The following is a 57,671-nucleotide window of genomic DNA, read 5'->3' on the forward strand; positions in this document are numbered from 1 at the left end:
AAATTTCTTTCAGAATCAATACAGAAAGATTTTGCATTATCTGCAATTGTTTTAATTTGTGACATCAAAAGTTTCTTTACCATTTGTGGTTTCATGTGCGCCTCCCTGAAATTTGTAAATATACTTACAATTTCAAGGGCCGCTTTCGCTACCTCTGAAAATAATCAGTAGCGAAAGCGGCCGCACTTTTCTGCATTAATGTCAACCCTTTATAGAAAAAAGACCCCTGCATCATTCCTGATGCAGAGATCTTTATACATCCCTCTTAACTTAATGACATTGGACATTGACATGCCTGGCTCTTTTGCTTAATAATTATCCTTATGAATCGAACACTAACTTATAAAATAACAACTGAATACGATGGATTTCAGATAGATAAATATCTTAAGGCTCAGGGATATTCTTCTGCCAATATCACCGCCATCAAAAAAATGCCTAATAACGTTGTAATTGACGGCGAGTGGGTTCATATGAATAGAAAGCTGTCTGCTGGCGAACTGCTGACAGTGAATATATCTGAAGAGGATTCTTCCGAAAAGATTCCTGCTGTTAAGATGGATTTAGATATTGTTTATGAAGACGAGGATATCATTGTAATTAACAAGCCTGCTGGACTTCCTATCCATCCTAGTCTTAATCATTATGAAGATTCTTTGGCCAACGGGCTGGCCTTTTATTATGAGTCCCAAGGTAAGCCTTTTATTTTCCGTTGTGCCAACAGATTAGATAAGAACACCTCTGGCCTTACTGTTATAGCCAAGCATTTGGTTAGTGCCAATTTAATATCTACAGCTGTTAAAAACAGACAGTTTCACAGGGAATACTACGCTATTGTAAGAGGTTCCTTAGAACAAAAGGAAGGTACTATAGATGCGCCTATTGGGCGTGTCGGAGAATCTATTATTACCAGACAGGTGGATTTTGAAAATGGCGAGCGTGCCGTTACCCACTATAAGGTTGTAGAGGAAATGAATGGGCATAGTCTTGTTTCCATACATTTGGAAACAGGGCGCACTCATCAGATTAGGGTGCACTTCAAATATATCGGTCATCCTCTGATTGGGGATTATTTGTATAATCCTGATTTTGAGTGGATGGATAGACAGGCGTTGCATTCACGTAGGATTGAGTTTGTGCATCCGATTACAAAAAAAGAGATGTCATTCACAGCAGATTTGCCAAGTGATATGGCTGCTGTATTAGACACCTCATCCGGTCCTTCGGACCACCTTCCCCTCAAGGGGAAGGCATTCAATTCATGATTTCCTTCAAACCTTCGTATTCGCGGTTTATCTCGGCCACGGTGGCGTTGTCGCCTGACTCGCCATCGGGATGATAAATCTTTATTAATTCCTTGTAACGCTTTTTAAGAGCCTTTTTATCAGAAACACCAGAAAAGAACATCTCTCCGTGGACGATGTTATCCTGCTCTCTATAAAGCTCTGGCTCCATGTTGTTGGACTGAACCTGTTCATAGAACTTCTTTTTGCGCTCAAATTGCAATTTATCATCAGCAAACTTCTTGGTTTCCTGAATCAGCAAATCCCATTTAAGTTCAAACTGCTTTTCTCTTTGTTCAAGAGCATGAATACGTGCCTCATACTCTCTTCTTTCCATTAGCAAATCGTTCCATGCTTTTTCTAACTCTTTATGTCGATCCTCAAGTGTTTGCATATCGATATTGCCTTGACATGATAGATCTTTTGCCATAGTAACTCTCCCGTATAACCCAATACCTAGTATATAGGACTATTAAACCAACTATATGTTGTATTCAAATCCCTACCTACACTGATTATACTAAACGCCTTTTGGATTGTAAAATAGAATATAAGCCTTATCTTTTGTACACAATGCCGGTATATGGAGTAAGCTCCACATGGAGATTACCTCCCTCAACATTTATATCGGTCGGCATGATTGAATACCCAACCTCATTTGTAAGAATAACTCTATCTAAAGTACAATTCATAGGCACACCAGCAATCCAAACTGGTATATCCACCGTTATGCTATTTCCATTAGAATTTATTACAACAATAATTTGCTCGTTAGATGTAAATCTGGCGTAGCTGATAAAGCCCTGTCCGCAATTCAGGAATCTAAATGAGCCTTCCTTGATGGAATGACTAAGCTTGTGAACCATTATCATATCTCTTGTAAAATCGATAAGATTGTAATCGCAATGTCCCCAAGGGAATGTACGGCGGCTATCAGGATCTGTAAAGCCACATACCCCTGCCTCGTCTCCATAATACAGGGTAGGAGCCCCTGGCCAGGTAAACTGTATCATTTCAGCCAGCTTCATAATAGGGATGCTTATGCCCTCCTCAGCGGCTCTGGCGCCCTTTGTTGCTATTCGTCCAACCACATGATTAGTACGTGTTAAAAACCTAGAGTGATCGTGGTTTGATAACTGATTCATGGAGCAATATAGCGATGGAGTCTTTAAGCGTGCCATAAAGTGTAGCATGGTATTCTTAAATCTCTCGCCATCTCCAATAGCACTTGGCTGGAATTCATCAGAATGCTTCTCCATTCCAGTTAAAAAGAATGTAAGTGGCTCCATAAATGCATCGTAATTCATAATGGTATCCCACTGGTCTCCTGCAAGCCATGCACTAGGGTTGCCATAGTGCTCTGCAAGTATGATGGCGTTACGATTAGCAGATTTAACCGCATTTCTAAAGTCTCTCCAGAATTTATGGTTAAATTCCTCAGAGTGGCCTAAATCTGCTGCCACATCAAGTCTCCAGCCATCGCAATTATAAGGTGGGCTTACCCACTTTTTACCTATCTCAAGGATATAATTGTAGAGCTTTTCTGACGCCTCATAATTAAGCTTTGGCAGAGTATCATGGCTCCACCAGCCATCATAGGATTTATTGTCAGGCCAGGTATCCTCGAAAAATCCAAAGAAATCATGGTATGGGCTATCCTTGCTTTCATAAGCACCAGGAGCGTAGCCCTCTTCCTTTGAATAAATCTTTTCTCTATTAAGCCATTTGTTAAAGGAACCACAGTGATTGAAAACACCATCAATAATTACTCGTATTCCTTTTTCATGGGCCTCTGTAACAAAGTCAGCAAAGAATTTATTGCTGGCTTCCAAATTTTCTTTATTTGTAACCCTCAGCTTGTATTTGCTGGCATGAGTGTTGTCATGGTCCCCATCTGCCAAGCATTCTCCGCCATCCTTCGTGATTACGGTAAGATGAGGATCTATATAATCATAATCAGATGTATCGTATTTATGATTTGATGGTGACACAAATAGAGGATTGAAATAAATCACCTCTACTCCAAGACTCTTCAGGTAATGAAGCTTTTGCCTTACACCCTCTAAATCTCCACCATAAAATCGTCCTATATCAAGATTTGCTGGTATGCTATCCCAATCTGTTACTCGCTGAACAGGAGCGCCTACATAATGATATTCGTTTGTCTCAACATCATTAGACTTATCCCCGTTGTAAAATCTATCCACAAGGATTTGGTACATAACTGCACCTTTTGCCCAAGCAGGTGTGGAAAACCCTGGCATAATTGAGAATTCATAATGCTCTCTCAAATCTCGCCACAAACCAACCCTATCGTAATAGTACATTCCATAATCGCCTACTATTTCAAAATGATATCTGAATTCCTTATCCTCTAGCTTGATATCGCAGGAATAATAATCGAATTCTCCTCTGGTACGCTCAAGGTGCATCTTCTTAGTAACTGACTGCTGCTTGGATACGATAAAGGCTTCTACTTCTTCCTGATGATATACTCTAAGCCTAATGGTAACTAAATCATAAGGATTTGGCTCTACTGGACTTCTATATTCTGCTGTTCCGTCTGAGTATATTGCTTGGATATTCATACGAGCTCCCCTTTGAATATTTTTAGATAGTAAAAAAGACAGCTACGATCGCTGTCTTTTTAGGAGAAGGTATTTTTACTATGGGGTTAGTAAAAATTATATAATGTATTGGGGGGTTTTTACGATGTTTATTATATGGCGATGCAACACTCAAGTGTGCACAAATATAACAAAACATCGTATCCATTTTTGTGCATATTGTACTAAACTCCCCGGATTATTCCTTCTACAGCGATTGTTTGCTAGTTTTCACTATCAAATAGTGCTTCGAATTCTTCTCTGCCAATTCTTTCATTCTCTATTAATAGATTAGCACATTTATGTAGTATCTGTTCATTATCTTTAAGAATTTTCACAGCTTTTTCATAACATTCATCGATGATGTTCTTAACCTCATCATCAATAGCCTTTGCTGTAGCATCGGAAAAGCCCTTTGTATGGGCAAGGTCACGACCTATAAATACTTCCTCGTCGTCATCGCCATAGTGAACCATGCCGATTGCCTTAGAAAATCCATATTTTGTAACCATATTTCTAGCCATTTGAGTAGCCTGCTTAATATCATTTGATGCACCAGTTGTAACATCGTCAAATATAAGCTCCTCTGCAACTCTACCACCTAATGAAACGATGATATTCTGGGTCATTTTGCCCTTTGTGTTAAACATATCATCATTTTCATCAATAGGCATTGTATAACCTGCTGCACTTGCGCCTGTAGGTATGATTGACACTGTGTATACAGGACCCACATCTGGAAGCACATGGAACAGGATAGCATGTCCAGCCTCGTGATAAGCAGTAATCTTCTTTTCCTTATCAGAGACCACTCTGCTCTTCTTTTCTTTACCAATTCCAACCTTGATAAAGGATTTCTTAATATCTTCTTGAATTATATAAGCTCTATCTTCACCTGCTGCAAGGATAGCTGCTTCGTTGAGAAGATTCTCCAGGTCTGCACCAGTAAAGCCTACAGTTGACTGGGCAACCTGCTTAAGATCAACATCCTCGCCTAATGCTTTGTTGGCAGCATGAACCTTAAGGATTTCCTCGCGTCCCTTTACATCAGGACGACCTACATATACCTTTCTATCAAAACGTCCCGGACGCATGATAGCCTGGTCTAGTATATCTACACGGTTTGTAGCAGCCATAACGATAATTCCTTCGTTGACGCCGAAACCGTCCATCTCTACAAGAAGCTGATTGAGTGTCTGCTCACGCTCATCGTGGCCGCCACCCATACCTGTACCTCTACGTCTTGCAACTGCATCTATCTCGTCAATAAATACGATACAAGGTGCGTTTTGCTTTGCTTCTGCAAACAAATCACGTACACGGGAAGCACCAACACCAACAAACATCTCTACGAAATCAGAACCTGAGATAGAGAAAAATGGCACTCCTGCCTCGCCTGCGATAGCCTTTGCAAGAAGTGTTTTACCTGTACCTGGAGGGCCTACTAAAATAACGCCCTTTGGAATACGAGCGCCCAAGCGTGTGTATTTACCTGGGTCTTTAAGGAAATCGACGAGCTCTTCAACCTCTTCTTTTTCCTCTTTTAAGCCTGCCACATCATCAAATCTGGTGTGTATATCTTCTTTACTGGTCATTTTGGCACGGCTCTTACCAAAATTCATCATCTTTGCATTAGCTCCACCGCCTGTTCCTGCGCTCTGAGCATTCATAAGCATCATAAAAAGTATAAATACTGCGCCAAGCACAACAAGCATGGGAAGAAGCTCGGATATCCAGCTATCATGAGGTACATCAGAAAGTGTGTAAGTAACCTTTGCGTCCTCAAGCAGCTTTTCCACTGATGTAACATCTGAAACGTACAGTGTGACTGTAGTTCCATCTGAAAGCTTGATATTAGCTGCGCCTGTAGGAACCTGCTCGTTCTGAGTAATATTAACTGATGTAACCTTACCATCCTTAAGAGCAGCTTTGAACTTTGTCATAGTGTAGCTAGCTGTATTTCTCCCCATGCTTGTGTAAAGAATTACAAGCACCACTGCTACAAATATGGCATAAATAATCATTCCTGAAGCTCTAGATTTCTTCAATTTTGCCTCCTAGTCTAATTCAACTACTCCAATATATGGGAGATTACGATATTTCTGATCATAGTCTAAGCCATATCCGATAACGAACTGGTCAGGAATAGTGAATCCTGTATAATCTACGTGCACGTCTACCTCTCGACGGTCTGGCTTGTCAAGCAATGTAGCCATGCGAACTGATTTTGCTCCACGGTCCTTGAAATACTGACCAAGGAAATTGAGAGTATTACCACTATCAATAATATCTTCAACGATGAGGACATTCTGTCCTGTTGGGTCTAAATCCAGCTCTTTTTTAAGCTTTACAACGCCTGTTGAAACAGTGCCGCCTTCATAGCTTGATGTAGCGATAAAATCCATAACAACTGGAACAGTTATACGCTTTGCAAGCTCACATGCAAACATAGCTGCACCCTTCAAAACACATACCAAAAATACAGATTCGCCTTCATAGTCCTTGCTAATCTGTGCTCCTAATTCTGAAATCCTTTCAGCCAATTCCTCTTCTGGTAACAGAACTTTAATGTTCTCACTCATTTTGTTATTCCTCCGTGTAACTTATCTCTAATACCCGAGTGGTATTTTCAGAAATCTTGTAATATTCGCTAACCCTGTGGCCTACTACCCACATAACATGATTTCCATCGCATACCAGTGGTACCTCATCACGTAAATGTCTAGGGATTTTCTCATCAACAAAATAATCTTGAATTGATTTGCGATTACCATCAGAATCGATGACAAGATAGTCCCCTTCAGCACGGGTTCTTATTACAATATTAGCCATTATTCTATCACAATCGAACCATTTCGTATAGGTTTCTTTAGGGTAATTCATGGCTCTTTCATAGGCAAATTCCCTGTATTCGAAATGGCCTTTTGTCTTTTCCTCATCCTTGTCGATAACGTATATTTTATCGTAGGAGATGATAAGCGTTTTCTTGTATGGAAGCTGTATCTGGCGTTCGCCCTCTTCGTTTAAAAGCTCTAGGATTGATTCGATATGTACTGCCGATACATCCTTCTGAAATGGCATAAATCCACTTAAATAATCCTTTAGAGCCTGACTTGCTATAACTCGTGGAGCAGTTGACAGAGCACGCTTTCTAAGGGAGCCGTCCTCTTCCTTTGCCATCTGTAGTAATCCGCTTGCCTCAAAGGATATGTAGTCTGCCACTTCCGATAGTCTTTCTGTCATGTCAAAAATATGATCTAGGGCCTTATCATTTATTTTATTAAGCTCCGGCATAATATTGTGCCTAATCCTGTTTCTATCGTAATCCACCTCTTGATTAGTGGCGTCGATGCAGTAGGCGATTCCATTGTCCTCTAAAAACTCAAGTATTTCCCCTTTAGGGACTGCCAAAAGCGGTCTGATGATGTCCCCTCTAACTGGGGCAATGCCGCACATGCCATCAAGCCCTGTACCCCTCGCCATGTGAAACAGAACTGTTTCAGCGTTATCATCGGCATTGTGGGCTACTGCTATTTTGGTATTTATTCCTGCATCCTTAAGAGAATTGGCCGCTTCTTCAAAAGCCTCATATCTGGCCATTCTAGCCTCTTCTTCTACCGACCTGCCACTTTCCTTAGCCATAGAAGGAATATCGATTCTATAAGCCTTTAAAGGCACCTCAAAGTCGTTGCAAAGCTGTCTGACGTATTCTTCATCCTCGTCAGCGTCCTTTCCACGTATCATGTGATTAATATGCACCGCATTGATGGTGAGTCCGTACTCTTCCTTTAGGGCTAAAAGCACAAAAAAGAGGCATACGGAATCCGGCCCACCTGACAGGCCAAGCACAACTCCGTCGCCTCTATTTAACATATTGTATTTATCAATATATTCTCTAATTTTCTTTTTCTTTAAAAATGATCCAATTGTCATGAGTCAAACCAAGCTTCTCTGAAGCTTCTTTTTCTATATATTCGTCACTTCCGACGTATTCTTCATCTTCTTTTAACTTATTCTGCTTTTGCTTTGCTGTTTCTAGCTGTTTTTCCAAAGCTTCCTCTGTGCGCTTATAATCCTGGTTCTTGCGATACAGATTGACCATCTGAACCGTCATGGCGCCAATCATGAAAAGCATGATTACAGCTACGTATATTCTACCTGTAGAGGTTTTCTTTCTTCTTCTAACTCTTCTTCCCTTTTTAGACATACTTAAATAGCTCCGCTGCTGCATCCTTTTTTGTTGTATCCTGGATATCCAGAACTTCTACTTTAACATTTTTGTTACCAAATGCTATTTCAATTATATCACCAATTTTGACGTCAGTGGAAGCTTTCGCAATTTTTCCATTAATTTGTACTCGACCGCTGTCGCATGCCTCGTTGGCTACGGTGCGTCGTTTTATAAGACGACTGACCTTTAAATATTTATCTAATCTCATTTTATCACCTCATCAGTCAGCTAAAGCTGACAGCTCTCTCCGCTCCCGCTCCGGTCGTTGCTAAACAGATGTCCACTGGACATCTAGCAACCCCTCAAGGGGAAGCCTTTAAAAAAGGGGCTCGGCATTGCCGAACCCCACCATCATCTAATAAAAGTCAAAAATATATTAGTTGATAGAATCCTTAAGAGCCTTACCAGCCTTGAACTTAGGAGCCTTAGATGCAGGAATCTTCATCTCTGCGCCTGTCTGTGGATTTCTACCTGTACGAGCTGCTCTCTCAGATACTTCAAAAGTACCAAAACCTACGAGCTGAATCTTCTCACCCTTCTTAAGTTCTTCAGCAACAACCTCTGTAAATGCCTTAACAGAAGCTTCTGCGTCCTTCTTAGAAATGTTAGCCTTGCTAGCGATAGCTGCTACTAATTCTGTCTTGTTCATTACTATTCCTCCTCGAGAATTTATTATAATTTATAGCTAGGAATCCCCTCAACTACAATATCCTTTATAATTGTTTTAACAATGCATGTCAACACGAAAACCCCAAAAAATCCCGATTTTATAAGGTTTTTATGGATTATTACAAATTTTTTGCATAATTTTTAAACATTATTACTATTTACAAACCCTTGATTTTTCGGGAAGTTCACATCTTTTTCACAAGTAAGCTAATTCATCAGATTGCTGATGAGGTCTGAAATTGTGGATAAATAATCGACTTCATAATCATATTTGTCTTTTATAGAGCTTCCAGCCGTTTCTTTTTCAGACGTATTCGGTCTATTTTCTGAAGTATTATTCACCTGATTTGATGTGTCTGTATTTTCTGTTTGAGGAGGATTTTCAGCCACAGATTCTGTAGATTCTCCATTATCCGACTCCATTGCAAGGGTAATTGTTGCAGATTCAGAATTTACAACCAACGTCTTATTCCAAGATGTATAACCTTCACATTGCACTACAAGTTTGTGAGCGCCATACTGTACATTCTGTGGTTCTGTAACATCCACCTGTTTTCCATCCAAAAATACGTAAGTATCTGGCACCGTAACCAGGAATGTAAGCAGGCAGAAGGATGGACCTTCACCCTTCAATTCCTCCAAATCAATAACTGTTGTGGCGTTTCTGGCAACGGAATACTCACCCGAACCGCCCCAGCCATTGTTGGCAACGGTAACATTATAGGTGCCTTCTGGTACCTCTATCAGCTCCTCGCCATACACGGTGGAAACAATCTTTTTTCCTATGAAAATCATACTGCCATCAAACAGGGAAGTATTAATTAATTTGAAATAGCCATGGCCGGTAGTTACTGCTATGGAAATAACTTCCTTATCCTGCCCTACAACAGTGATAATGTCATCCTCACCTATATCCGAAGCCTGAATCTTAAGATTATCCGAATAAACCTTGGTTTTATCGGTAATCTTATAATTCTTGCCATCGATTGTGATAAGGTTCCTATCGGCCTCTAGCTTATATTTGGAAATATCGTCAAAAATCCAAACATCCCCGCTCTTTTGGACAGATGCCAATGCGCCGGATGCTGGTAGAAAATCGCCGATGGTAACTACTGTGCCATTTGTAAAGCTGGCCCATACGCTATTTGTGCCAAATTTGTCCAAAAAACGTGTGGTCATATTGTAGTTGTATCGTATCTGCTTATCCTCATCCAGCGAATACAGGGAGATGGTTTCATCATTCATGTCAAGATTCTCCACGATATATAAAGAGGTATCCTTGATTTCAAGGTTTATCTCTTCATCCTGGGAATCCTCCGAAGCTTCCGCCTTCTCCTGCTTTAATGCCGAGCCTGTATGATTGGTAACAGTGGCATTATTTGGATGAGTACAAGCTGATAGTACCAACAGCGATACAATAGATATAAGTATTAAATTGATTGTTTTTGTTGTAAAAATCCCTCTCATAACATTATTGTAGCATATCTTTTACTCGATTTAGCAAATAATCTCTCTCATTAAGCTTTGGATTATCCACAACCTCGTCAAAAAGTGCCTTTAATATCTCCCCAATTTTTTGTCCCTGTGGGACTCCCATATCCAACAAATCCTTGCCGTTTATCTTTAAATCCTTGATTTTCAGGCAATCTCCCGCTGAGATGACCTGTCTGTAAACCTGCTCAAGCTCATCTATATAAGCAAGCTTTTCTTCCCGATGATACATGCTCTGTGCCAAACAATCGGCACGTTTAACAGCAAGCAGATCATCAAAATTATCCTGACCTACCCTGATAATCATTCTTCGAACATTACGCTCGTTTATTTCCGGCCTGTCATCATGATTCTTAACCAGATTGCAAACCCTATCGATGGTGTCATTGTCAAACTTAAGACGTCTAAGAACGGTGCGAGCCATTTCAGCCCCCTTCACAGGATGCAGCTTAAAATGGTCCTGTCCCTTTTCGTCGGTAGTCTTGCAGGCTGGCTTGGCCACATCATGAAGCAGCATGGTAAGGCGAATCGCCTTGTCTGCCGGCGAAAGGCACATAGCCTTAACGGCGTGCTCTCCAACTGTGTACATGTGATGCTTGTTGTTCTGTGGGCACTCCATCATCACATTAAGCTCTGGGAAGAACACCTTTGAAAGACCTGTGTTATACACTTCCCTGATTCGCTCTGGATGGTCTGATGTTACAAGCTTGACCATTTCTACCTGGATACGCTCTGCGCTGATTCTATCTAAGGTTGGCGCAAGCTTACAGATAGCCTGATAAGTAGCTGGCTCTATTTCAAAGCCCAGCTGAGCTGAAAAACGCAAAGCTCTAAGCATACGAAGCGCATCCTCTGTGAAGCGTTCTGTAGGATTGCCTACAGCCCTGATGATGCCTGCCTCCAAATCCTCCTTGCCACCAAACAAATCCACAAGTCCGTTGCTCTCATTGTAGGCCATAGCGTTGATGGTGAAATCTCTGCGTTTAAGGTCTTCCTCCAACGAAGCTGTAAATGTGACCTCCTTAGGGTGGCGGCCATCCTCGTATTTGCCATCCACGCGATAGGTGGTAACCTCGTAACCAACGCCATGCATAAGTACAGTGACAGTACCATGCTCAATTCCGGTATCAAAAGTTCTATCAAAAAGAGACTTTACCTGTTCTGGCAAAGCCGATGTTGTGATATCCCAATCGTGTGGAATTTTCCCTAGAATGCAGTCACGGACACAGCCGCCTACTGCATAGGCTTCGTGTCCGTTAGATTCTAAAATATTTATTATTTTTGAAACGTCTGCTGGTAAATTCATATTAATAAGCTTTACCCCAATATACTAATTTCTTAGCTGGCTTGCCGCAACATGCACATACATCAGAAATGTGTTCCTGATCATTGAATGGCATACAACGTGAAGTTACAGCTAAATCCTCTTTAATCTTGTTCTCGCAAGCTACATCGCCGCACCACATTGCACGAATGAAGCCTGGCTTGTTGTTAGCGATTTCTGTGAACTCAGCGTAGTTGTGAGCATCCCAGATATGGCTATCGCGGTGAGCCTTTGCTCTTTCAAACATATCCTTCTGGATAGTCTCAAGAAGCTCTGCTACCTTTGTCTCTACCTGATCAAGTGGGCACTCGATTTTCTCACGTGTATCACGGCGAACAAGTACGCACTTGCCTGCCTCGATATCCTTTGGTCCAAGCTCTACACGAACAGGGATACCGCGCATCTCTGCCTCAGAGAACTTCCAACCTGGTGACTTGTCTGAATCATCAAGCTTAGCACGCATTGTCTTACCAAGGCGTTCACAAACCTCGCCTGCCTTCTCAAGTACGCCTTCCTTCTTCTGCTGAATAGGAATAACTACTACCTGTGTAGGTGCGATACGTGGTGGAAGTACAAGACCTGAATCATCACCATGTACCATAATAATAGCACCGATAAGACGTGTGGTCATGCCCCAAGATGTCTGGTGAACATACTGAAGCTGATTGTTCTTATCTGTGTACTGAATACCAAATGGCTTAGAGAAGTTCTGTCCAAAGTTGTGTGATGTACCAGACTGTAAAGCCTTACCATCATGCATGAGTGCTTCGATTGTGTATGTAGCCTCTGCTCCGGCGAACTTTTCCTTATCTGTCTTCTGTCCACGAACTACTGGCATAGCAAGTACTTCTTCGCAGAAATCTGCATAAAGATTGAGCATCTGCACTGTACGTGCCTCTGCTTCCTCTGCTGTAGCATGAGCTGTGTGACCTTCCTGCCATAAGAACTCACGTGAGCGAAGGAATGGACGTGTTTCTTTCTCCCAACGAACTACTGAGCACCACTGGTTGTAAACCTTTGGTAAATCTCTGTGAGAGTGAATAATATCTTTATAGAAATCACAGAAAAGAGTCTCAGATGTAGGACGAACGCAAAGGCGCTCCTGAAGCGGGTTAAGACCACCATGTGTAACCCATGCTACTTCTGGTGCAAATCCCTCAACATGATCCTTCTCAACCTGAAGAAGACTCTCAGGAATGAACATCGGCATGTACACGTTCTGTACTCCTGTTTCTTTGAATCTTCTGTCTAACTCGTGCTGGATGTTTTCCCAAATAGCATAACCATCGGGCTTGATAATCATGCATCCTTTTACTGATGAATATGCAATCAAATCAGCCTTAACAACAACATCGGTATACCATTGTGCGAAATCCTCTGACATAGAGGTAATCGCTTCTACCAGCTTTTTTTCCTGTGCCATTTTAATCTCCTTATCTATTTTCAAAATATACTAACTACAGTTAGCTCTCCCATTTTAATACAAATAACAAAACAAGTCCACCCCTTCATAGAGGTGGACTTGCTATTATTTCAGATATAATTCTTCAAAACGTTTAACTGGCAGTGGCCTGTCGAAATAGTAGCCCTGGAGATAATCTGCCCCAGTGCCTGTCAGATACTCTACCTGCTCTAAGGTCTCAACTCCCTCGATAATTACAAGCATATCAAGAGCTTTAGCCAGGCTGATGATTGTATTAACAATCTTTCGGCCCTTCTTAGCGTTTCTATCCATCGAAAGAAATGCCATATCCATCTTCAAGATATCTGCTGGCACCTCTTTAAGCATGTTAAGAGATGAATAGCCGCTTCCGAAATCATCTATCTCAATTAGGAAGCCGTAGCTCTTCAATGAATTAAGGATTTCAATCTGGCGCTCCTTTTCATTCATGAAGACTGATTCGGTAATCTCAAGCTTTAATCGTTTTGGATCGATTCTATATTTTTCAACAAGGCCAACAAGAGTCTCATATAAATCTATATAGTAGAAATCCTTGACGGATATATTCACTGAAAGAGATAAATCAGTCTCTCCAAAGGAGGTCCAGTATGCAATACGCTTAACTGCCTGCTCCCAAATGTATATATCAAGCTTGTATATATAGCCTGTCTTTTCAAGAAGCGGAACAAATGATGCCGGCGCGATGATTCCTCTATCTGGATGAATCCAGCGGACAAGGGCTTCTGCAATAACAACCTTTTTATCCATATTTACAACAGGCTGTAGGAACATTGCGAACTGGCCTGTCTGTAAAGCCTCTTCAAATTCAGCGATAATCTTTTGCTCGGTAAGATACTCGTGGCGAAGCATATCGCCATAGTATGCAATGGAATTCTTAAAGCTGTCTTTGATTGAATCGATTGCAAGGAATGCACCGTCAACCATTGATATAACAGGGGCTTCCCTATCAAAGATATCATAAACGCCTACAAGAATAACCATTCTATAATGAGCATTGCTTAGATAGTTACTTACCTTATTCATGCCCGTCATGAAAAGCTCTTCAGTATATCTTCTCTTTGGCATCAATACCGCAAATCTATCAGCCTCCAGCCTTGCAAATGTTGATCCTGGCTGAATCTTTTCTCTGATTGTGTCTGCACATCGAATCAAAAGATTATCAGCCTCTTCTTGTCCGAATATATCATTTACAAGCTTAAAGCCCTTGATATTACAGCAAACCATGATGTACTCAACACCCACATTTTTATGAAGAAGCTCCCTAACCTCTTCGAAAAATGCTTCTCTGTTTAGAGCACCGGTAAGACTATCGTGACTACTACGATATTTTTCCTCTTCATAGGCTATAAAATCACCTGTAACATCATAGAAGGAAAAATAACAGCCGCAATAATAACCGCGTTTATCGTAAATCTTGTTGAAGTGAACATCGTACCTGTATTCATCTCCATTTAGATTGTAAAGTTCATTAAAGCTGGTGTTTGAAATGGAATTGGCATCTCTTCCCTCTTTCCACTTCCTAAATCGTTCCTCATATACACGCTTGTCACCTGTAGGCGAAAACATTCTATTTGCAAACTGATTTGAATAGATGCAATTATCATTTTCGTCGAAGGAAATAAGAGCGCAATCCATTCTTTCGGTGATGGTTGTAAGCATGTATTCCACGAAAGTCTTTGGATTGTAAAGCAACGAATAATAACCAACAAAAACCGCGCCAACCGCATAAAAGCAAATTGAAACATCCACTGGAAAATCAAAAAACAGATACAATACGTTCAGGAAAATAATTCCCAGAAACATAATCAGTACAGATGAATACCTGCTTCGGTGAAATCCGCTGGTTAGAATGGTTTTCTTTAGAAAGATTACCATTATCATGGCCACCATGATGTAGCAAAATACCAAGTGGACATAGTAATAATCATTCAAATGAAATGAGTAAAACCATTCATTATGATTTAAGTGCTTAATATCGAGCCAAAAAGCATGGTGCCATTTCATATTAGTAAACAAGCTAATGTTGTCAAAAGCAGCTATCGTGGTGGTAAACACTGGAGATGCATAGGTTTCCTGCCATATTTTGGTGTATTGTCTTGCGTAAAACAAGAAACTTATCAATATCCAATCTATACCCGCAAAATATATAATGTATCCATACTCGGCCTGCCGGATATTATGAGTAGCAATAGCATAGGTATACCCCAGACAAGTTATGATTGCCACTACAAACAACTGAATAATAGCTATGCTCAGCTTACTATTTTTAATTTTATGCTGCGTTCCGATATAAACTGCACATGCCAATAAGATAAATGCAGTAATCATGAACAGTAGAATATAAAACCTAATCAAAAGATGCCCCCTTAATTTATCCAGCTATTCTACTGTCTACAAAATCTTCTCCCTTAGGCTTGATATCAAATCCCATTCTTTCCCCCGTGACAGGATGATTAAAGCCAATATAATGCGAACAAAGAGCAAGATTATGTCCCGTAGAAACTCCACCGTATTTAACATCTCCGATAATAGGCGCAGTACGGCTAGCTAGTTGGATTCTAATCTGATGATGTCTTCCTGTGTAAAGGTCTATATCTAAGAGCTTTCTATCGTCCCATTCCTCCACAACTCTATATCTAAGGACCGCCTTCTTTGCACGTGGGTCAGACTCCTTAACCACCTTAGATAAGTTTGTTCTGTTATCCTTTACGAGGAAATCAGTCAGCTCACCTTCATTTGGAAATGCCTCTCTGCTGATAATAGCATAATATTTCTTTTTAAAGGTGTGCTCTGTAATCTGTTTTGTCAGCTTGTTTGCTGCATCAGCTGTTTTGGCGAATACCATAACACCTTCAACTGGCTGGTCCAGTCTATGTACCACGTGTGCTGTAGGCTTTTCATTTTTTGATGCAAGATAGTTGTTCACAAGGCTCAACATATCCTGCTCGCCAATATTTTTTGTCTGAGTTGCAACGCCTGCTGGCTTGTAGCATACAATGATGCTTTCATCTTCAAATAATACGTCCATAATTATTACCCTCCCCTAAAAGGTATATATGTATATTATAACTAAATTACGCCTAGCTTGCTAGAGTAATTCATTAGATAGTGGAGGAGGGGGTTCTGTCACAGAGATTCCCGCGAAGCCTTTAGTTTCGTTGGTTTCCAAAATAAAAAACCTACAGACAGTTTATCTGTAGGCTTTTACTTCTATATAACATTTTTGATTATTTAATACTTTCCAAAATCCTATCTGTAATACACTGGTAAGTTAAATCATTTGGGTGGATTGCCACAGGTGGAAAATCTATTTTGTGGAGCTTTCCATCATCGCCATAAACTTTATCGCCTACAAATGACTGATATTTTTTGTTTGTACGGATGTCTGAGATGTCTATATATGTGCAATTCTGTCGGGTTGCAACATTAATCTTCATAGCATCGCGGCCAGGGTATACCCAAAAATCGCCAACGAGCACAATCTTTGCATTAGGTTGTTTAGCCTTAACATATTGAACCAGTTGTTCGTAGTCTGCTTCAAATGTTGCTGTGCTCTTTGCATTTTCCCCAAGTTGAATAACCACCAGGTCATAATCATTTTCCAAAATGCCATCTATCTTTGGAAGAGCTATGCCGCGGACATTTTTTCTTTCCCATACTGAATAAGAAATAATATCATAATCAACTGCGTTGTATGTCTCTTTTAGTCCTGCAACAACTTTATGAACATAATCATTTTCTGCAGTAGAAGCTGCCATTCCCCAACTGCCCCACCAATAATCACACACAGGATGCCATGTGATAGAGTTTCCTATAAACAGTGCAGAATAATCTGCATTTTCCACTTCATTCTCTTGATATAAAAAGAAATCATACGCTTCATTTGGTACATAAGTAGAAGCATCCGCCTTAATAGATGTAGTTCCTACTGTTGCTAGAATAGCTAACGCCATTACGGCTCTCATAACCTTTTTATTCATTTCCATTGCCTAATAGTTATATTTCCCTGACACATCCTTGTAAAACAAGGTTAATATAACATTTCCTTTCAAACGTTATCATACTCCCACTTCAATCAAGATGTCAATCATCTATAACATGAATAATTTGTGATATCAATCATTTGTGTGTATTATCATCTAATTTTTTCTAACATCTAAAAAAGGCAAAAAAATCCCCTCAGTATCAAACTGAAGGGAATGTAAACATTATACTTTGAAGCGGTAGCCTACGCCCCAAATAGTTTCTATGTATTGAGGCTTCGATGTGTTTAGCTCAATCTTCTCACGAATCTTATTTACGTGCACTGTTACTGTGGAGATGTCTCCGATAGATTCCTCTCCCCAAAGAGTTTCAAAAAGCTGCTCCTTAGAGTAGATTACGTTAGGATTCTCTGCCAGGAATGTGAGTAAATCAAATTCCTTTGCGGTGAAAATCTTTTCTTCACCGTTAATCCATACGCGACGGCTGGCCTTGTCGATTCTAAGGCCACGGATGCTGATTTCGTTCTTTTGGATTGCAGGAGACTGAACCAGTCTTTCATATCTGGCCAGATGTGCCTTTACGCGGGCAACAAGCTCACTTGGCGAAAATGGCTTGGTGATGTAATCATCTGCCCCAAGGCCAAGGCCCCTGATTTTATCGATTTCTTCCTTCTTGGCTGTAACCATAAGGATAGGAACATTTTTCACCTCACGGATGCGCTTGCAAAGCTCAAAGCCGTCTATTCCAGGAAGCATTAAATCCAGGATATACATGTCGTAGTTTCCAGCTAAAGCCTTCTGTAGGCCCTTCTCGCCGTCTGCCTCTATATCCACCTCAAAATTTGAAAGCTCTAAGTAATCCTTCTCAAGCTCTGCAATTGCTTCCTCATCTTCGATGATTAATATCCTACTCATTTACGACCTCCTCATTTTCAATGAATTTTCTAATAACGAAATACATGGTTGTGCCTTCGTTTTCCTTGCTGGTAACCCAAATCTTACCACCGTGGTCCTCTATGATTTTCTTTACTATTGAAAGACCAATCCCGCTACCGCCTGCTGCAGAATTGCGGGAAGTGTCGGCACGGTAAAATCTATCAAAAACATATGGCAGGTCATGGGTTGCAATGCCCTTGCCATTATCTGAAATCTCTATCTGAACAAAATCGCCTACATCCTTAAGAACTATGCCAACGCGGGATGCCACATCAGCTCTCATGTATTTAACTGAATTGCTGACGATGTTGTGGATGATACGCCCAAGCTGCTCTGGGTCTGCGATTATCAGCACGTCAGGGTCTACAAAATTGGCATAATCAAGTCTAATGTGCTGATTTTCCAAATCCATTCCCAATTCTTCGATACAATCCTCAAAGTATGCGTGAAGATTTAGCTTCTGGAAATTGTATGGGATTTTGTTGGTGTCAATGTTGGAATACAGTGTAAGCTCGTTGATGAGAGTGTTCATCTCTGCCGCCTTGTTGTATATGGTGCGGATGTATTTTTCCTGTTTTTCTGGTGTATCCGCCACTCCATCAAGCATGCCTTCTGCATAACCCTTTATGGCTGTGATTGGAGTCTTAAGGTCATGGGCGATGTTTGAAATCAGCGCTCGCTGTTCGGCCTCATCCTCTAATCTGTCCTTGGCATTATTCTTAAGACGGATTCGCATATCTTCAAAAGCATTACATAGTTCGCTCATCTCGTCTTTGCCTGTTGATGCCACGCTGAAATCCAGATTGCCCTCTTTGATATTGTTAGCAGCTGCCTTAAGAAGCTTCAGCTGTGGGGCAATACCTCTATAAATCCATACAACCATGATGATTGCAGTCAATATCAAGATAACAAACTCTGCCACGCAAAAATTCAACACCAGCTGGTCAAACTTTCCCGCCTCATCCATGTAGTTTTTCACTGAATTGATGATTTCGTTGGTAAGTATTTGTTCCTCTGTGGCTTCCTTTACGATACCCTTTAATCCAAGCATAAGAGAACTAAAGATAGCTACGGGGACTATTGTGATTATTAAGAATGATATTATAAGTCGGTTTTTTAGTTTCATACACACCTCATCCACCGCTAAAGCGGTCCCCCTTGTCTCGCCTCCCGGCTCGGTCGTTGCTAAGCAGGCTCCACTGGAGCCTAGCAACCCTCAAGGGGAAGGCTATAATAAAAGCAGCCACGCTACGTGACTGCTTATATTATAGCATACCTGCCAATATTAAAGATATTTCTTTAATGCATCCACCTTATCTGTGTGCTCCCAAGGTAAATCAACATCTGTACGGCCGAAGTGACCATAAGCTGCTGTTGGGCGGTAGATTGGACGACGAAGGTCGAGCATCTTGATGATTCCTGCTGGACGAAGATCGAAGTTCTCGCGAACGATTTCGATAATCTTTTCATCTGAAAGCTTTCCTGTGCCGAATGTGTCTACCATGATAGATGTAGGCTCTGCAACGCCGATAGCGTATGAAAGCTGAATCTCACACTTATCAGCAAGACCTGCTGCAACGATGTTCTTTGCAACGTAACGTGCTGCATAAGCACCTGAGCGGTCTACCTTTGTGCAATCCTTACCTGAGAATGCACCGCCGCCGTGGCGAGCGTATCCACCGTAAGTATCAACGATAATCTTACGGCCTGTAAGACCGGCATCACCGTGTGGTCCACCAATAACGAAACGGCCTGTTGGGTTGATGAAGAACTTTGTCTTGTCATCAATCATCTCCTTAGGGAGAACTGGGTCGAATACATATTTCTTGATGTCTGCGTGAATCTGTTCCTGAGTAACATCTTCATCATGCTGAGTAGATAAAACTACAGCCTCAAGTCTAACTGGCTTGCCAGCCTCGTCATACTCTACAGATACCTGTGTTTTGCCGTCTGGGCGAAGGTACGATAATGTACCATCCTTGCGGACATTGGTAAGCTGAAGAGCAAGTCTATGAGCAAGAGAAATAGGATAAGGCATGAGTTCTTCTGTTTCGTTAGTAGCGTAACCGAACATCATACCCTGGTCACCAGCACCTGTATCTAAATCATCTGCTAGTGAACCTTCCTTTGCCTCAAGAGCCTTGTCAACACCCATAGCAATGTCAGCGGATTGTTGATCAAGAGCGACCATAACAGCGCAAGAGTTTCCATCGATGCCTTTCTTTCCATCGTCATAACCGATTTCAAGAAGAGTCTTGCGAACAATAGCTGGAACATCAAGCTGTGCCTTTGTTGTGATTTCTCCTGTTACAAGAACAAATCCTGTACATGAAGCAGTCTCACAAGCAACACGGCTCATTGGATCTTCAGCTAGGCAAGCATCGAGGATGGCATCAGATACGGCATCACATACCTTATCTGGATGACCTTCTGTTACTGACTCTGAAGTAAAAAGTAACTTTTCCATTTTTTGACTCTCTTTCTGTAAAAATAAAAATAGTTGCCTAAGCTTATCTAGTATATCGTCATTATGTCTTTTCTTCAATATACAACTTAAAATTTTTGTTAGCAATGAAGACACGGAATTTTCAGAATTTTTATCGTTTCATATAGTATATTTTCTGTTAGAATTTAGATATACAATACACATTCGGCTATTTATTAGACATTAAAATAAGGGTTGATGATTTATGATTACTTTAACTGTGGACAATTTAACACCAGGAATGATTGTGGCATCTCCTATCGTCACTAAACGTGGGCAAACTATTTCAAAACCAGGGGAGAAGCTGACGCCTCAGCTTATAGCCAAGCTTTCTTTTTATAAAATAGACGTTGTAACTGTTGAGGGCCAGGCCTCTGCACCTGTGGATACAGATATAGAACCTAGCAAGCCTGCGCCAAAGGAGGAAAAGAAGGAAAAAGCTGAAGAAACAAAGCCTGCTCCTAAACCAAAGGAAGAATCCCGCGTAAGCGACCAAATCACATACACGCAGCGCCTAAAGCAATCCAGCCATTTTCAGAAATTCCAATCAGATTACGCAATTAACATCGCTAATCTAAAGGATCATTTCAATGCTATCATAGACGGCGGAAATGCAGACTGCTGCGCTGACCTGCTAGAGCAATGCGAAGCCCTATTCAAATCAAAAACAAATTTGGAGCTTTTCGACATGCTTGCCAACATGCGAAATCTGGAGGACCCAATTTATTCTCATTCATTAAATGTAGGTCTGATTTCCCGCGCTATTGGCAAGTGGCTTCGCCTTCCAAAGGCTGATTTAAACACCCTTACACTGGCTGGGCTTTTGCATGATATAGGAAAAACACAGATTCCAGAAGATATTTTAAATAAGCCAGGTAAATATACAGACGAAGAATTCGCCACCATGAAGACTCACCCACTTTTAGGTAAAAAGATTCTTAACGGCAAGGGCTTTGACGCAAGAATCCTTTCTGCCGCTCTTCAGCATCATGAAAGAAGTGACGGAAGCGGTTATCCAAGAGGCCTTATGGAGGATGAAATAGATGATTTCGCCGCAATTGTTGCTATTGCAGATGTTTATGATGCCATGACTTCTGCCAGAGCCCACCGCGACCCACTATGCTCCTTCCAGGTTATCAGTCAGTTTGAAAAGGATGGTTTGAACAAATATCACACCAAGTATGTACTTACATTTTTGGAGCATATTGCAAACACCTACAACAACAGCCGTATCATGCTCAATAACGCAAAAACAGGCCGCGTGGTCTACATCAATAAGAGTAACCTTTCACGACCTGTTATTCAGCTGGACTCAGGTGAGATAATCAACCTGGCCGACAATATTCACAATGATATTTTTATCAAATCTATTCTCTAAAGGCTTCGTCTATTCGGCTTCTTAATCCTGAATAGCGTTTAGCCTGAGAAGTATTATCAACCATTGAATAAAACACATTTGCGTCGCCTACCATGGTGACGCATTTTTTTGCCCTGGTGATTGCTGTGTACAGGATATTTCTGTTCATCAGCATCTTTGGGCCTTCCATTATGGGCATTACAACAGCTGGATATTCCGAACCCTGAGACTTGTGAATAGTGATTGCATAGGCAAGCTCAAGCTCATCTAGGCTGGCAAATGGATAAACCACTTTTTTGCCTTCTTCGTACTCAACAGTGATTGTCTTTGCCCAATCATTTATATCCTTGATGATTCCCACATCACCGTTAAACACGCCAACTCCCTTTTCAATAGCGATGTTATAGTTTCCAGTAACCTCCCATTCAAGCTGATAGTCGTTACGAATCTGCATAACCTTATCGCCCTCGCGGAAGATTCTGGTGTCCCCACTCCATTCCTTTTTCTTAGGAGATGGTGGATTAAGGAAATTTTGCAAAATGCCATTTAATCGTTCAACGCCTATCAAGCCCTTTCGTGTTGGGGTTAATACCTGAATCTCGCTGATTCCCGCATCTACGTATTTAGGCATTTTATCTCTAACCAATGTAAGCATTACCCTGATGATGGTATCTGCGTCATCCCTCTTTAAAAAGAAGAAATCCTTTGATTTGTTATCAAGCTCTACATGCTCACCCTGATGAATCTTATGGGCGTTCATGACGATGTCACTTTCCTGAGCCTGGCGGAAAATCTTTTCCAAGGTAACTGATGCGAAATGGCCGGATGCCAATATATCCTTCAGCACATTTCCTGGGCCTACGCTTGGAAGTTGGTGCTCATCTCCTACGATGATAAGTCTTGTTCCTGGGGAGATGGCCTTCAAAAGAGCGTACATCAACGACACATCTACCATGGACATCTCATCGATAATAATAACGTCGCACTCTAATGGATTATCCTCGTTGCGTTCGAATCTGGCAAAGGATGTGTTATCGTCATCATCGCTGATGTTTCCTGTTACCTCTAGCATTCGGTGAATGGTTCTGGCTTCATAGCCTGTAGCCTCACTCATTCTTTTTGCGGCACGGCCCGTTGGAGCAGCTAGGAAGATGTTGTAATTCTCTTCCTCGAACAGCTTAATCATGGTGGTGATTGTGGTAGTCTTTCCTGTACCTGGACCACCAGTTAGAATAAAGAAGCCTCTTTCAGCTGCTGCAATTACTGCATTCTTCTGCAGCTCATCCAGCTCTATCTCCTCTTCCAGTTCGATTCGTCGGATGGTGTTTGCTAAATCCTCTTTATCCACCTTGTATGTAACATCCAGCTCCTTCAGCATACCAGCAATGGATTCCTCCATCCTGTAGAAGGATCTGGAATAAACCTGGCTTTCTTCCTCATCCTTTTTGATGATGAGCTTTCTATCCATGGCAAGATTCAAAATTTGCGCATGAATGGAATCCTGGTCTACCCCCAGCAAATCCTGGGACATCCTGGTAAGAGTCTCTATAGGCAGATAGGTATGTCCCATGCCAGCCCCCTGACTTAGGATGTACTGAACGCCGCCCTTTATTCTGAACTCCGAATCAACCTTGATGCCAACCTGACTGGCTATTTCATCTGCGGTCTTAAAGCCGATGCCCGAAATTTCATCTGCCAGCTTGTATGGGTTAGATTGGATTACATTGTAGATTTCGTTTCCAAATCGATTATAGATTTTGATTGCCTTGTTGCCGTGCAATCCGAATCTATCAAGAAAAATCATGGCATTTCTAATATCCTTTGCACCAACAATCTGGTCGGATATCTCCATAGCCTTATTTATTGAAATGCCTTTTACCTCTGCAAGGCGCTCTGGCTCTTCTTCAATAATTCTGAAAGTATCATCACCAAACAGCTTGATAATTCTAGCAGCCAGCTTAGGGCCGATTCCCTTGATAGCTCCCGAACCTAAATATCTTTCCATAGAAATTGTGTCCGTAGGTGCAACTGCCTCATAGCTCACCGCCTTAAACTGTTTTCCATAGGTAGGATGATCTACATAATCACCTCTCAGCAAGAGGTTTTCCCCTTCGCCTACTGTTGGGAAAATACCTGTGCAGGTAATCAGAAATTCATCTACTACGAAATCCAGCACAGTATAGCCATTATCAGCATTTCTATATATTATGTTTTCTACGTATCCTGTTATTTCTTCCATAGTGTATATAATAGCATAAAAAAAGCCGCGTTACACTTTTGAGTAACACGGCTTTTAGATATTTTACTATGCTCTTATTGATTGAACAGTTGAAGCATTTGACTGGGCAATATCATCTGAAACCTTTGCATTGTCGAGGCCCGCCGCCTCTGTAGGCGCACCTGATGTTCCTGTGATACCATAGTTTCGCATAATCTGGTCTACAAAATCATCAGTTAAATCACCGCCGATTTGATCTACTAGCTGAGAAGCGATTTCGGTTATAGCCTTATCCATATACAAATCCTTGTACATGCCCATGGTATCGCTCTTATCTTCCTCACCCACTACAGATTCCTTCATCTGCTTGATGACCTTTTCCACCATGAAGGTTTCGAAGCCCTTTACGGCATTTTCGATTTCCTCACGTGATGAATCCTTAGAAATACCACCGATTGACTTGGCTGTTGCTTCTGCCATTGCCTTGTTTTGGTTTGCATACTGCGTCTGCAAATACGTGCTTGTTCCTAAAACATCCATTTTCCTATCCCCCTGTTAATAGTTTACTTTATCTCTTCAGGTTATTAGCCTGCTCCAGCATTGTATCTGAAGTGGTAATAGCCTTTGAATTCATTTCATATGCACGCTGTGAAATAATTAGATTAACCATTTCGTCAGCTACATTTACATTTGAGCCTTCCAGATAATTCTGAAAGACCTTACTTCTTGTAACACCCTGAGTGTTCCATTCACCCATTGGCTCACCTGATGCCACACTTTCATCGTAGAGGTTTTCCCCTATCTTCTCAAGTCCGACTCTATTTGCGAACTGGTAAATCGCAATGTTTTGACCAGTTGGAACATCTCGGCCTTGAGCATTTCTAAGTGTTACCTGCAATGTATCAGGATTAACCTTGAAGCCCTCTGTTCCGGCAGTTCTTGGTATTGTGATAGCACGACCACCCTGATCAAGGACTCTATAGCCCTCTGCTGTTGTAAGAGTTCTGGAACCATCTGCCTCTGTAGACCAGCCGAAGTTACCATTTCTTGTATAATGAATCTCCTCACCCTCCTGCACTGCAAAGAAGCCATCACCGGTGATGCACATTGCGGTGTTACTATCGTTTGCAAGCTGGGCTCCCTGTGTGAAATTAGAATTAAGAGATGCTACTCTTGTTCCTAGTCCCACCTGAGCGCTGGTTGGCTTTGTCTCGCCCTGAGCATTTGTGCTTGGCGACTGCATTGTCTGGTACAACAAAGTCTTAAACTGTGTGCTCTGGGATTTGTATGCTGTAGTGTTTACATTTGCTAAGTTATTTGCAATTGTATCAACTGATACTTGCTGGCCCTTCATACCTGAAGCACCAGACCACAATGCTCTCATCATAATTTCTGTACCCCCATGGTCTTTGGCTCGCCTGTTACGCTCTCAAGCCTAATTATTTCCTTCGTCGACTAGATGTCTCCTTCGGAATTAATTATGCTTGATAGCTACAGGCTATCTTTACTTTTATCTTACAGAACCTACGTTATTTACGGTTTTGTCTAGAGTCGCGTCTTCGGTTTGGATCATTTTTTGGCCGGCCTCGTAGGCGCGGGCTATTTGGATCATGCTTACCATTTCGTCTACTACGTTGACGTTGGAGGACTCTAGCATTCCCTGCTCCATATAGGCTTCGCTTTCTATAATCTGGCCTCCATCAATTAAATCATATAGATTCTCACCGTATTTATTGATGTAGTCGTAATCTGCTATATCTACAAGTCCGATGGTGTCCACCTCTTGCATATTCTGGGTTATGGTTCCATCCTTTGCGATGGAATATTTCAAGTTTGGATCAATCTGTACGTAGGAATCCTCGCCCAATGTAGAATTAAGGGCTGCATCCTGATTCAGTACGTAATCACCATCCGATGTTCTAAGGAATCCCTCGCTATCTACTGTGAAAGCTCCATCTCTTGTATATTTAATAGAAGTTTCTCCTGCCTTGTTTGTAAAGGCAATTGCGAAAAAGCCTCGTCCAGCAATGGCTACATCGGAATCCTTGTCGGTGATTTGGAAGGCTCCCTGGTCCCAATTGGTATAGGTCTCACCAATCTTCGCACCAAGAGAGATATATCCAATATCCTCTGGCATGTTGTTAAGTGCCGATGTATCCTTGATTTTGATTGCAAGTCTTTCGTCAAAGGCCTGCGCAACCATCGCTTCCTTCTTATAGCCTGTCGTTGCTGAGTTTGCGAGGTTGTTAGTCATAACATCCATTCGCCTCTGCTCGTTTACCATTCCGGTATAGGCTGTGTATAGTCCTTTTACCATGGCGCCCCCTTAATTTGCTAGCTTACAATACTCTCCATCTCATATATCGGACACCTATAAATAAAATTAACCCCTCTTATGAAAAAAATTATAAAATATAATCTTTTCCACAAAAGGGGTTTTGATTCGTATAATTCTCTTTAATTAATCGTCTGAAAGAAGCTCTACGTAGCGGCCTGTACCGATTGCTACACAAGTAGTAGCCTCGTCAGCTGTCATTGTGTTGATACCTGTGCGGTCCTCGATAAGCTCCTCAAGACCACGAAGAAGTGCACCGCCACCTGTAAGAACGATACCTCTATCAGCAACATCGGCTGCAAGTTCTGGTGGAGTCTTCTCAAGTACTGAGTGAATAGCCTCAACAATCTGCATTGTAGATTCCTTAAGGGCCTCTTCTGTCTCCTCTGATGAAACGGTGATTGTCTTTGGAAGACCTGAAACAAGGTTACGTCCTCTAACATCCATTGTCTCTGGCTCGCCAAGTGGGAAGCAACGACCGATTTTAATCTTGATATCCTCGGCTGTACGCTCACCGATAAGAAGATTGTGCTTCTTACGCATGTAACGAACAATAGCTTCATCAAAATCATCACCAGCAACCTTGATAGATGTGCTGACAACTGAGCTACCAAGTGAGATAACAGCGATATCTGCTGTACCACCACCTATATCTACAATCATGTTACCCATTGGAAGTGAAATATCGATTCCAGCGCCGATTGCTGCTGCGATAGGCTCCTCGATAATCTTAACGTCACGTGCGCCTGCTGCAAAAGCTGCATCCTCAACGGCACGCTTCTCTACTTCTGTAGCTCCAGAAGGAACGCAAACTGCAATACGAGGCTTACGATAGCTCTTCTTGCCCATTGCCTTCTGAACGAAGTACTTAATCATTTTTTCTGTAACTGTATAATCTGAAATAACGCCCTGACGAAGTGGACGAACTGCTACGATGTTACCTGGAGTACGTCCAATCATAAGACGTGCTTCCTCACCGATTTCTTTAATTTTGTTAGTATCTCTATCAAAAGCCACAACTGAAGGCTCTTTTAAAACAACGCCCTTACCCTTTGCATAAACAAGAACGCTCGCTGTACCTAAATCGATTCCGATATCTGATGCTGCCATGTTATAAATCCTTTCTATCAACTAAATCAAAGTATATTAAATGTCTTATAGACAAAAATACGCATTTTTACGTTTCTATTATATACTAAAATACTTAAGTTTCAAGAGTGATTTAGAAGCACTTATCACACAGCTTGCATGCTGATGGAGTGATTGCGCAGCCTCCCTTGGCAGTTTCCCTAAACTCTACCGGCAAGCGGCGTCCCACGTTGTACATACAATCCAGCATCTCGTCTAATGGAATCATTTGGGTAATTCCAGATAGTGACATTTCTGCTGCAACAAGTGCATTTGCCGCACCAGCTGCATTTCTGTTTTGGCAAGGATATTCAACAAGTCCCAGCACTGGATCACAGATAAGGCCCAGCATGTTCATAAGCACTGTGGATGCCGCGTAGGTACATTCTCTAGGTGTTCCCCCCATCAACTCTGTGGCTGCCGATGCTGCCATCGCGGCCGCCACGCCTACCTCTGCCTGACATCCTCCAACGGCACCGGAAACTGTAGCATTCTGCATTGCCAAATATCCGATTGCACTGGCATTGAATAATCCATCGATGATTTTATCATCAGGAATATCGTACTCCTCCTGGAGAGCAAGCAGTACACCTGGCAGCACGCCTGATGAGCCTGCTGTAGGTGATGCCACAATAAGTCCCATAGATGCGTTGACCTCAAGCACTGCCATGGAATAGGTGATAGCCTTTGACATCAGGCTGCCAACTATTGATTTTCCGGCTTCTCTGTGGTTATTCAGCTTTTTGGCCTCTCCGCCGATAAGGCCACCCATTGATTTTACTGCAGTCTTTGTTGGGCTGATGGCCGAATCCTTCATTATCTTCCAAGCCTGCTGCATCTTATTTATTATTTCATCTTCAGTTGTTTCAAACTTGCTACATTCACGCCTTTTCATGGCATTAGATATGCTGATTCCTTCCCTCTCGCATATCTCAAGCATCTCTTCTGCTTTCTTAAAATCCATTACAATACCTCTATATCTGCACTAGCATTACATCTTCAACATATTCGTTTTCTTTGATAGCTTCCTTGAGCTCCTCTGGAAGAGCACTATCAGTTTCTACTATAGTATAGGCTCTCTCATGCTTGCCCTCTCTGAAAAGTCTCATGAATGCAATGTTGATGTCACGATCGCTAAGGGCGCTTGCGATATGCTTGATAACGCCAGGCATATCCTTTTGAACGATGATTGCCGCACTGTACTCGCCTGTGAAATGCACTGGTACATTGTCGATTCGCACGATTCGGCACTTGCCACCACCAATGGATTCTCCACGGACATCCAACGTCTTTCCATCATCCATGATGATGTGGATATCTACTGTATTAGGGTGCAAATCGGTTTCAGTTTCGTTGGTGGTGAACTGAAAATCTACCCCCTGCTCTTCAGCTATCTTAAAGGAATCGCGGATTCTTGTATCATCTGTTTTAAATCCTAGGATTCCTCCAAGTAAGGCTTTATCGGTGCCGTGGCCACGATAAGTTTCAGCAAATGATCCGTACAGGGTAAAATCAACATGCTTTATATTGCCGCCTGCCATTTTCCACGCTAGGTAAGCAATGGAGCTGGCACCCGCTGTATGTGAACTGGATGGACCAATCATGTTTGGTCCCAAAACATCAAAAACACTTATATTACTCATATTTTCACCTTCGAAATAAATTGTAATTAAATACTACCACAGCATAATATTTCTATAAAGAAAAAAACACCAGCGCTTTCACGCTGGTGGAATAATCGGGGAGTGCGACCAAAGTGTCCTCTGGTCGCTGAGTTATGAAAAATTTGGTATTAGCTTTCCGCTAGTACGTGTAGTAATATAACGTCCTTATGTGATGGTTAGGTGAAGATTTTAAAAGTTACTCATATAATTTTGTTTGCGGCTTATAGGTACTCCTTTAGGTACTGACCTGTGTAGCTCTTTTTAACCTTTACAATCTCCTCTGGGGTACCCTTCGCAATTACGGTACCACCTCTATCTCCGCCGTCTGGGCCCATGTCGATGATGTAATCTGCACACTTGATTACATCAAGGTTGTGCTCGATAACAACTACCGTATTTCCGGAATCAGATAGCTTACGCATGATTTCTACAAGCTTGTTAACATCATCAAAATGAAGACCTGTGGTTGGCTCGTCTAGGATGTAGATGGTCTTTCCTGTGGCACGGCGAGAAAGCTCTGTAGCAAGCTTGATACGCTGCGCCTCACCACCTGATAATGTGGTGGATGGCTGACCAAGCTTGATGTAGCCAAGTCCTACATCATACAAGCTCTGAATCTTGTTAAGGATGCTAGGTACATTCTTGAAGAACTCTACCGCTTCCTCCACCGTCATATCAAGTATGTCGTAGATAGTCTTTCCTTTATAATGAACCTCAAGAGTCTCACGATTGTATCTCTTACCACCGCAAACCTCGCATGGTACATAAACGTCTGGCAGGAAGTGCATCTCAATTTTGATGATACCATCGCCTGAACATGCCTCACATCTACCGCCCTTTACATTGAAGGAGAATCGGCCCTTGCTGTAGCCTCGCTCCTTGGCCTCTGTTGTGCCGGCGAACAAATCTCTGATTAAATCAAACACGCCTGTATATGTGGCAGGGTTGGAACGTGGGGTACGTCCGATTGGAGACTGGTCGATGTCGATGACCTTATCAAGTGCCTCTGTTCCTATAATATCATCATGCTTTCCCGAAACCTTACGGGCACGGTTCAATCGCTTCGCCAAATCCTTGTATAAAATCTCGTTAACAAGGGAGCTCTTACCTGAGCCTGAAACGCCAGTTACAACTGTCATGATGCCAAGTGGAATATCCACATCGATGTTCTTAAGGTTATGCTCTCTGGCGCCCTTTATTGTAAGCCAGCCCTTTGGCTGTCTACGTTCCTTTGGAACTGGGATGCAAAGCTTGCCGCTAAGGTATTGACCTGTGATGGAATCTGGACATGCCATGATTTCCTCTGGGGTTCCTGCGGCGATAACTTGTCCACCATCCTTACCTGCGCGAGGCCCGATATCCACAAGATAATCCGCAGCCTTCATAGTATCTGCATCATGCTCTACTACGATAAGAGTGTTACCCAGGTCTCTAAGGCCCTTAAGGGATGCCAGTAGCTTGTCGTTATCCTTTTGGTGCAAGCCGATTGATGGCTCGTCTAGGATATAGGCTACGCCAACTAAGCCTGAACCAATCTGTGTTGCAAGGCGGATACGCTGAGCCTCTCCACCTGAAAGTGTGGCGGTAGCACGGCTAAGTGTAAGGTAATCCAAACCTACATCCACCATGAATTTAAGTCTTGCCTTAATCTCCTTTAAAACAACAGCACCGATTTTCTTCTGCTGTTCGGTAAGATTCAAGCCATCTATCATATCGTAAAGCTCATGTACTGGGTACTGAGTCATTTCGAAGATATTCTTGCCATCCAATGTAACTGCCAGTGATTCCTTCTTTAGACGCTGACCGTGGCAGCATGGGCAATCACTGTAGAACATGAACTCTTCGTATTCTTTTTTAGCTGATTCAGAAAATGTCTCCTTGTATCTGCGGTTAACATTTTCAATCAATCCCTCGAAAACTGTAGGGTAAACGCCATGGCCCCTTTGGCCCTGGTAATGCACATCTACCGAACGGTCAAAGCCGTGGATAAACATGTGTCTTATGTTTTCTGGAAGCTCCTTGTATGGAGTGTCCAGTGAGAAATCGTATTCCTTTGCAAGTGCCTCCAAAAGTGCGTGGGCAAAGCTGGTGCTCTTGTTTGAAGACTGCCAGCCCATTACCTGAACCGCCCCCTGATTAAATGAAAGGCTCTTGTCTGGAATCATCAAATCCTCGTCAAATTCCATTTTGTAGCCCAAACCAAAGCACTCTGGGCAGGCACCAAATGGGTTGTTGAAGGAGAAGCTTCGTGGCTCTACCTCATCGATACTGATTCCGCAATCAGGACATGAAAAACCCTCGGAAAATCTGATAGGCTCCCCATCGATAACGTCTACAATCATCAGGCCATCAGCCAGCTTAAGCACTGCCTCGATGGAATCCGTGAGACGCTTTTCAATGCCTTCCTTTACAACCAATCGGTCTACAACTATTTCTATGTTATGCTTGATGTTCTTATCAAGCTTTATTTCCTCGGAAAGATCGTACACATTGCCATCTACGTTGACACGTACATAGCCGGATTTCTTAGCCTTTTCAAAAAGCTTTTCGTGTGTACCCTTGCGGCCTCTAACGACAGGGGCCAACAGCTGAATCTTGGTACGCTCTGGCAATGCCATAATGGCATCCACCATCTGGTCTACTGTCTGCTTGCTAATTGGCTTGCCACAGTTTGGACAATGTGGCACACCACATCTGGCGTACAGAAGACGCATGTAATCGTATATCTCTGTAACTGTTCCAACTGTAGAACGTGGGTTGTGGTTGGTGCTCTTCTGGTCGATTGAAATGGCTGGTGGCATACCTTCCATGTGCTCTACATTTGGCTTTTCCATCTGGCCTAAGAACTGGCGCGCGTAGCTGGAAAGAGATTCCATGTAGCGTCTTTGGCCTTCAGCAAAAATGGTGTCGAAGGCTAAGGATGATTTTCCCGAACCCGACAATCCTGTAAGCACAACGAACTCATCACGTGGGATGTCTAGGCTGACATTTTTAAGGTTGTGCTCGTTGGCGCCTTTGATTTTTATGTATTTTCTTTCTTTCATTTAACACCTCATCCACCGCTAAAGCGGTCCCCCTTCCCCTCAAGGGGAAGGCTATAATTCTCGTAACATATTTTTAAGTTCAACCATCTTGTCGCGGTATTCGGCAGCGGCTTCGAAGTTGAGCTCGGCGGCAGCCTTTTGCATCTTCTTCTGAATGTCTGCAATCAGCTTCTCAAGCTCCTTCTTATCCATTTCCTCAGGGTCCTTCTTAAACTGCATCTCCTTGTGGGCGATATCCTTTGAAATAGATATAAGCTCGCGGACGGATTTTTGTATAGTCTTAGGAGTGATACCGTGTTCCTTATTGTATGCCTTCTGAATCTCGCGACGACGCTCTGTCTCGGAGATGGCCTTTTCCATGGATTCCGTGATGGTATCGGCATACATGATTACGTGGCCCTCGGAGTTTCGGGCTGCTCGTCCGATAGTCTGAATCAGCGAGCGCTCACTTCTAAGGAAGCCTTCCTTATCTGCATCAAGGATAGCAACCAGCGTAATCTCCGGGATATCCAAGCCCTCTCGAAGCAGGTTGATACCAACTAATACATCAAACACATCCAGGCGCAAATCTCTGATGATTTCTGCGCGCTCCATGGTATCAATGTCTGAATGCATGTATTTAACTCTGACGCCAAGCTCTGCCAGATAATCTGTAAGATCCTCCGCCATTCGCTTGGTAAGAGTGGTTATCATTACCTTATTTTTCTTTTCAACTTCCTTTTGGATTTCGTTGAAGAGGTCATCAATCTGCCCCTCAACTGGCCTTACCTCCACCTCAGGATCAAGCAAGCCTGTTGGGCGAATAACCTGCTCCGTTCTAAGAAGCTCGTGCTCCTCTTCATAGTCACCAGGTGTTGCACTTACAAACATAATCTGGTCTATCTTTGATTCGAACTCACCGAAATTAAGCGGTCTGTTATCAAGCGCTGATGGCAATCTGAAGCCGTATTCAACCAAAGTCTTCTTACGTGCCTGGTCACCCGCAAACATTCCTCGCACCTGAGGAAGTGTGATGTGACTCTCGTCCACTATAATAAGGAAATCATCATCAAAATAATCTATCAGGCACTTAGGTGGCTCTCCCGGCTGCTGGTTAGTCATGTGCCTGCTGTAGTTTTCTATGCCGGAGCAGAAGCCTGTCTCTCTAAGCATTTCTATATCAAAATTAGTACGTTCTGATATTCGCTGGGCTTCTATAAGCTTGTCCTCTGACTTGAAGAACTTCACCCTTTCATCCAGCTCTGCCTCTATGCTGGCGCAGGCTGAATTAATCTTATCTTGAGGGATAACATAGTGACTGGCTGGGAAAATAGCTACATGCTCAAGCTCGCGCTTCACCAGGCCCGTCATAATATCAGTCTCGCAAATGCGGTCTATCTCATCTCCAAAGAATTCGATACGGATACCGTAGTCGCTGGTGTTGGCCGGGATAACTTCCAATGTATCACCTCGCACTCTGAAGGTACCGCGGTCGAAATCCATATCGTTTCGCTGATACTGGATGTTGATAAGCTCATGGATAACATCATCTCTGTCCTTAAAATCTCCAGGGCGTAGGCTAACCATCATGTTCTGGAAATCATCTGGCTCACCAATGCCGTAAATGCAGGAAACCGAAGAAACGATGATAACGTCACGGCGTTCTGACAAAGAAGCTGTGGCTGAAAGACGCAACTTATCTATTTCATCATTAATAGAAGAATCCTTCGCGATGTATGTATCCGTGCTAGGCACATAGGCCTCTGGCTGGTAGTAATCGTAGTAAGACACGAAATATTCCACAGCGTTCTCTGGGAAGAATTCTTTAAATTCGCTGTATAGCTGGCCCGCCAAGGTCTTGTTGTGAGCAATGATAAGGGTAGGTTTGTTCAGCTGCTCAATGACATTAGCCATGGTGAAGGTCTTACCAGAACCTGTAACACCAAGAAGTGTCTGCATCTGGTTACCTTCCTTGAAACCCCTTACCAAATCTGCGATAGCCTGTGGCTGGTCGCCTGTTGGTTTATATTCTGAATGTAATTTGAAATCCATAACTGGCCCTCGAAATCTACATTGTTGTTGGTTGTTAATTGTTCTTTCTGATTGGCTGCGCAATTTTAATTGTGCACAATCGTATGTATTTTATTATATCATAGCTATTTGATATGTCAAACATCTGTTTGTTATTTGTTTGGGTTTTCGGTTGCTTTGGAGCTATCGTTATTTTATCTTGACATATTGTTATAGTCATGTTATATATAACATCGTGTTATTCACAGGACACACCGCTGTAATTTCATACAGCATCATGCAATTTCATCATGGCTTTAGCAGCAAGCACATGATGAAGTATAACTTCAGCAAAAGTTATGGTTTGCATCCAATTGCCGTTATCGGCGTTTAGTACCCACCATTAATATGAATATTGACGCGTACTAGGACTTTTTGCGCTTTTTATGAATTTAGACGCAATCCCTGGCTAGTTTTTGCTTGCAAAGTTAAGTTTTTTTCGAGATTCTAAATCTCCACTTAAAAATTGATTTTGCTGTTAAGTTTCTATGAAAAAAAAATATTTTCACTTAAATTTCGTTAAATCATTTTAGCTAAACTTAAGTGGAATATGCATTTCTAAATATTCACTTAACAGAGCAAGGCAACTTGTTAAGTTTCTCCCTAAAACTAATTATTTTCACTTAACAATCTGCCTTTTTATTCCAATTTATTTAAGTTTATTTTTATAAAATCTATTTAAACTTAACAGCAAAATCAGTTTTTAAGTGAATTTATATTTTTCCTGATTTCACTTAACTTCTCCAAGCAAATCATATAAGTGAATTTTCAAAAACCTATTTTCACACTTAACTGGCCCCCAAAAAGCTCCAAGCCACGCCAAAAACACCATTTTTAAGGAGGAAACATGTTATCAACACCAACAATAGACAGCAATAAGCTGGTTCAATCTATCTACCAACTAATGGATATCGCAGATAAAGAGCTGCTTTCGTCACCAAAGGGTTTTATCCGCCTAGAAAGCAGCAAGGGATATCCCAGATTTTATTACTACAAGAACCGCTCCGATACCAAGGGCAAATACATGTCAGCCGACAATATCGGATTCATCACATCCATCTGTCAGAGGGATTATCTAATGAAGGTTTCCAAGCGCATGCACGAATTGATTTGTAAGATTAAAAAGGGAATGCATGTGGATTTATATGTAGAGCTGGATAACATCTACTATTCCTTTAATCCAGGGAGGAGGTCGCTGATTACACCGATTATTCCGGACATCGAAACCTTTGTCAAAGACTGGTACAACGATAATCCCAGCTGCCAGAACTCTTACTCCGTGGATAAGGGCGTCTACACTAAAAACGGGGAGCTGGTGCGTTCCAAATCAGAAAAGATTATCGCGGACAGACTGTTAGATTTTGAAATACCTTATGTGTATGAGCCAAAGATTGTTCTAAGCGACCATCTTAAATATCCTGATTTCATTACGCTGAACAAGCGAACCAGAACCACCATTATCTGGGAGCATTTTGGACTATCTGATGACCGAAACTACAGTGTCAACAACATGCTGAAGCTGTCTTTATATGAACAATCCGATTACCATCTAGGTAAGAATCTTATTGCTTCCTTCGAGACTAGCGATGACCCGCTAAATTCTTATATTGTAGACAAAAAAATAGAGGCATTCCTTTTATAGGAATCCTCTATGATAAATCAATTTAATAATGCAAATCCTCGTCCTCTTTGGCGATGTCTTCAGCAGACATGTACTTGCGGAATACCTTTTCAAGGATAGGATGTATTGCGCATGCAAAGATTCCAGGAGCAAAGACGATGAGAATCATGATGCGATACATCAAATACAATAGTGCGATAGTAACGGCTACAATTGCCACGCTCCAGCCAATGTTGACAATCATGATGATTGCGGAATTCTTGAAGGATGCCTTGAAGCTGTTTTCAAAGCGGGCGATGTATGCAAAATGATATATAGCCCAAACTATTGTAAATACTAATAACACTAAGAAGAAAATAGATGCTGCAGCAAATGGGCTATTAGCAGAAACCATATTTCTTGTTATGTAGATGTCGCCTGAAAGGATTGCAAACAATACCATGAATATCAACCATGATAAGGTGGACTGCTTGAAATTATCCTTGAAGGAACGGAAAAACTCTGTAGTATAGCCACGTCCCTTGTAAATGCATTTATGTGTTGCGTAATAAAGCGCTGTTGCGCTGGCACCAATTGTAAATATTGGCAACGAGCATACTATGAAATATAAGCCCAACAATATCACATCTGTTGCCTTTGAAATGCCATCAAATATCTTACTGTTAAAAAATCTTCCCAAAACTTATTCTCCTTCTACTTCATACAAAAGCTTATAAAAATTCTCCATGTATTCTTCGCTACCGCTTAAATCAGCGATTACAAGATAATTGATATTATCCGCCAAGCCAAAATATTCATGGATTTTGCTATCAGAGATATCTACAGCTACGTGACCTGTGTAGGTGTTTCCATCGTCTCCTACCACTGAGGCTTCGTATAGCTTGTCCGCTGACCACTCTGATAAAAGATAATCTGGAACTGTCGTTTCAAGCTCACGGATTGCTCCCATGTTTACCAGATAATCAACCCCCGCCTGATCCGTAAATGCGAAGTCAAGCTGACCTGACATTACATATATATCTAGGCGATTGCCGTAACCACCCATGTTGGCGCTTTCGTCAGTGTATAAATCTGCAGTGATATTAACACCATCGTGCTTTGACATTTTAAGCTGGTCATGGAGAGTTTCGTTTAATTCGGTGTTGAACTGGCCTGAGTTTATGACCATTCCATAAACCTTGTATTGTACGTAGGTTAAAGCGTGATGCACACCCCAAGTGATGGCGCCGATTATCAAAACTATCACTAAAATATGTAGCTTGTAATAAGCCCATATATATTCAAGCTTTTCGCCAAAGCTCATTTGACTGAGCTTTGCTTTTTCCCCCGCCCAAGATTTCTTAACTGCTTCTTGTTCTGTGTCTGTAAAATTATTCATTGTTTACCCTCATCCGTCAGCTGCGCTGCCACCTTCTCCCACAGGGAGAAGGCTTTCTTACATATCCTAGCGTAAAAAAACGGCTACCGCAATACACGGTAGCCATTTTTAATAAACTTTTAATAATAATGGAAGTCGCAGCTATCTTAGATATCCAAAAGCTTTGCGTAAGCTGCAAGAGCATCTGATGTATCGCCAGCAAGTACCTTCTTTGCAAGTACCTTTCCAAGCTGAACACCTTCCTGATCGAATGAGTTTACATTCCATACGAAGCCCTGGAACATAACCTTGTTTTCGAAGTGAGCAAGAAGAGCACCAAGTGTCTCTGGTGTAAGCTGCTCGCCAACGATGATTGAAGAAGGTCTATTACCTTCGAAGTATTTATTTCTGTTGTCATCATCCTTACCGCAGGCGAAAGCCATGATCTGAGCAGCAACGTTAGCCTTAAGCTTCTGCTGTGATGTGCTTCCCTCGATAACAACGTCTGTTGCCATCTGGCTCTTCTTGAAGCCTACGAACTGAAGTGGGATGATGTTTGTTCCCTGATGTAATAACTGGTAGAAGCTGTGCTGACCGTTTGTACCAGGCTCGCCAAAGATAACTGGGCCTGTAACGTAATCAACTGGCTCTCCAAATCTGTTAACGCTCTTACCGTTTGACTCCATGTCGAGCTGCTGTAAGTGAGCAGGGAAACGGCTAAGTGCCTGTGAGTATGGAAGAACTGCTGTAGACTCGTATCCGAGTACGTTTCTTTCATAAACACCAATAAGTGCATCAAGAAGTGCTGGGTTCTTGCGAATATCAGCGTTCTTTGCAAGGGCATCTTCTGCTGCTGCACCATTTAAGAATCTAGCGAATACATCTGGACCAAATGCAAGTGAAAGTACTGCGCCACCTACTGAAGATGTAGATGAGTAACGACCACCGATGTAATCATCCATAAAGAATGCATCTAAGTAATCAGCAGACTTAGCAAGTGGTGATGTCTCAGATGTAACAGCAATCATGTGCTTAGAAGCATCAAGACCAGCCTTTGCAAGGGCATCCTTAACAAATGACTCGTTTGTAAGAGTCTCAAGTGTTGTACCTGACTTAGATACAAGGATGAAGATTGAGTGAGCAACGTCAACGCCAGCAAGTACAGCTGCTGCATCGTCAGGGTCTACATTTGAAATGAAGTGAGCCTCCATCTTGAATGTGCCTGTAACCTTTGCCCAGTTCTCAAGTGCAAGATACATAGCGCGAGGGCCAAGGTCAGAACCACCAATACCAATCTGAACTACTGATGTGAACTTCTCACCCTTTTCGTTTACGATTTCACCTGCGTGAACCTTGTTAGCGAAGTCAGCGATACGCTCCTGCTGCTTTACGTAAAATTCTCTCTTGTTAACGCCATCAGCCATTACATCATCGCCAAGCTGACCACGTGTGAGCTGGTGAAGAACTAATCTCTTCTCACCTGTATTGATAACCTCTCCATTGTAGAGGGCTGCGTACTTGTCAACGAGCTGTGCCTCATCAGCAAGCTTTGCAAGTGCGTCAAGAACTGTGTCATCTACCTGCTTTGAAGCAAAATTGTATGTCATTCCGTTTGACATTGGAACAGCGTACTCAGCGACACGCTTTGCACCGTTTGCTCCAGCCATAGCTGTCTTAAGTTCTACCTGATTCTTAAGCCCCTGGAGAGTCTTGAAAGACTCGAGCTTATCAAAATTTTTCCATTCTATCATTTTGATCACTCCTTTATATATGAAAAATGTGTTTACTAAAACGATATCTATGAAATTGTATAATAAATGCCCTCTCTTTTCAAGAAAGAGGATTCAAAATTCACAAATCGACTTTTTTATGTAAAAATACCTATTTTTCGACCTCTTTTGAGATATAAACACCAATTTCTCTGATGAATTTTAGAACCGTAGGCTTCATTTCTGCAGGGAAGGATGTAAGAACTGGCTCGGTTTCAAAGCTCAACACACCATCAAATCCACTGTCCTTTAAGCCACGGATGAAGGCTGGCCAGTTTGTAGAGCTTTTGTTATCCCTGGTTTTGGTAAAAGTAAATGGTAGCTGATGAAGGTCGGCGCAGCCATCATTGTCGTGAAGATGCAGCACCTTTAGGCGTGTGCCAAGGGTGGTGATAAAGTCGTAGAAATCAAGCTTTACGATGTTGGCATGGCCGATATCGAAGCAGAAGCCTAGAACCTCAGCGCCATATTTTTCATTGAATGCATCGATGCGAGCCGCTGCTTTTCTAGCGTCGCAGCATGGCCCCTCAACCAAATGAGAATTTTTGCCCTCTAATACGCTGTTGTATAGGTTTTCGATACAGATGGTGATGTGATTTTCAGCGGCAAAGCCTGCAATGGAATCAATAAATTCCGCCGTCTTTTGCCATTCCTTCTCCTCACTACCTAGCTTTTGAATCAGCTTCACGCCGTGTATAACGATGTTTGGGCACTCTAGGAATTTGCAGATTTCCATGCTCTTTGGGGCAACCTGCTCCCAAAGATATTTATTCATGCCCACATCGCCGTCCGGCACAAGGATTGGGTATGGCATGTGCATTTGGTTGATGCGGATGCCAGCCTGCTTTGCGGCTTCCTTGTGGGGCGTGAAAAATTCCCTAAGCTCCTCCACAGATTTGTCGAAGAAGGGATTAATATCACCGGCGTAGATATTTTTGTTATATAGATAGGCGTTAAGGCTGAAGTCGCAGCAGGTGAAGCCCGCCTCCTTCAACATCATGAACCCCTCTAGTGGATTGTCATCATTTACCACGCTTTTTGTTTGTACACCAATATCAAACATAGGCACTCCTTACAATATCTCGTCATTGAATCGCTCTATTGGGTTTGGCAGATTCATGGATTTTAGCTGTTCTGTGATTTCATCGTAAAAGGTGTTGCAGATGAAAATTGCTGTGTCCTTTGGGAGGGCTTTAAGGGCTTCGGGGGATTTGATCTGAAGTCCAAAAGCTTCACTTCCCCATAGGCTGCTATTGTTGTCGCAGGTAAATGCAGGTGGATAATCTGCCCCGAAATTCTCCATATAAACACGGCACATATTTCCTGCACCAAAGAGCACTCTACTATCGTATTTACGAATCGTCCTCTCAAGGGTGATTTGCCAATCTATATAATCCATTAATGTCTTTGTGTAATTCACATAGGCAGGCTTAAGCGGGCTTGGTACTTCCCAGTACTTTTTGTACCTGTCAATCAGGATACGTCCGTCGAATTCGCATTTACGAAGTGACAATATCAAATCCTTCAGATTATCTTGCTCGCTCATGTCCACTATATCAATCAAGGCAGCCCACTGGTCAATTAACTCAGATAATCGCTGTCCCAAATCATTCACTACTTCTGTATTAAGAACCATTCCAAAATGCTCACCGCCAGCCTTTTCATTTAGTAAATCAATAAATTCCACAAATTGGTATTTATCTGAAAGAATGCCTCTATAAATGTTGCCATTATAAAGAGTTGGCTGGTTTGGAATTAAAATCTTAACATCCGATTTAAGAGCGTACGGAATCAATGATTCATAAAATAGCTTTGCCTCTTCATCAGTCATTGGTTTTTTAACATCCACGAAGTAAGGATTCACTATAATAGCTTTGCACCCCAATACCTTAGCCACATCAAATGACTGGAAAAACAATTCCTCAAGCCTTGCCTTAGGATAAAGCTTTAGCTCATATGCAAATGATGGTGCCTTTGCCACCTCCACATCTATGCCATCGGCTTTGCATTGATTAACAAATCCTTCGCAAAGATAGCGTATATCCTCTTCACCTTCAAGGACCTCCTCGGTCTTAAAAGCGTCGAAATCCAGCAGGAAATTGTTAAACCCAGCCTGCCTGTGTTCCTTATATGAGTTAGATATTTTTTCTGTAAAACATGTGCCTGTAGAAATCGTTCTCATTATTTTTCCTCTTCCTGTGATGAATCTCTAAGCTGGCCCTTTAGCATGGTGGAGCTGATTTCTTCTGTGTATGGGAAGAATACCAGGTCACTGCCTTGCTGATGCAACCACTCCCTCACTGCCAGCCAATTTGGGTCATCCGCATAATCACTGCCTGAAAACTGCGCATCAAATCTGTAGGTGCGATAAGCATATTCTGTGCCGGCGTTATCTGCAGGAATCGTCACCGCCTCATCCACATATCTGCAGCCTTGCACTATGGCATAGCGCTGCTCAAATGGAATCATAGGCCTGGTCTTTTTATTGTGCATAATCTGCTCATCTGTAACTACGCCCACAATCAGATAATCACACTGTTCCTTAGCGCGGCGCAGCAGATTCAAATGGCCGATGTGGAACATATCAAACACCCCTGCAACATAGCCGATGTGGTATTTTTTCGCTGGCTTTCCTTCTGTGGCCTGAGCCACATGCTTAAGCGGCCTTGGATAATCTAGCCTTGGGTCAAATACAGCGATATTAGGAACAGCCATATCTTTGAGCTGCGAAAGCACATCATCATAAAACTTAATGCAGATGAAAACCTTGTAACCTTCAGTTTCATTTACCAAAGTCTCTGGCGAGCATATTGGAATGCCCTCTACATCAGTGCCCCATTTACTCGCATTGTTGTCGATACAAGCAACGATTTTGTACTCATTTCGGAATTTTTCTATAAACTTTTTCGCATAATCACCGGAACCGAAAAGATAGATTTTCTTGCCCTCTACATCCTTGAAAATATCAGTGAATAACTTTTCATACTGGTCCTGAGTGTAGTCCATCCTAAAACGATTGTTAACGATAGTATTGTAATCCGCTCTGACCTTTCTATTGTAGGCAACCAGCTCCTGGTCATTAATGAAATCGATAAGATTTTTGCTAACCTGCAGCCTGAATATTTCAGCGTTTGTTTTTAGATTAAAATAATCCAGCACCTCATCCATTGGAAGTAGCCGATAGCCCTCTGGCCAGTATGCGTATACCACCTCTATTAGCCTTAAGAATATGGCGTTTGCAGGAATCTGTGGCACATAAAATTCTTGGTCAAAAAATACCGGACCATCATCTGTCATAAAGCAGTTGATTGGCGCCAAATCCAGGTAGCCTCGCTCCAGGATGATTCCTATGGCTGCCTTGTCCTCAGCGGTGCCGTTTGCTAAATCCCGCCATTTGTATAGCTCTGGATCGTCTGACTTTCGTTTCTGCCAGTATGGATCGAACTTGGTCCAGTCCACTTCATCGTATGGTAGTTGGCGGGATGAGTTTTCGATTATAGTTTTGAATTTGGCAAGCTCTGTTAAAAAGGCTTTTTTGCCCTTTTGTGTAAGGGTGTTTCTCAGGTATTCTGTGAGAATCTGTCCCTTTATGAATGGGGTTTCGTAACCTGCTTCTGTTAGCTTGCCTTCTATCACTGGAACGCCGTATTCCCTAAGATAGCTTGCATTGGCGTCGATTTTTTGAAGAGCAGTAGCCCCCGCTGGATACATATTTTTCTTTACTACTTTATTCGTATATACGATAGTTGCCAGGGCAGATTGTGGACTGCGGCCTGTCTGTACAGTGATTTCCAGGATATCGTCTAAATTTTTTGTTTGGTCTGTTTTGCCCCCTGCCTGTGATTTGGTGCAAATATACAAATATCCATCTGCCATTTGATGCAGCAAATCGTTTTTCATAAAATCATCATACAGATTGTTTTTATTAAGATATAATGTCTCGGGAGAATTGTACATTCCCTGGATTCTTGCGTCGAACCGCTCATTAGGCTTTTCGCCGTATCGCACCATAATCTGAGGTCTGAATATACTTGGGAAAACGCTAAATACTTTGGTGTCTTTCAGTCCTACTGCTGCAAGCATCTCGTCAATCTCCACCTTAGAATAGCTATGGCCGCCTATTTCCTTCATTCTCTTTTCGCTTATCTGTGCATAGTTATCAATGCCATCTAACACATGACCTGTTGTTACATCCTTATCCCCAAGGAATTGCCCCAGATTAAAGCGGTTAAACGTGGCCAAGAAAAACATACCATCATCCTTCAGATTGGCCGCCGCAGCAGCCATCAGCTTGCCTGGCTCTATAGTACTTTCCAATCCTGCTGCAATCACCACATAATCATATCCACCGCTGACCTCTTCAAGACGCGGGATATCCACAACCTCCGCCTGCATTCCCACATCCTCGAATACAGAAAAAAGCACCTCAAAGGCAGGGAAGTTCCCTGTAATTAAAAGTGCTTTACTATCTTTTTTGAAATTGTACCAGCTGATCAGCCCCCGCGCCAAATCACGTACTGAATCTGTTGTGTTCATACTCGCTCCCGCATATACCATATTAATCATAAACTCTTTTATAATTCAAAATCCCCATAATCTATTATATATTCAGCAAAAAATGGCAATGCCAACGATACTGCTCTTGTCTTACTCTTGATTATTCCTTTTTTTAACAAACGAGAACGATATACTGAATAATTAGTTGGCTTATCTAATTTTTCTATTATATCTTCCCTAGTATTTTCATCTTTATCAATAAGACATTTGCAAAAGATTCGATCACCTTCAGACATCTCTTCCCAAATCTTTTCATAAGAATATGCAAACAATTCTTCTTTTAAATCTGAAATAATCCTATCTAATTTCTCTAGCTTACTATTCTTAAAATATAGAACTCCCAGTTCTTGAAAGGCATATGGATATCCTTTTGTTAATCTTACAAGATCTTTGGCAGTATCTAAATCGATTTTTAATTCACGCCTGTAGGTTTCTACCATCTTTACAGCATTCAACGGTTCTGTTTTTATAGTTGTTGCACGTCTGAAGAAAGTAAGATTTTTCACATTGTATAATTGTTCTATGTTTTCATAGAGACCTGTGCAAACCAAATAAATGTTATAACCTGCACGTAACCATTTGGAGAATTCCAGTGCAAACACTAACATTTCATCATTTTTAGAAACCTCATCTATTCCAATAAGAATTTTCTTTCCTTTTTGCGTAGCAGCTTCTAAAGCTTTTTCTATTTTTATTCCAATATCAGAATACTGTTCATCTGCCTTAGAAATATTTATTCCAACTGGAATAGATGGTACAGCTACACTTGCACTGGCTTTCAGCGTCTTAACCTGCATAAGCTTCTCTTCTATCATGTAAGTAGCCAGCTGGCTTAACATATCTCTTCCTGGAGATATTCTAAAAACGTACCATCCTTCTTTTTTTCTAAAATCTTTTTTAAACTCTTCTTCAACCTTTGCAAGAAGTACTGTTTTACCAGATCCTCTAACCCCGGTAATTTTATATACAGACTCCGATGGTCTTTCATATGAAAAATTATCTATAATTTCGCGTTCTTGTTCAGTAGAAATATATGTTTCAGGTATCTTTGAAAACGTGGTTGTAAATGGGTTCTGCATACATCCTCCCTTTAGCGTCACTTAATACAGTATCTATTTTATAATTATAGATTTCTTTTATAACGGTTTATAATTGTTACTATTCGTTAATTTTCTTTTATAATGGTTTATAATTTTGTTTTTATTTTATAAAAGCCTTTTGAGGATGTCAATGATTCTTATAGACTATACCGTATCGCATCACTTAAAAACAAAACATTATCTATTGCAAGTCTCTGCAGATTTTGGAGCATTTCATATTGATTCTCTTCTTTTACAGTGATAATAAAAATCGTATTTTCACCACAATCTTTAAACTCATCAATTTGTTTAACCGGTATACCATCTTTTTCATCTTGATTATCGGATCTGGATGTTACTGCAAATACAAGCTGTGATTTTTGAACCCCAATATTAACCAAATCATCCTTAACTTTGCTTCCAACGACGCCTGCCCCATATAAAACGATGTTTTTATATGATGCCGCTTTTGTAAGGATTGCATCTTTATACACGCTAGCATTCATCGTGCCTTGCCACAGCCTATTGTCAAAAATCTTTTTACCTGTCTTTTTATAAAATGCATCCTTATCAGCTATTATTTCTTTTGCAGTGGCTACCGCTTCATCATCCCAGATATCTGCTGAAAAATCTCCTCGAGATTCGTATATACGAAGACGGCGGGCAAGTTCGTTTAGCATGACGAACTGGTAGGCCGGTACTGCCAAATAATAGTTTTCAATAAAAATTCTAAAAGAGAGCCTAGACAAAATAGGCTCTAAAATTTGCTGATTACCTTGTGATGCAAGCCGTCCATTACAATGATCTATCTCACCACATAATTTATCTAATTTATTTTCCATTTTTACTGATGAATTTGGATTAGTTATTCTATAGTGATAATATGCTTTATCCGTAAAAAATACATTATTTGCATTTGCAAAAACTTGAAACACAAATGATACATCCTGAAATGATGCCCCTGGTGTTTCATGAAATCTAACATTATTGCTCTTTAAAAAATCAGCTTTATACAATGCGCTCCATATTGTTTGCATTAGTAAAAAAGCTTTTTGTTCTTTTATAGGATTGACGTTTTTATTTAAAGGTAACTCATTAACTAGTTCCTCAATTATTGATGATTCGTCAAAGTCCGAATAATAATAAAAATTAGACTTTACTACATCAGCACCTGATTCTTCTGCAATAGTTAATAGCTTTTCAAACATATCTGAATCAATATAATCGTCACTTTCAACTATGCCTATATATTCGCCGTTTGCTTCATCTAATCCCACATTCATGGTGTTACCATAACCTGTGTTGTACTTATCTATCAGCCTGAAACGCTCATCCAGTTTTACATACTTTTCAATAATCGACTTGCTACCATCAGTAGATCCGTCGTTTATACACAGTATTTCCATGTCTTTCAATGTCTGCAGGTGTAAAGACTTGAGGCATTGGTCTAAGTATTTTTCAACGTTGTATATCGGAACAAGTACTGATAGTTTCATAATATCCTCTCACATGTTATGGTGATTAGTATAATTATCAATCGTCAATTCAATTTCTCTCTCAATGTTATCTGCTAGAATATCTAGTGTAAAATACTTTTCATAAGTGTCTCTAGCCTTTTCTCTCATATCATCTAATTCATTTAAATGATTTATTATGTACTGAAGCTTTTTTGCTAAGGTATTAATATCACCAGCTTTATATACAAAACCATTCACACCATCTTCTATATATTCAGCTATTCCTGTCTCATCTGTAGTAATGCAAATTTTCGAATCCATCATGCCTTCAACAACTGAAAGACAAAGAGTTTCCTCATAGGAAGCACAAATTACAACATTTATTTTTTTTCTTTGAGCCACCAATTCATCTCTATTTAAAACTCCTTCTAACGATACCTGCAATTCCGAACTCTCTTTAATCTTTTTTTCATAATCATCATCTCCTATTGCACCTATAATCTTATATTCAACTTCTTTTTGATTATTTTTAAGGAGTTTTATTGCATTGATTACATCTAATTGACCTTTTGCAGGTGCCACAGTTCCAAGCGTTGCAAATACAATAGTACTTACGTCGGCTTCTTCCTTAGATGAAAGAGATTCATCATTAATGCCTACTGGGAAGATGCAGTCAATTTTCCTCTCGTAAATGCTTTCAAATACATTTTTCGCTATAGTACTTACTGCTGCAATTCTTATGTTATTGAATAAAGATGCATTATCATATCTGTAGTGTTTTTGCCTAGTGTTTTTATAAAAATAATTGTATTTATCACTGCTTTCATGTAACCACCATAACACTGGCACTCTCTTTGATAGTTCACATGCAACCCTTATCATTGGAAACACATTTACTAATGCAATATCATAATCGCAAAAAATATCAACATCGTCCTGGTTAATGTATGGTAAATGTGGACATATGATTAATCCAATTCCTGCATTTCGAAGTATTTCTATAATAGCGGAATCTGCATGTGCTACTGTAATATCTACAGAATAACCTCGTCTAGTTAAAGCTAATGAAGCGTTTACAGCTGCCATGGCACCACCATTGAAAAGCAAAGGTTCAGATATTACCAAAATCTTTTTAAAAGAATTACCTTTTGCTACAAGAATTCTTTGAAAGGCCCTTTTTGAAATACTAATATATTCTTCAAAATCTAAAATTTTACTATCATCTATACCAATATTGTGAAGTTGTTCTCTAATATTTTTATAATCTGTAGCCATTACGATTATGTAATCAAAAGCTACTTTTTTTATTTCATTAGGGTGATATACCTTTTTATCTTCAAAAGAACCTATTTCGTTTGCACGATTATCAACAAAAGCTTCTATTTTATCCGTATCAAGTAACTCTTGTTTTTTCTTTTGATAAAACTTTCCTGTTCCAAAAATTAATAATTTCATTTCTTCACCATTTTATACTATGGTTTATTAATAATTAGTTTATCAATAGATGTGTATACCTTTTCTTCATCAATACCAAATTCAACCAAAAAATTCTTTATATCTTCCGCTCCATTCTTAACAGCCACAACAATCGCCATGTAATCTAATTTATTTATTTCGGACAGAGAACTAACTGGTAATCCTTCGTTGGCAAATTTCTGGTAATTTTGGTCAACCCAGGCTATGATTTTGAAACCTTTACTTCTAAGCATTTCTGAGTATTCACGACCATATTTCCCTGCCCCATATAGAATTATTGATTTTTCGTGGCAATCAGCTTTGTCTATGTACAAATAATCTGCCTGTGCGACATTTTTTACTTTATCTAAACAAGCCTTTTCTTCATCAGTCAATCTTAGCAATGTGTAATTTAAACTATACCCATTAAAAGTCTTTTTTCCTTTTTGTATTTCTACTAACTCATCTACGCTCACACGTGGACCAAATTTTGTACCATTAATATTATTATCATCTTGTGGGATTTCTCCAAAATAATCTGCTACGCTTTTTGATGGTTTTGTGAAAAAATCTTTCATCAAAGCAACCGCAATTTCTCTAAAATATGTTGAAATCCCAAATTGGTTTTCAAAAGCAATGATTCCATTACATATCTCAATCACAGTTTCAGTAAACCTCTGAAATTGCTTCTCGATAGTTTCATTCATCTCGCGATTATCCAGAACCTCTTTATAGATATCGCCTACTTTTTCATATCCTATTGTTGCACCATGAGGTGCTCTGCAAATAGCCTCTATATAATGGAATGGCCATGTACAACTATAATATTGAAAGAACTTATCCACATAATCTAACTCATAATTTTTCACCTTAGCATAGGAAATAATATTAACGTGCATATCGCAAATTCTTGCCATATTATTCACTGTATTTCCTGTAGCTATTGTATCTACAAGAGCACTTCTTTTAGTATCTTTTATATTTTCAAATATATATCCTTTTAAATTCTCTTTTTCTTCTGCTGTTTCAGGATTCCAGGCCTTTCGAGATGAATAAAGATAGATTGTTTTTATATCCAAGCCATAAGTCTGAATGTATATGTCCGCTATATCTTTTAAAATATATCCATCTCGTGCCAAGAAGAAAAGCTGATTTATATTATTTGCTATACTTACTTCAATTACCCATTTTACGTAATCATAAAGTATAGGTGCACATATAATCCCTGCCTCTATCTCTCCGCCTTGTAACCCATTTTTTAAATAATACTTTTTACTTATTAAGTGAATTTCTCTTGTCGCTGAACTGCTAATTCTATAATAATTTCCCCAATCTAGGATTTTTTCCACATAGTCATCATTCAGATATTCTTCAGTATTTATGCCAAGCAATGAAGATCGCTGATTATCAGATATCTCATCATCACCAATATGTGTCCAATCTTTATATTCGACATTTTCAATTCTTCTTATTTTAAAATACAAATGACCTGTCGCTTTTGTTGCATTATAATCACATGAAATATAAATTGGGATGTCTAAAAAACATTTATCAAATCCTACCAATATTTCCCGAATCACTTCTTCTGGGTAGTACATATCTGAAATAAGAATCACTTTTTCTTTATTTTCTATAAGCTTTTTTATCCGCGCAATAACCCTCAAGTTTGGATGCAATACAGCTAATTCAATCTCATACTCTAATTGTTTCAACTGTTCCGAATGCTTATGTCCAATTCCTGCTATTGTTTCTAATTCATTATAAATATGGTCAATATTATATTGATATCTTCCTTCTGCTTTTAGATTTGCCATTCTTTCGGCTTCTTGCCTAATAAATGCAAATTCCCGCTTCGCTCTTCCAGGTACACTACTGTACTTCTCTGATTCATTAATAATAGATTGCACAATAAAAAAAACTTCAGCCGGATTTCTAACTGCCCTTATTAGAATTGTATTAAAAATATCAAATGAATACATATGCTCCCCACCAATTCTTTAATTGTACACAGGTCTAATGTACAATCGGCTTTTTCCAAATCATTTTATCAATATCACAGCCAATTTTTTTTAATTCTGTTATTATCTCGTTTGCTAGCTCTTCCTTTGCAACAGCAATCACAATGCAATCGTAATCAATCCCACCTATATAACTCACAGGTTCTATTTCATAATAGCCTACATCTATTTCCCTAGAATTTTCATCAACCCATGCAACAATCTCGCATTGACTATATACTCTAAATCTCTTGTAATAATCTTTGCCAACTCTTCCTGCTCCATATATAATTATTTTTTTCCCGAATAATGTCTCTATATTGGGATAGTAATACCTAAGATATGATTCATTAAAATACCTATCATTTTTCATTATGTATTCTTTTTTTCGGCCAAATAACCATTTGTATAATATATCTTTGTCGATATCTAAGGGACTATTTACTAACTCAAGAAAAACATAATTTGTGATGTAGTCATGCTGTATTCCCCTTTTCAAATCATCATCTGTTCCCCGTGATAAAGATCCATTTCTTATACGATAATGATATAGGTCTTTAGAAATTATCTTTGCACTATTTATTATAGACATCATTTTCACATAATTTGCTAAATCTTCACCTATATTTAAATCATTTGGCACTATAAAATATGTATTCATAATCATATTTCTAGAATATAGTTTTCCCCAAATAGTACTTGTTATACAAGAATAGGTGTTTTCTAACCAGGATTCTATAAGTCTTTTCTTTTCATCATTTGATAATTCCGTGTATACCTTATCCAATTGGACAATTATTTGTCTTTCTTCACATTCCTCAACAAATCCGCACTGAACCATATCAAATGAGCTAGAAACGGCTATATTCGTTAATGTTTCAACCGCATCGGCTTCTAACCAATCATCACCATCAACAAACATAATATATTCCCCTGTGCAAATATTTAAACCCATTTTACGAGTAGCAACTAAGCCTTCATTATATTTATGAATCACTATTACTCTTGAGTCTGTTTCCCTATATTCATCACATATTTCACCACTTTTATCAGTAGAGCCATCATCAACTAATATTATTTCTATATTTGCATATGTCTGGTTTATAATACTTTCTATGCAACAGGCAATATATTCTTCAATGTTATATATAGGAACTATTATAGAAACTAACGGTTTATAGTTGTGCATGAATCTCTGCCTCCAATATGGTAAAAAATTAGTTATTGATGTCATCTTTCCATATCCTTAGAAACTCTTTCATTATGTTCCTTAAATGAGCTATCCTGCCAAGAGGCTTCATAATGATGTATTGCTTTAGTAAAACTTCTATTTCTAACTCTTCTAGTTTTTGAACACATTCCATTTATCATTATTCCAGGAAAAACTGTTATACCATCAAGTATCTGGTATTCTCCGTTTGTTACAAGTCCATACTCTTTCAACACTGCTGTTTGATATATTGGACATGGCGTCAAATCATTTGAACCATCTTCTTTTATAAATTTTCTATCTTCATAATCATCTAACCAATCTTTCACAACTCTGTTGCCTTTGCAAGCTCCAAATCCTAACCCTAAAGCAACATATTCCTCATGCTCAAACGCACAAAATGCATCTTGATACAATAATTCATCCAATGATTGTATGATTTCTACATCCGTATCAAGATATATACCCCCATAATGATATATCACATCAAGCCTTGCGTAATCTGACACAAATCCCCATTTTTTTCTTTTGTACGCTTGCCTCATATAGCTATTTTTTTCAATATCATAATTCGTCTCATTCCACTCAATTATTTCGTAATCCGAACAATATTTTTTCCAACTATCTATGCACATTCTATTTAATTGTGATTTTTGATTTTTCCCAAACCAACAATAATGAATTCGTTTGGGTATTAGCATATCAGTTGATTTTTTTATTTCCAGAGGAATATTCTTGCAATAGTCAATCTCTTCCTGTTTTATCGCCTGTAGTAAAGCCAATGAATATACATCTAATTCATTTAACAACGGGGTCTCTTTTATAACTGGTAATATCTCTTCATATCTTAAATTATTTATTAATAATACGAACTTATCTTTTTTTACAATTTGCTGAGCCTCTTCTATGGAAATAACCTTTATTTCTTGATTATTTACATTTATTTTTTGCCCTTGTTTATCAGGACTGCTATCAATTATGTATTTGATTGCGCTTAAAACTAACTTACTTTCCAAAATCGTGGCAAGTTTTAAGCACATTTTCCCCGCACCATAACAAATGATTGAATAGCCCTTTTCAACTTTGTCAGATAAACTTCCTATACTCTCTACTATAAACATCCAATCCCCCATTATCTTAGATTGTATCTATCAAATGCTCTATAGCTAAAATGTATTCCTCAAATTCCTTTTTTTCAGTACTATACATATGCTTTTTTTTATCAATGCTAATTTCCCTTTCCATATATCCACAAATTGCGTCAACTGCTTCTTCATTATTATCAATCACTTTTCCACATTCATCACAAAATATCTGTCGGTCCGCAGCACCTACACGTGTAGATACTACTGGCACACCCAAGCATATTGCCTCAGATACAGCCAAACTGTACCCTTCTGATTTAGATACCATCAGCATCACCTTTGCCTGTTTCACAATAGGATAAGGGTTTTGTTGATATCCTAGAAAGAAAACACTATCTTCAATTTTATAGGTCTTGGCCAATAATTCTACTTTTTCTTTAAGAACTCCATAACCTATATAATATAATTTTGCATCGGCTTTTCGTTGGATAACTTCTTTGAATATCTCAATCGCTCTAACTGGATTCTTATTCTCATCCAAACGTCCTAAAAAAATGATTGAATTATCATCCAGTCTTATATCGCTCTTACAATTTGATTCTTTCAATATTTTTCTTGCATTAATACAGTTGTACAACTTTACTATTTTATTCTTATGTCTTGGATATAAATCTAATACAGATTTTTCCGTATTGTCACTAATTACTACAATTTTATTTACTTTTTCAAATGCTATATCCTGCAACTGTTTTTCCTCGAGCATATTATCATCGAGCAAGTTATAAATATCACCATGTATCCATGCTATGTTTTTCTTTCCTTCTGGTAATAAAAAACTTGGTTTTAAATAATTAAATGAAATGTAAATATCATAATCTTGTGGAATATACTTCTCTATCACCTTATTCCATTCATGATATACAGAATACATACGAATTTTTCTGTCAGGAGCATCTGCCAAAGTATAATAAGGATAAACTTTAACATACGCTGGAATAGCTTCTTGCTTAATTGTATCGTGAATAATCTCCATTACACCAAGCTCATATTTATTCGGGTTTAATCCATGTAGTATTGATGCCAATAGTGCTTCTGCTCCGCCACCTTTTGAAAAACAATTAATAATAAAGAATACTTTTGTCATAATCCCTAAATCCCCTTAAGATTAGCCATAAATTGTTTCATATTCTCCTCAGGACTAATCGTAGGTCTCCCCAAATCATCTCTCGCGGCTATTTTACATTTTATTTCCAAACAACACAGCCCACTGGTATTCTTAATTATTTCAAGTTTTTCTCTTAAATCATCTATCTTAGAAACCTGAAATACTTTTTCATAGCCACATGATAATGCTATCTGTGAGAATTCTTCTACATTAGCTGCTGTAGGCATACCTCCTACTGATTCATGTGCTTCGTTATTAATAATTACATGAACTAGGTTTTTAGGCTTTATTTTAGCATTTGTAAACATAGCACCCGCATGCATCAAAAAAGCACCATCTCCATCAATACACCATACTCTTTTATCTTTTCTTGTAACAGCTATACCAAGAGCAATTGAAGAAGCATGCCCCATCGAACCTACAGTAAGAAAATCACTTTCGTGTTTTTGATTCAACTGGTCCCTGATTTCAAATAGTTCTCGACTAGCTTTTCCTGTGGTACAAACTATTACATCATCTCCTATTGACTTTACTATTTCTCTAATAGCATCTTCTCTTAATAGATTATTATTATTTTTATATTCCACTTTTCTATCAGTGGTTAAACTATTCTTTTTAAATACAAATGCTACTTGCTGTCCATCTTTTAACAATGGTTCAAATGACTCCATAGCTTGAGAAATTGCTTCTACTGATGTATTTTCATCCACTATAAAATACGATACATTCATATTATCTAATAAACTAAGTGTAATTTCACCTTGAAAAGCATGCTGTGGTTCATCCTTAACACCTGGCTCTCCTCTCCACCCTATAGCAAATATTACTGGTATTCCATACACCTTTTCATTTAAAAGTGAAACTATAGGATTGACTGCATTTCCCTCCCCACTATTTTGCATATAAACAAGAGGTACTTTTCCCGTTGCCAGATAATACCCTGCTGCAATACCCACACAATTTCCTTCATTAGCCGCAATTATGTGTTTATCGTTTCCAACACCATATTCAGATATTAGGTAATTGCATAGACCTTTCAACTGTGAGTCAGGTACACCTACATAGAATTCTGTTTTTAACACATCTAAAAAATGCTTCGCATCCATCCATTTGCTCCCTAGATTTCATCTATTAAAGTAATTATATCTTTAATTGACATAAGCCTGTCATCTACTTCTTTTGCCCTATGATATTTTAAAATATCTTTTGCCGTCTGCACCATGGCTGGAAATGCACTTCGGGTAAGTTGATTAGCGTAAATAACCATGTTTACTCCATGCTCAACCAATTCATTTTCAGTAATTGTATTATATGAAGTAGGTACTACAACTATAGGCGTCTCTTTATTGACCTCTCTAAACTTGTCGCAAAACTCTAATACTTCGTTAGGCTCTTTCTTTCTGCTATGTATCATTATTCCATCAGCACCTGCATCTACATATGCATGAGCTCTCACTAAGGCATCCGTTAATCCTTTTTCAAGAACCAAGCTCTCAATACGAGCAATAATCATAAAGTCATCCGTAAGCTGAACTTTTTTTCCAGCCTTAATCTTACTGCAAAAATGTTCTATATCATCTTGCTCCTGCTTAGCTTCTACTCCAAATAAAGAATTTCGCTTAAGTCCTATCTTATCCTCAATAATAATCGCAGATACTCCCATGCGTTCTAGAGTTCTTACCGCATATACGAAATGAGCAGTTTGTCCACCTGTATCTCCATCAAAAATAATAGGCTTAGTTGTAACCTCAAGTACATCATCAATAGTTCTGAATCTAGAAGTAAGATCCACAACTTCTATATCAGGCTTACCTTTTGCTGTAGAATCACATAATGAACTAATCCACATAGCGTCAAACTGATTAATTTCTCCGTCTTTCTCTACTACAGTTTTTTCTGCAATTAGTCCTGTAATACCACTATGAACTTCGATAGTTTTAACTATAGGACACAGTCTAATGAGATTCTTTAATCTTTTTCGCCTATATTCTGGCATGCCAAGCTTTTCCTTGATTCGTGCATCAATTCTTCTTACATTATCATTATATGTATATGGAACATCAATAATTTTACCACCATACTCATTCAATCTCTTTTCTACATGGTCTCGTATAGCCTTCATTGGTCCTTGACACCAATTATCTCCATGAATGACATAATCCGGATGTAATTCATCAATCACATCATCATACATAAGATTATTCTGTTTAATGACATCAAACACCCCATCGATGTTTTTAACTAACTCTACTCTTTTTTCTTGATTCAAAATTGGAAATCTATCAAATTTAATTGCTTCTTCATCAGCTAAAACACCTATCGTAAGCTCACCATATTTAACTGCTTCATTGATAATGTTAAGATGCCCCTCATGAATCACATCTGTAACAAAGCAGGTGTATATTTTCTTCATTCTCCACCCCTTCATTTCATTCATAAATATTTTAAATAACTTTTATCTAGCTGAACCAATTCCTGTACTGTATCGATTTCTGTAACAACTCCTTCTTTTATTGGATATACTTTCAAATCAAATGTATCAAGATTAGCATCCACTACCTCATCCCAAAAAAGATTTCTATTTACGTTATTCTGAAAGGCTTCATTTATCTTATCCGCCAATATTTTAGTATCATTTTTATTAAAAAATGATAGACCTATCATGTTGTAACAATCTGTTCCACCTTTTCTTACTCTAGTAATTTTAAGATTATCATCTGTTTCAAATATCCAATCATCGGAATATCCTTCTACCAATGTCCCAAAATAGCCTGAATTATCTAATTGTTTGTTAAACACTTGAGCATCTGAAATATATAAATCTCCTTCGCAAATCAAACAATTACTATTGCGTATTACATCTGTTACTTTATACAAAGAAGATATATTGTTACACTCTTTATATAAATCATTATATATAAGAGTAAGGTTGGGATATTTCTCTTCTAGAATTTTGAATTGTTCTCCTAAGTATCCTACTACAACATATATCCTATCTATACCTCTATTATTTAGCCCATCTATTATTGTCTCCACAAGTGCTTTCCCATTAACTATAACCATAGGCTTAGGTACATTTTTAGTTATAGGATACATCCTTTTCCCCAATCCTGCTGCCAATATAACGGCAATATCTTTTGTATTATTCATAGTGTACAGGCACCTCAACTCCTATCTTTCTGTGAGCCTCCTTAAATACTTTAAAAAAATCACGTATATCATTAACTGTAATGGCACCTAAAGAGCACAATCTGAATGTTTTCGAGCTCATAATCTTACCTGGATATATAGTAAAGCCCCGTTCATAACAATAATCATGTATTTCTTCAAAATTAAAGTTATTATCATCGGGATAAATAGCTGTAGCCACTAATCCGGCACGATACTCTGGTTTAATGACTTGTTTATATCCCATCTCTTCTAACCCCTTACAAATCTCATCAAAAACACCTTTGTGCCGTTCCCATTTAGCCTCTTCACCTTCCTCCCAGTATTCCTTTATAGCTTGCTTAGTCGCATATGCTGTCTGTACAGGTGGTGTAAAATGCATTTCTCCGGTGCGCTCAAAAAAATCATACTGTAGAAATAGATTGCAGTAGTATGATCGTCTAGGATAATCCTTAGAAGCTTCTATTATTGACTTTCGCCCCACTATAAACGAGAGTCCTGTCATAGACATAAGACCTTTTTGAGCAGATGCCATACAAAAATCTATATTATCTTTTATCACATCAATAGGTCGCATAGCATATGTCGATGTAGTATCAACTACAAATATTGCCCCATATCTATGAGCAACTTCCCCTATATCTCTTATCGGATTAAGTAACCCAGTTCCCGTCTCATTGTGAGTAGTATATACTAGCGAAATATCTTCATGTTCTTTTAATTGTTTTTCCACCAACTCAATATCTGCAGGTTCATAAATAGGTAGCTTTAATTCCAAAAAATCTAATCCATAATATTCGCATACTTCTACAGCTCTACTACTATACGAACCATTGTTTACGATAAGAGCCCTCTTCCCTTCAGGAATAAGTGAATTAAGACAGACATCAATATTTATAGTGCCAGAGCCACAGAATAATACAGCAGTATACTTCCCATCTCCGTGTACTATTTTTACTAAGTCCCTTCTAATTTCCTGCATAAGTTTTGTAAATTCTTTTTCCCTAGGACATATGTCAGGAACCACCTGTGCCATCTTTACACTATCTGTTGTTGTTGCAGGACCTGGATTTAACAATACATTTCTTTTCATTTACTAAGCCCCCAAAACAGTAATCTGGTCTCTAACAATATCGTATATACGATTTATTTCATTGTCATCAAATATTTGATGTTCATTTACATACAATTTCTTTAGGCCATTACTAAATACAATAAGCTTCTTGCCATCTTCAAACACAAAAGCCTCAAAAGCCATAAGATTCTCTTCATGCCCCATCTCTCTATACAGAAATCTAAAATCAGGGTTATATATTTGAGTGCGAGCGCACTTAACATATTTTTTTTTAGGTATTATTGGTACTTCATCTTTTTCAAGCGCAATTACAACATTATTCATTTCAGAAAGAGATACTATATCATCACATTCTCCATTAGGTATATACTCTCCTATTAATACAAATGGTATCTCTGTCCATTCTGCAGA

General features: G+C 39.8%; 47 protein-coding genes (1 of these 47 running past the window's edge). 3 read left to right on the forward strand and 44 right to left on the reverse strand.

Annotated features, from left to right (window positions below; all coding sequences use genetic code 11):
- Positions 1-323: 323 nt before the first annotated feature.
- Positions 324-1,265 (forward strand): RluA family pseudouridine synthase, encoded by a 942-nt coding sequence (locus tag BM097_RS10525; RefSeq protein ID WP_090549173.1) that lies wholly within the window; start codon positions 324-326, stop codon positions 1,263-1,265.
- Here BM097_RS10525 and BM097_RS10530 read toward each other — a convergent pair.
- The 17 genes from BM097_RS10530 to metK form a co-directional block, all read right to left on the reverse strand.
- Positions 1,255-1,713 (reverse strand): hypothetical protein, encoded by a 459-nt coding sequence (locus BM097_RS10530; RefSeq protein WP_090549176.1) that lies wholly within the window; start codon positions 1,711-1,713, stop codon positions 1,255-1,257. The two genes, BM097_RS10525 and BM097_RS10530, sit on opposite strands and share 11 nt — an antisense overlap.
- Before the next feature lie 127 nt (positions 1,714-1,840).
- The gene (locus BM097_RS10535; protein WP_090549179.1) at positions 1,841-3,871 is read right to left on the reverse strand and encodes a glycoside hydrolase family 13 protein; all 2,031 of its coding nucleotides are present in this window, start codon (positions 3,869-3,871) and stop codon (positions 1,841-1,843) included.
- Positions 3,872-4,113: 242 nt separating this feature from the next.
- Positions 4,114-5,913, reverse strand: coding sequence for an ATP-dependent zinc metalloprotease FtsH (gene ftsH / locus BM097_RS10540; protein WP_090549322.1), 1,800 nt, complete (start codon positions 5,911-5,913; stop codon positions 4,114-4,116).
- A gap of 33 nt (positions 5,914-5,946) precedes the next feature.
- Complete coding sequence (gene hpt, locus BM097_RS10545) at positions 5,947-6,471, reverse strand: hypoxanthine phosphoribosyltransferase (protein ID WP_090549180.1); 525 nt, start codon at positions 6,469-6,471, stop codon at positions 5,947-5,949.
- 4 nt (positions 6,472-6,475) lie between these two features.
- Positions 6,476-7,822, reverse strand: coding sequence for a tRNA lysidine(34) synthetase TilS (gene tilS, locus BM097_RS10550; RefSeq protein WP_090549185.1), 1,347 nt, complete (start codon positions 7,820-7,822; stop codon positions 6,476-6,478).
- Positions 7,785-8,096: an FtsB family cell division protein gene (locus BM097_RS10555; RefSeq protein WP_177197437.1), complete on the reverse strand. Its 312-nt coding sequence runs from the start codon at positions 8,094-8,096 to the stop codon at positions 7,785-7,787. Before BM097_RS10555 ends, tilS begins: the two co-directional genes overlap by 38 nt.
- Positions 8,089-8,328, reverse strand: coding sequence for an RNA-binding S4 domain-containing protein (locus BM097_RS10560; RefSeq protein WP_028242908.1), 240 nt, complete (start codon positions 8,326-8,328; stop codon positions 8,089-8,091). Before BM097_RS10560 ends, BM097_RS10555 begins: the two co-directional genes overlap by 8 nt.
- A gap of 168 nt (positions 8,329-8,496) precedes the next feature.
- The gene (locus BM097_RS10565; RefSeq protein WP_028234604.1) at positions 8,497-8,769 is read right to left on the reverse strand and encodes an HU family DNA-binding protein; all 273 of its coding nucleotides are present in this window, start codon (positions 8,767-8,769) and stop codon (positions 8,497-8,499) included.
- Between the two features lie 227 nt (positions 8,770-8,996).
- Complete coding sequence (locus BM097_RS10570) at positions 8,997-10,256, reverse strand: hypothetical protein (RefSeq protein WP_090549191.1); 1,260 nt, start codon at positions 10,254-10,256, stop codon at positions 8,997-8,999.
- Positions 10,257-10,260: 4 nt separating this feature from the next.
- Positions 10,261-11,592: a CCA tRNA nucleotidyltransferase gene (locus tag BM097_RS10575; RefSeq protein WP_090549194.1), complete on the reverse strand. Its 1,332-nt coding sequence runs from the start codon at positions 11,590-11,592 to the stop codon at positions 10,261-10,263.
- Positions 11,588-13,027 (reverse strand): proline--tRNA ligase, encoded by a 1,440-nt coding sequence (proS, locus tag BM097_RS10580; RefSeq protein WP_090549197.1) that lies wholly within the window; start codon positions 13,025-13,027, stop codon positions 11,588-11,590. The genes BM097_RS10575 and proS overlap by 5 nt, the downstream gene beginning before the upstream one ends.
- A gap of 105 nt (positions 13,028-13,132) precedes the next feature.
- On the reverse strand, positions 13,133-15,421 hold the full coding sequence (locus BM097_RS10585) for an EAL domain-containing protein (protein ID WP_143084981.1): 2,289 nt from the start codon (positions 15,419-15,421) through the stop codon (positions 13,133-13,135).
- Between the two features lie 16 nt (positions 15,422-15,437).
- Complete coding sequence (locus BM097_RS10590; RefSeq protein WP_090549203.1) at positions 15,438-16,094, reverse strand: RluA family pseudouridine synthase; 657 nt, start codon at positions 16,092-16,094, stop codon at positions 15,438-15,440.
- A 199-nt stretch (positions 16,095-16,293) separates the two neighbouring features.
- Entirely contained in the window at positions 16,294-17,046 is a 753-nt protein-coding gene (locus BM097_RS10595; protein WP_177197439.1) for an SGNH/GDSL hydrolase family protein, read from the reverse strand.
- A 228-nt stretch (positions 17,047-17,274) separates the two neighbouring features.
- Entirely contained in the window at positions 17,275-17,964 is a 690-nt protein-coding gene (locus BM097_RS10600) for a response regulator transcription factor (protein ID WP_028242903.1), read from the reverse strand.
- On the reverse strand, positions 17,957-19,111 hold the full coding sequence (locus tag BM097_RS10605; protein ID WP_090549209.1) for a sensor histidine kinase: 1,155 nt from the start codon (positions 19,109-19,111) through the stop codon (positions 17,957-17,959). Before BM097_RS10605 ends, BM097_RS10600 begins: the two co-directional genes overlap by 8 nt.
- Positions 19,112-19,270: 159 nt before the next feature.
- Positions 19,271-20,452, reverse strand: coding sequence for a methionine adenosyltransferase (gene metK / locus BM097_RS10610; protein ID WP_028242901.1), 1,182 nt, complete (start codon positions 20,450-20,452; stop codon positions 19,271-19,273).
- A gap of 223 nt (positions 20,453-20,675) precedes the next feature.
- Between metK and BM097_RS10615 the strand changes: the two genes are divergently transcribed.
- The gene (locus BM097_RS10615; RefSeq protein ID WP_090549212.1) at positions 20,676-21,848 is read left to right on the forward strand and encodes an HD-GYP domain-containing protein; all 1,173 of its coding nucleotides are present in this window, start codon (positions 20,676-20,678) and stop codon (positions 21,846-21,848) included.
- Here the strand turns inward: BM097_RS10615 and recD2 are convergent.
- From recD2 to uvrB, 9 genes are all read right to left on the reverse strand, one after another.
- Positions 21,838-24,066 (reverse strand): SF1B family DNA helicase RecD2, encoded by a 2,229-nt coding sequence (recD2, locus tag BM097_RS10620; protein WP_177197440.1) that lies wholly within the window; start codon positions 24,064-24,066, stop codon positions 21,838-21,840. The genes BM097_RS10615 and recD2 overlap by 11 nt on opposite strands.
- 66 nt (positions 24,067-24,132) lie before the next feature.
- On the reverse strand, positions 24,133-24,585 hold the full coding sequence (locus tag BM097_RS10625; RefSeq protein ID WP_090549217.1) for a hypothetical protein: 453 nt from the start codon (positions 24,583-24,585) through the stop codon (positions 24,133-24,135).
- 28 nt (positions 24,586-24,613) lie between these two features.
- On the reverse strand, positions 24,614-25,432 hold the full coding sequence (locus BM097_RS10630) for a flagellar hook-basal body protein (RefSeq protein WP_090549220.1): 819 nt from the start codon (positions 25,430-25,432) through the stop codon (positions 24,614-24,616).
- A 123-nt stretch (positions 25,433-25,555) separates the two neighbouring features.
- Entirely contained in the window at positions 25,556-26,362 is an 807-nt protein-coding gene (locus BM097_RS10635; protein ID WP_090549223.1) for a flagellar hook-basal body protein, read from the reverse strand.
- Between the two features lie 144 nt (positions 26,363-26,506).
- Positions 26,507-27,490, reverse strand: a complete 984-nt coding sequence (locus BM097_RS10640) for a rod shape-determining protein (protein ID WP_090549226.1) — start codon at positions 27,488-27,490, stop codon at positions 26,507-26,509.
- Positions 27,491-27,602: 112 nt separating this feature from the next.
- Complete coding sequence (gene sdaAA, locus BM097_RS10645) at positions 27,603-28,472, reverse strand: L-serine ammonia-lyase, iron-sulfur-dependent, subunit alpha (RefSeq protein ID WP_090549229.1); 870 nt, start codon at positions 28,470-28,472, stop codon at positions 27,603-27,605.
- 10 nt (positions 28,473-28,482) lie between these two features.
- Positions 28,483-29,151 carry an L-serine ammonia-lyase, iron-sulfur-dependent subunit beta gene (gene sdaAB, locus BM097_RS10650; protein WP_090549232.1) on the reverse strand — a complete coding sequence of 223 codons (669 nt, stop codon included), beginning with the start codon at positions 29,149-29,151 and terminating at the stop codon, positions 28,483-28,485.
- A gap of 242 nt (positions 29,152-29,393) precedes the next feature.
- The gene (gene uvrA, locus BM097_RS10655) at positions 29,394-32,216 is read right to left on the reverse strand and encodes an excinuclease ABC subunit UvrA (RefSeq protein ID WP_090549235.1); all 2,823 of its coding nucleotides are present in this window, start codon (positions 32,214-32,216) and stop codon (positions 29,394-29,396) included.
- A 51-nt stretch (positions 32,217-32,267) separates the two neighbouring features.
- On the reverse strand, positions 32,268-34,247 hold the full coding sequence (uvrB, locus tag BM097_RS10660) for an excinuclease ABC subunit UvrB (RefSeq protein WP_090549238.1): 1,980 nt from the start codon (positions 34,245-34,247) through the stop codon (positions 32,268-32,270).
- A gap of 865 nt (positions 34,248-35,112) precedes the next feature.
- Between uvrB and BM097_RS10665 the strand changes: the two genes are divergently transcribed.
- Positions 35,113-35,907, forward strand: a complete 795-nt coding sequence (locus BM097_RS10665; protein WP_090549240.1) for a hypothetical protein — start codon at positions 35,113-35,115, stop codon at positions 35,905-35,907.
- A 22-nt stretch (positions 35,908-35,929) separates the two neighbouring features.
- Here BM097_RS10665 and BM097_RS10670 read toward each other — a convergent pair whose 3' ends face one another.
- From BM097_RS10670 to BM097_RS10755, 18 genes are all read right to left on the reverse strand, one after another.
- Positions 35,930-36,565 carry a YesL family protein gene (locus BM097_RS10670; RefSeq protein ID WP_090549243.1) on the reverse strand — a complete coding sequence of 212 codons (636 nt, stop codon included), beginning with the start codon at positions 36,563-36,565 and terminating at the stop codon, positions 35,930-35,932.
- A 3-nt stretch (positions 36,566-36,568) separates the two neighbouring features.
- Complete coding sequence (locus tag BM097_RS10675; RefSeq protein ID WP_090549246.1) at positions 36,569-37,264, reverse strand: hypothetical protein; 696 nt, start codon at positions 37,262-37,264, stop codon at positions 36,569-36,571.
- A 146-nt stretch (positions 37,265-37,410) separates the two neighbouring features.
- Positions 37,411-38,994, reverse strand: coding sequence for a glucose-6-phosphate isomerase (locus BM097_RS10680; protein ID WP_090549249.1), 1,584 nt, complete (start codon positions 38,992-38,994; stop codon positions 37,411-37,413).
- Between the two features lie 130 nt (positions 38,995-39,124).
- Entirely contained in the window at positions 39,125-40,075 is a 951-nt protein-coding gene (locus tag BM097_RS10685; protein WP_090549252.1) for a sugar phosphate isomerase/epimerase family protein, read from the reverse strand.
- Positions 40,076-40,084: 9 nt separating this feature from the next.
- Positions 40,085-41,194, reverse strand: a complete 1,110-nt coding sequence (locus BM097_RS10690; protein WP_090549258.1) for a hypothetical protein — start codon at positions 41,192-41,194, stop codon at positions 40,085-40,087.
- Complete coding sequence (locus tag BM097_RS16715; RefSeq protein WP_242944700.1) at positions 41,194-43,548, reverse strand: adenylyltransferase/cytidyltransferase family protein; 2,355 nt, start codon at positions 43,546-43,548, stop codon at positions 41,194-41,196. Before BM097_RS16715 ends, BM097_RS10690 begins: the two co-directional genes overlap by 1 nt.
- 38 nt (positions 43,549-43,586) lie before the next feature.
- A complete protein-coding gene (locus BM097_RS10700) occupies positions 43,587-44,648 on the reverse strand; it encodes a P-loop NTPase family protein (protein ID WP_090549262.1) in 1,062 nt (353 codons plus the stop codon).
- A 158-nt stretch (positions 44,649-44,806) separates the two neighbouring features.
- Complete coding sequence (locus BM097_RS10705; RefSeq protein WP_090549265.1) at positions 44,807-46,144, reverse strand: glycosyltransferase; 1,338 nt, start codon at positions 46,142-46,144, stop codon at positions 44,807-44,809.
- Positions 46,145-46,153: 9 nt separating this feature from the next.
- Complete coding sequence (locus BM097_RS10710; RefSeq protein WP_090549268.1) at positions 46,154-47,560, reverse strand: glycosyltransferase family 4 protein; 1,407 nt, start codon at positions 47,558-47,560, stop codon at positions 46,154-46,156.
- Positions 47,561-47,577: 17 nt separating this feature from the next.
- Complete coding sequence (locus BM097_RS10715; RefSeq protein ID WP_090549271.1) at positions 47,578-49,539, reverse strand: PglD-related sugar-binding protein; 1,962 nt, start codon at positions 49,537-49,539, stop codon at positions 47,578-47,580.
- A 34-nt stretch (positions 49,540-49,573) separates the two neighbouring features.
- A complete protein-coding gene (locus tag BM097_RS10720) occupies positions 49,574-50,791 on the reverse strand; it encodes a glycosyltransferase (protein ID WP_090549275.1) in 1,218 nt (405 codons plus the stop codon).
- Positions 50,788-51,888, reverse strand: coding sequence for a glycosyltransferase family 32 protein (locus tag BM097_RS10725; RefSeq protein ID WP_177197442.1), 1,101 nt, complete (start codon positions 51,886-51,888; stop codon positions 50,788-50,790). Before BM097_RS10725 ends, BM097_RS10720 begins: the two co-directional genes overlap by 4 nt.
- Before the next feature lie 16 nt (positions 51,889-51,904).
- On the reverse strand, positions 51,905-52,996 hold the full coding sequence (locus tag BM097_RS10730; RefSeq protein ID WP_090549280.1) for a glycosyltransferase: 1,092 nt from the start codon (positions 52,994-52,996) through the stop codon (positions 51,905-51,907).
- 5 nt (positions 52,997-53,001) lie between these two features.
- The gene (gene aepY, locus BM097_RS10735) at positions 53,002-54,123 is read right to left on the reverse strand and encodes a phosphonopyruvate decarboxylase (RefSeq protein WP_090549283.1); all 1,122 of its coding nucleotides are present in this window, start codon (positions 54,121-54,123) and stop codon (positions 53,002-53,004) included.
- A gap of 11 nt (positions 54,124-54,134) precedes the next feature.
- Positions 54,135-55,430, reverse strand: a complete 1,296-nt coding sequence (gene aepX, locus BM097_RS10740) for a phosphoenolpyruvate mutase (protein WP_090549286.1) — start codon at positions 55,428-55,430, stop codon at positions 54,135-54,137.
- 20 nt (positions 55,431-55,450) lie between these two features.
- Entirely contained in the window at positions 55,451-56,167 is a 717-nt protein-coding gene (locus BM097_RS10745) for a sugar phosphate nucleotidyltransferase (RefSeq protein WP_090549289.1), read from the reverse strand.
- Positions 56,160-57,278, reverse strand: a complete 1,119-nt coding sequence (locus BM097_RS10750) for a 2-aminoethylphosphonate aminotransferase (RefSeq protein WP_090549292.1) — start codon at positions 57,276-57,278, stop codon at positions 56,160-56,162. Before BM097_RS10750 ends, BM097_RS10745 begins: the two co-directional genes overlap by 8 nt.
- A gap of 3 nt (positions 57,279-57,281) precedes the next feature.
- Positions 57,282-57,671: the final stretch of a hypothetical protein gene (locus tag BM097_RS10755; protein WP_090549296.1), read on the reverse strand. It continues 1,362 nt past the right edge of the window; 390 of the gene's 1,752 nt are visible here — the last part of the coding sequence; its start codon lies beyond the right edge, outside the window — the gene reads right to left on this strand; the stop codon is at positions 57,282-57,284.

Source organism: Pseudobutyrivibrio sp. OR37 (assembly GCF_900113655.1).
In the GTDB taxonomy this organism is placed as follows: domain Bacteria; phylum Bacillota; class Clostridia; order Lachnospirales; family Lachnospiraceae; genus Pseudobutyrivibrio.

Bases quoted from the DNA above. Each gene is read 5' to 3' on its own strand.
- BM097_RS10600 (WP_028242903.1), bottom strand. From the start codon at position 17,964: ATGAGTAGGATATTAATCATCGAAGATGAGGAAGCAATTGCAGAGCTT.
- uvrA (WP_090549235.1), bottom strand. From the start codon at position 32,216: ATGAAAGAAAGAAAATACATAAAAATCAAAGGCGCCAACGAGCACAAC.
- BM097_RS10680 (WP_090549249.1), bottom strand. From the start codon at position 38,994: ATGATAGAATGGAAAAATTTTGATAAGCTCGAGTCTTTCAAGACTCTC.
- BM097_RS10750 (WP_090549292.1), bottom strand. From the start codon at position 57,278: ATGAAAAGAAATGTATTGTTAAATCCAGGTCCTGCAACAACAACAGAT.
- BM097_RS10635 (WP_090549223.1), bottom strand. From the start codon at position 26,362: ATGGTAAAAGGACTATACACAGCCTATACCGGAATGGTAAACGAGCAG.
- sdaAB (WP_090549232.1), bottom strand. From the start codon at position 29,151: ATGAGTAATATAAGTGTTTTTGATGTTTTGGGACCAAACATGATTGGT.
- BM097_RS10605 (WP_090549209.1), bottom strand. From the start codon at position 19,111: ATGAAACTAAAAAACCGACTTATAATATCATTCTTAATAATCACAATA.
- tilS (WP_090549185.1), bottom strand. From the start codon at position 7,822: ATGACAATTGGATCATTTTTAAAGAAAAAGAAAATTAGAGAATATATT.
- BM097_RS16715 (WP_242944700.1), bottom strand. From the start codon at position 43,548: ATGAACACAACAGATTCAGTACGTGATTTGGCGCGGGGGCTGATCAGC.
- BM097_RS10640 (WP_090549226.1), bottom strand. From the start codon at position 27,490: ATGGCAGCATCAGATATCGGAATCGATTTAGGTACAGCGAGCGTTCTT.
- BM097_RS10565 (WP_028234604.1), bottom strand. From the start codon at position 8,769: ATGAACAAGACAGAATTAGTAGCAGCTATCGCTAGCAAGGCTAACATT.
- BM097_RS10705 (WP_090549265.1), bottom strand. From the start codon at position 46,144: ATGAAACTATCAGTACTTGTTCCGATATACAACGTTGAAAAATACTTA.
- BM097_RS10525 (WP_090549173.1), top strand. From the start codon at position 324: ATGAATCGAACACTAACTTATAAAATAACAACTGAATACGATGGATTT.
- aepX (WP_090549286.1), bottom strand. From the start codon at position 55,430: ATGAAGAAAATATACACCTGCTTTGTTACAGATGTGATTCATGAGGGG.
- BM097_RS10555 (WP_177197437.1), bottom strand. From the start codon at position 8,096: ATGTCTAAAAAGGGAAGAAGAGTTAGAAGAAGAAAGAAAACCTCTACA.
- metK (WP_028242901.1), bottom strand. From the start codon at position 20,452: ATGGAAAAGTTACTTTTTACTTCAGAGTCAGTAACAGAAGGTCATCCA.
- hpt (WP_090549180.1), bottom strand. From the start codon at position 6,471: ATGAGTGAGAACATTAAAGTTCTGTTACCAGAAGAGGAATTGGCTGAA.
- BM097_RS10615 (WP_090549212.1), top strand. From the start codon at position 20,676: ATGATTACTTTAACTGTGGACAATTTAACACCAGGAATGATTGTGGCA.
- BM097_RS10560 (WP_028242908.1), bottom strand. From the start codon at position 8,328: ATGAGATTAGATAAATATTTAAAGGTCAGTCGTCTTATAAAACGACGC.
- BM097_RS10685 (WP_090549252.1), bottom strand. From the start codon at position 40,075: ATGTTTGATATTGGTGTACAAACAAAAAGCGTGGTAAATGATGACAAT.
- BM097_RS10710 (WP_090549268.1), bottom strand. From the start codon at position 47,560: ATGAAATTATTAATTTTTGGAACAGGAAAGTTTTATCAAAAGAAAAAA.
- BM097_RS10590 (WP_090549203.1), bottom strand. From the start codon at position 16,094: ATGGACGTATTATTTGAAGATGAAAGCATCATTGTATGCTACAAGCCA.
- BM097_RS10700 (WP_090549262.1), bottom strand. From the start codon at position 44,648: ATGCAGAACCCATTTACAACCACGTTTTCAAAGATACCTGAAACATAT.
- BM097_RS10530 (WP_090549176.1), bottom strand. From the start codon at position 1,713: ATGGCAAAAGATCTATCATGTCAAGGCAATATCGATATGCAAACACTT.
- BM097_RS10570 (WP_090549191.1), bottom strand. From the start codon at position 10,256: ATGAGAGGGATTTTTACAACAAAAACAATCAATTTAATACTTATATCT.
- BM097_RS10715 (WP_090549271.1), bottom strand. From the start codon at position 49,539: ATGTATTCATTTGATATTTTTAATACAATTCTAATAAGGGCAGTTAGA.
- aepY (WP_090549283.1), bottom strand. From the start codon at position 54,123: ATGGATGCGAAGCATTTTTTAGATGTGTTAAAAACAGAATTCTATGTA.
- BM097_RS10630 (WP_090549220.1), bottom strand. From the start codon at position 25,432: ATGATGAGAGCATTGTGGTCTGGTGCTTCAGGTATGAAGGGCCAGCAA.
- BM097_RS10730 (WP_090549280.1), bottom strand. From the start codon at position 52,996: ATGACAAAAGTATTCTTTATTATTAATTGTTTTTCAAAAGGTGGCGGA.
- uvrB (WP_090549238.1), bottom strand. From the start codon at position 34,247: ATGGATTTCAAATTACATTCAGAATATAAACCAACAGGCGACCAGCCA.
- BM097_RS10595 (WP_177197439.1), bottom strand. From the start codon at position 17,046: ATGAATAAAAAGGTTATGAGAGCCGTAATGGCGTTAGCTATTCTAGCA.
- BM097_RS10625 (WP_090549217.1), bottom strand. From the start codon at position 24,585: ATGGATGTTTTAGGAACAAGCACGTATTTGCAGACGCAGTATGCAAAC.
- BM097_RS10675 (WP_090549246.1), bottom strand. From the start codon at position 37,264: ATGAATAATTTTACAGACACAGAACAAGAAGCAGTTAAGAAATCTTGG.
- BM097_RS10720 (WP_090549275.1), bottom strand. From the start codon at position 50,791: ATGACATCAATAACTAATTTTTTACCATATTGGAGGCAGAGATTCATG.
- BM097_RS10690 (WP_090549258.1), bottom strand. From the start codon at position 41,194: ATGAGAACGATTTCTACAGGCACATGTTTTACAGAAAAAATATCTAAC.
- BM097_RS10535 (WP_090549179.1), bottom strand. From the start codon at position 3,871: ATGAATATCCAAGCAATATACTCAGACGGAACAGCAGAATATAGAAGT.
- sdaAA (WP_090549229.1), bottom strand. From the start codon at position 28,472: ATGGATTTTAAGAAAGCAGAAGAGATGCTTGAGATATGCGAGAGGGAA.
- proS (WP_090549197.1), bottom strand. From the start codon at position 13,027: ATGGCACAGGAAAAAAAGCTGGTAGAAGCGATTACCTCTATGTCAGAG.
- ftsH (WP_090549322.1), bottom strand. From the start codon at position 5,913: ATGATTATTTATGCCATATTTGTAGCAGTGGTGCTTGTAATTCTTTAC.
- BM097_RS10725 (WP_177197442.1), bottom strand. From the start codon at position 51,888: ATGTTTATAGTAGAGAGTATAGGAAGTTTATCTGACAAAGTTGAAAAG.
- recD2 (WP_177197440.1), bottom strand. From the start codon at position 24,066: ATGGAAGAAATAACAGGATACGTAGAAAACATAATATATAGAAATGCT.
- BM097_RS10665 (WP_090549240.1), top strand. From the start codon at position 35,113: ATGTTATCAACACCAACAATAGACAGCAATAAGCTGGTTCAATCTATC.
- BM097_RS10745 (WP_090549289.1), bottom strand. From the start codon at position 56,167: ATGAATAATACAAAAGATATTGCCGTTATATTGGCAGCAGGATTGGGG.